We start from the raw sequence: 57671 nt of genomic DNA, 5'->3' as shown, positions 1-57671 counted from the left end.
CAGGAAACTCTGAAAAAGGCCAGGGTCCCGGCCCCCGGAAGCTGCGGACCATGGCAGAGACACGCCACCGGCAACCGGTTTACTTTCAGGCATGTGCAATTCGAAAGAAGACCCCCAGTAATGAGTAAAAAACCGGAAAAAATCTTTGTTGATCTGGACGGGACGCTGGTCAGAACAGACCTGTTTGTCGAGGCTATTCTGCTGTTCCTGAAGAAAAACCCGCTCAATCTTTTTCCGGTTCTTCTGTGGGTGTTCCGCGGCATCCCCTATGCCAAGGCACGGATCGGCCGGGAAATCGGATTAGAAGCTGCGGAGCTGCCGTTCGAAACCGACCTGCTGGATTATCTGCGCGTGCAGAAAGAAGAAGGCAGGCATCTGATCCTCGCAACAGCCTCGCACCGTATCTATGCCGAAAAGGTGGCCGCGCATCTGGGCCTGTTCTCGTCTGTTCTGGCCACAGAGGAGGGCCGGAACCTGAAAGGGTCCAACAAGCTTGCCGCCATTCGTGACACAGCCGGATCCGACGCCTTTACCTATGCCGGAGACAGCACAGCCGACAGCCCGATCTGGGCGGCGGCCGGGTCGGGTATTTTCGTCAATGCCCCGGCCTCAGACGTGGCCGCGGCACAGGCTGCGGGTACCGCTGAAAAGATCATCGCTTCACGCCCGCCGGTATGGCGCGCCTTCATCAAGTCGATGCGCCCTCATCAATACGCCAAGAACGCCCTGATTTTTGTGCCGATCTTCACCTCGCAAATGCATCTGCCCGCAGCGGGGTTTCTGGCGGCGCTTCTGGCCTTTATCTGCTTCAGCCTCTGTGCGTCGGGCGTGTATTTCCTGAATGACCTGATGGACCTGCAGGCCGACCGCCACCACACCAGCAAGCGGCATCGCCCCCTGCCCGCGGGCGATCTGCCGCTTCAGACCGGCGTCATCGGGGCCATCGCCCTGCCCGGCATCGCCTTTGCCTTGTCCCTGCTCTTTCTGCCGCCCGCCTTCACGATTGTGCTGATCGCCTATCTGGCCATCACCATGGCCTATTCCTTCTGGCTCAAGCAGATCGCAACCGCAGATGTCATGGTGCTGGCCTCGCTTTACACGCTGCGTGTCATCGCCGGAGCCGCCGCCACGGGCATTGTGCTGTCTTCGTGGCTGTTGGCATTCTCGATGTTCATCTTCGTCAGCCTCGGCTATCTCAAACGGTATATCGAGGTCGCGGCGGCCCCGCATGATGAAGCCAATGTGCATGGCCGCGACTATTCCCATGCCGACAGCGAGACCATGTTCAGCCTTGGCGTCGCCAATATCACAGCCGCCGTTGTCATTCTTGCGCTCTATATCAACAGCCCCGAAGTGAAAGGCTTTTACAGCACTCCGGAAATCCTGTGGCTGCTGTGTCTGTTGCTGCTGTATTGGGGCAACCGCATCTGGGTCGGTGCCCGGCGCGGTCGGATTGCCGACGATCCGGTCCTGTTCGCCTTGCGTGACAGAATAAGCCTTTTGATCGGCGCAGGGTTTGTGCTGATCACCTTAGCCGCCAAATACCTGACCTTTTGAAGCCCGCACCGGACCTGCCGGAAGACACTGTTTAGCTGTGCCAGCAGACCCGCACATGAAGGAGAACACATATGTCACTCTACTGGTCTGCCCTGTTGATCGCCGTTTGCGCCAATATCTGCACCAACCTGTCGTTCAAGCTGGCCGTGCAGCAGCTTGCCGGGCCCTTCGACATCCGCGCCTTGATACTCTCACCCTGGGCCTGGGCTGGCCTGGTCAGCGGCCTGCTGCTGCTTGGCAGTTTCATTGTCGCCATTCGCGGCATTGAACTGAGTGTGGCCTACCCTGCCGTCACGGGCCTGGCAATGGCCGGGATTTTGCTGGCCGGATATGTCCTGTTTTCTGAAACCCTGAGCTTTCAGAAAATTGCCGGGATCGGCCTGGTTGTTGCCGGAGTGGTCGTACTGTCTCAGGTCAAACCAACCTGAGACCAGCACCCGGCAGGCGGAGATTTGCACATTTGCACGGCAAAACCGCTCAAATATTGCCCTTTCTGAGGATTCCGGAGAAGAATTGGAAAAGGCAGTCCTTTAACCACAGGCAATACGCAGTATCGAACGAGTAGTGGAGTTCAGCTCCAGCGGGTATCCAATAACCAAATTTTAACCTCAGGTGGTTCATAGTTTTGCCATGATTCCACGTCGGAATTGACAAGGGGGAATCCCCCTGTGGCACTGCGATGACCCGCCCTTATTGGGGTGAAAGAAAACGGAACCAGAACGGAGCACCTAGACCAACATGCTGGGAATTATTGGTATAGCGATATGTATCGGCCTTGTTGCCAGCATCGCGACCTGGCTGTCGGGGTATTCTCTGCTGATGGCTTTTGGGGTTTATGCACTGTCCGGCTGGCTCTTCATCCTGATTGCCGCCACAGCGGTCTATGCCACCAAATCATTGAGAATGCGCACAGAAAAACCGGATCACGCCTATTCAGGCTGAACCGTCACTCTTTTCCACTTACCCGCTTGGCCACATAGCCCAGAAACGCCCGTTGCGGGTTTCTGATCTGTGGGCGACCCGATGCAGCCCAATAAGCCAGCCAGTCCGCCTCTAGCGCATAGACATCGCGGCCCGGTGCCATCGCCCGGGCTTCTTCCAGCGCCCCTGAGGGCAGGATCGGCTTGTCCGGTCCCTCGACCACCTGACCCCGTCGGGTAAAGCGGATCAGGTCACCCGGCTCTTCGCTCATCTCGTAATCGGGCAAGTGATCAGCTGCGATCATGTCGCGGATCATCTTGCGGAACACCCGCCGGGGCGAGGCTGACCCTGATTTCTTCAACAGCACCTCAACCGAGATCCGCCATTCGGGCTGGCGGCCACAATGTTTGCGCGCCAGCTCATAGATCCGCCGCTCCAGCGGCTTGCGCAGGCGGAAGTAATCGCGGCTGAGGGTCAGCACCGATTTCGCCAGCACCGCCCGAAACAGCCAGTCTGACAGTTTCACGCTGACGCTGACCATCCGGCCCGCCCTTGTGTGACGCACGATCTCCCAGCTTTCGATCAGGCCGAATCCGGTGGTGGTCTCTTTCTCACCTGTGACGATGTTGGTGGTGATCCTTGTACCCGCCAGCCGCTCGAACGCTTCGCGCAGACGCTTGTAGCCGTCGCCGCTGGTTTCGCGATTGGTTGCGACCAGCAGATCATGCGCCTTGAGATGCAGCACCCGGCTGACTGTCCGGCCCGCATTGATCGCCGCCATCAGCTGGCTGATACAAAAGATCAGGATGTCCTTGTCGTGGATCGTCGCCAAACCGCGCACCGAAGGCGTCACCGTAATCTCGACCCCGTTATGTTCGTAATTGAGGATGCGCCGATCCGGCCGGGTCGAGAGCGAAAACATTGGATGCTCCATCGATCCCATATCTGTCTTGGGCAGCGCATCGAAGATGTCGCATACAAAAAAATCGCCCGTTGGGTGCCGGTCAGGCAACAATGCCCCCGACCCGCTCATACTGCCCTGCCCATATGTCCTGCCCGAATCTTTGTTCGTGGTTTTATTGACGCTTACCGTAGAGTTATCCACGGGAAGCGTAAAGCCGCCGGAACGTGGGTTCAGAGTCACTACAACGTGGGATCAGAGTCACCTTATCGTGGGATCAGATTCACTGTAGACATAAAAAATCACAAAAGCCTATTTTTTTTCAAATACTTAAAAGAAAAGTGTTCTACCCGTAACTATAAATATAACAGGAATCTAACTGGATTTTTTTTGATCTCGCCCTCAGAATCTGCCTCTCAAAGGGGTTTTACCCCTTATTTTTACTTAGAAAATTCGGTTTTGTGCTCACAATGCTTCCACATGCCCTATTTTGTGGTATATTGTCCAAAACATAGCACATGAGCAGATTTCCTATGCGAGCAGCACCGTCCGAAGGGCTTCCCCCCTATTTCAATATTGATCCTGATCTGGCCCAAGCTGAACTGGGCGAGCCAACCGGAACCTATGAGTTCTCTCAGATTGCAGATGCCTGTGCCCGAGGACGGGCAGATCTGGCGAACCGCGGTCTGGAAGACGACGGGCAGAAAAAGCTGCGCCTGTTTTCAACATGGGAGATTACCAAATATCTGATCCCTGTGGCGCCTGCCCATTTTAGGCGTGTGCTCAAAGGTAACCCGGATTTGCCGCAAGGGCAGTCCGAAACCGAAGGCGGAGCCAAGTGGTTTACACTGGACGAGGTTCTTCGGCTGCGGACGCATTTTGCGTCGGAAGGATCTAAGGCGAAAGAATACCGCCCCTACAGGCCTAAAGGGTTGCCTGCCAAGATTGTTTCGGTGGCCAATTTCAAAGGCGGCGTTGGCAAAACCTCGACCTGCGCGCATCTGGCCATGTCCGCGGCATTGGACGGCTACAAGGTGCTGGTCATCGATCTGGACAGCCAGGGCTCGATGACGTCGATCTTTGGCGGCAAGGTCAGCGATGAATGGCAGACGGTATTTCCCCTGCTCGCCCGTCATTACGCCACCCATCTGCGCCGCGACAATCAGGGGCGGCTTGACCGGGGTGAAGCGCCGCATCCGATCGACGATACCCTGTCCGAGGCGCTGAAGACCCGCAGCAGCGATCTGATCCAGACCACCCACTGGCCGAATATCGATCTGATCGGCGCTCAGCTGAACCTCTATTGGGCTGAATTCCAGATCCCGGTCTGGCGGATGCAAGGCCGCAGCTGGAAGCTGTGGGATGCACTGACCGATACGCTGGACGATGATGGGGTGCTGGACGACTATGACATCATCTTCATCGATACCCCCCCTGCCCTGGGTTACCTGACGATCAACGGGCTTGCGGCTTCGGATATCCTTCTGGTGCCCATGGGGGCCTCGTTTCTGGAATTCGACTCCACCGGCCGGTTCTTCGACATGCTGCATTCGACATTCCAGTCCATCGAAGATGGAGAGAACATGGCCGCCCGCGCATTGGGGCGGCCCGAGATGGCCTTTCAATGGGATGCGGTGCGCACGGTCATTACCCGCTATGACGGCAGCCAGCAGGCCGAGCTGGCCGGGCTGATGCAAGCCTATCTGGGCCGCACCCTGTCGCCACATTGGCAGGGCTACACGGCGCTGATCGGCCAGGCTGGGGAACAGGTCAACGGCATCTACGAGGCGGATTACCGCGATTTCAACCGCGAAACCTATGTGCGGGGGCGGGAGACCTTTGATGCCACTTATGCTTCGTTCAAGAAGCTCTTGATTGGCGTCTGGCGGGGCGAAGAACGGGCCCAGCAGGCTGAAGAGGCAGGAACACCGGAATTGTCGCTCTGAGCGCGATGTTTCGCGCGCGAAACACGTCTTCTGTGCTCCGAAACAGAGTCTGACCCGAGCAGGAAAAGGAAAAAGTGATGGCTAAACGCAAACGACTGACCCCAGCCCGGCCGGATTATCTGGAAGACAACCGCCCTGCCCCCGGGTTGAACCCCATGTTCCCTGCTGAGACACCCCGCGCCGCACCACCGGTTGCACAGGTGGCCGGGGCCACGGCAGCCCAGGCCGCTTTGGAAGAGCTGTCCGGAGAATTGCGTGCTGCGCGGGCCGAAGGTCGTTTGGTGCAGGACCTGCCGCTTGACGCCATCGAGGAAACCTATCTGGTGCGCGACCGTATGACGGCTGATGACGCGGATATGGAGGCGCTGAAGGAAAGTCTGAAGGCGCGCGGGCAGCAAACCCCGATCGAGGTCGTGGAATTGACTGAGGGGCGGTATGGCCTGATCTCTGGCTGGCGGCGTCTGGCGGCGTTGCGGACGCTGGCGCAGGAGACGGGTGATGCACAGTTTAACACCGTGAGGGCATTCCTCCGGCAACCGCAGAGCGCGTCGGACGCGTATGTGGCCATGGTCGAAGAAAACGAAATCCGTGTCGGGCTCAGCTATTACGAGCGCGCCCGGATTGTGGCGCGGGCAGCTGAGCGGGGGGTTTACCCGGATGAGGCTGCCGCCCTGCGCGGGCTGTTTGCATCAGCCAGCCGGGCCAAACGATCCAAGATCGGATCCTTCATTACGATCTATCACGCGCTGGATGATCACCTGCGCTTCCCTTCAGCGATCCCTGAACGGTTGGGGCTGACGGTTGCGATGGCTTTGAAGGCTGACCCCGGTGCGGCGTCCAGCCTGGCAAAAGGCATGGCTGCGGCAGAGGCTACGACTCCCGAGGACGAACTCGGAGAGTTGGCGCGCAGGGTTCAAAAGCTTGGGGCTCAGAAGTCCGAGGCCCAACCTCAAAAAGCGGATACCGCGCCCGAAAAAATTGGTGGTATTTACCTGAAACAGAGTCGAAACGGCGCACAGCTGACCCTGACCGGTGAGGGCGTTTCCGAGGCTTTCCTGACCGATCTGCGGGCATGGCTCAAAAACCGCTCTGGATAGTGTTTCGCGCGCGAAACATGTCGTCGAATGACAATCCGTTCCCCGGAGGCCAAGTATTTGCCTATTTGATGGCGCCTGCTTTGTCATCGTCGTTGAAAGCCCAGCTTCTGGCCAGGATATATGTGGCGATTGGCACCACCGAGAAAATGATCAGCAGGGTCACATAATAGGACAGCCCGCCCAGATCGACCGCGACAAAGACAATGGCCTGATTCAGGCAGAGCCCTGCCCCTGAGACGACCAGAAAGCGGGGCATGGTTTTTCCATGTGCTGCGCTGGATGCAAAGCTGAAACGGTAGTGACCGAAATATGAGACAAAGAAACCGGCACAATAGCCCAGTGCATTTGCAGTGAACGGCGCAAACAGCGATGTTTTCACAAAGATAATCCCCAGCACAGCATGGGTGACCGAGGCCAGCGCACCAACCGTGCAGAAAGCCAGAAGGCTGCGAAACAGAGGCATATCACTCACCCATCGCGATCATGAGAGATAAGCCTGTCCACAACAAATAGCGGGCGCTTTTTGCTTTGCATGTAAAGTCGGCCAACATATTCCCCCAGGATGCCGATGGTGAACAGTTGAACAGAGCTGACCAAAAGGACAACAACCACGGTCGACGCCCAGCCCGAGACGGTCTCACCGGCAATCCGCTGCAGGATGACCCATACAAACAGCCCCAGGCTGACAACGGTCATGGAAAGGGCAAGCCAGGTTGCGATCCGCAATGGAACGGTTGAGAACCCGGTGACGCCGTCGATGGCCAGGCGCAGCATCTTTCGAAACGGGTATTTGGTTTCCCCGGCAAATCTTTCGGCGCGCTCATAAGAGAATTTGACCTGCCGGAACCCCAGCCAACTGACCATCCCGCGGATGAACCGGTCTTCTTCGGGCATCGTGTTCAGGTAATCCACAACCTTGCGGCGCATCAGGCGGAAATCGCCGGTGTCCAAAGGGATCTCTACATCCGAAAGCATTCTGAGAAGTCGATAGAACGCCGAAGCCGTTGTCTTTTTGGCCAGGCTTTCACCCTCTCGCTTTATGCGCTGGCCGTAGACCACATCCGCGCCTTCATTGAGGACATCCAGCATGTCAGGCAGCAGTTCCGGAGGGTCCTGAAGGTCGGCGTCCAGAACAAGGACAATCTCTCCGCGGCAATGGATCAGCCCTGCTGACAAGGCGCGCTGATGGCCATGATTGCGCGACAGAACAACACCGCGGATATTGGGGTTGCAGTCGGCAAACCCTTCGATCATTTCGACGGTGCGGTCCGTCGACCCATCATCAATCAGAACCAGTTCATAGCTCGTGCCAAAGGATTCAGCGGCAACATGCGTAGCCCGCCGGACCAGTTCTTCCAGCACAGCTTCTTCGTTGTAGCAGGGGACGACGATGGACAGCCCTGTCCGTGCGCACTTGGCCTTTTGCGCAAGCAGGGGCATCGCCTTGCTTGTTTGGCCACTCATCGGAAATGTCTCCGGCATACTCTTTAAAACAATACCTGAAATCAAACCCGCATCAGACAAGAAATTCAAGCCCGGAGCGGCGATTTAGAGTATACATAACGGATATATTCGGATGAAAAGTGCGTAAAACCTGCGGATGATGGGACTGCGGGTCACTACTGAGTAGCTCCACAGAAAAGTTGATTGTGGTGTTGTTATGATTGAAAAGTTGTTGATTCTATTGAAGTCCCGTTCGGTTCTGGCGCCATTTTTGCTGTGCCTTTTGGTCTATGTTCCCCTGATCGGATACCATGTCGCTTCGTCCGGTTATAATCCGGACGAGTGGAGGTTTGCCGTCGGTTTGGAAACCGGTTTCGCAGATGTTCACATGAGATGGGCCACCCATATAGGGCACAACCTTGTTCTGGACGGGAAATTTCACGATCTGCTGCATGCGTGCCTGACCTTTGTTCCGCTGTACGGGATCAGTGCCATACTGTCCGCGCGGGCTATTCCCGACGGGTATCCAGCACTGCGGGGTGGCGCGACGGTTATGATCTTTCTGGCCGGCGCCTGCCATGTCTATCTGACGGAAATCCTGCATTATCAGACACTGGCATTGTGGTTTACACTGGGCCTGTTCCTGTCCGTGCTGGCGCAGACCCTTGTCACCCCCGAGAACCGGTCCGTATCCCTGTTGGGGTGGGGGCTGCGCATCCTCATTGCAGCAGAACTGACGGCGCTGAGCCTGGGGTTTTACCAAAGCTACGTGTTCCTCGGGTTCATCATTCCTGCCATGGCCATGGTCCGGGTCGACCGGTTTTCCAACCGTCAGATCGTGAAATCGCTGTTGGCGGTGCTGTGTGCCGCCGGGCTGGGGGCCATGTTGTACCTGTATCAGCTAAACGGTCTCATTCGATGGCTCGAGCTTGAGCCCTATTTCAGGTCTGCGGGGGTGCCTCCGACCGGCGTGCTTGTGGAAAAGGCGATGTTCCTGCCAAAGATGTTGTATCTGGTCTATGGCGGCAGTCTTTTAGGAACGCCACACCCGTTCCGGGGGCTCTATCTTTTGGCGTCGATGGTGGCGTTGTTTTTTCCCCTTCTGGCCGTACTTGTTTACGTTTTCACAGACAAAACCGCGAAAATAACGCCGTTATTTCGAATTCTGCTGGGCAGCTATGGGGCTCTGGTCACCCTGCCTATGGTTGTTTGGTTCCTCTATCCCGACATGTTCCTCGTTGGGCGCTCTATCGGGTATACGGGCTTTGTGTTGGCGGGGATTGTGTTCGTCAATCTGGGCCTGATTGTCAGCAGCCTGTCCCCCGGCCTTTTCAGACGCATCTGTGCGGCCTGTGGCCTGGGCACCGCAGCCGTTCTGGCAGCCAACAGTGTTGTGGCGTCACAGCTGTTATGGCCGGTTTTTCGGGCAACGCATGACCGGGATGTGGCCCTTGCTGACGCGATCGTCGATGCGGCCGGACAGATACCGGGATTTGACGTGGGTCGCACACCCATCAGAACCGTCGGTGGTGCGCAGTATGACGATCTTGCCTTTGGCAGTTTTATCAACCCCAGTACATTTCATCCGGGGGTGGATATGAACTCTGTCTTCCAGGTTCGGTTCGGGGCGCAGGCTCCGGCAGGATCCCTGCCGTTTTCGCCGCGCCCCTGCCCGGCTTTTCCCGCGCCCGGATCGGTGTTTCTGAGCGATGAAACCCTGTTTGTCTGCCTTGAGGCGTCAGACGGGCCTGTGGCGTTCGACACCTGCGCACCGTTCGATCTTGGGACAGGTCCGGCTGCGTTCTGCTGGAACGAGGGCCTGTATATCCTTGCGGGACAAAGCTGTGAGGCGATTTCTCTCGAAACCGGCGATATTCATATCACGCTTCCTCAGCATAACAGGCCCGAAGCGCTTGCGTTTATTCATCAGGTCGAACCCAGCCTGGTGAATGGCGTGTGTATGCGCCCGCTCAGCCAGCATGTTGTCGATGTGTCAGATATCATTCTGCGCCGTAGGCCCGTTCCGGGGGCACAGGCGGCTGAAGCCCGGGGCAGGGCGGCAGAGGCCCTGCCGCTGGATCGGGTATTTGGTCCGTGATCAAAGCGCCGGTGGTGTTTACTTGCGGCGGTAGACAAGCACTTCGCCATCCCCAAGGGTTCCGGCAAACTCATGTACGAATTCCAGCGACCCTTCGGCGTCCTGCGCCAGTTCTGGTATGGCGCGAAACATCCGGCTGGGGAACAGGATCACAATCATCACCGGGCCGGGCTGGGCCATTGCCTGGGCATAGCCCTGGGGGTCGGCGATGGTTGTCCAATCCGCGTTGAAATGGCTTTTAAATATCGGACCGCCGGGATTGATCGCATAAATCCGTTCGGACGGGCCGCGCGTTTGTTCCACCAGTTCAAATGCCCCGGCCAGATCCTGCTTTGGCGCCACATAGTTGCGCTGAACCAGAAACACCGACAGGGCCAGCATTGCAACCACACCGATGGCAAACAGGGGCCGTTCCAGCCCGGACTGGCCGATCACCCGCGCAACGACACCCGCGCCGTACCAGCAGCCAATGACGGCAAGTACGATCACAGGGGCAATGTCGACAAAGAAAAACCTGGGCCAGACCCGCATGTCGAGCGCCAGGAGAACCGCCAGCGTCACAGCGACATGCGCCACGATGCACACAAAGAACAAAGGCTGCGTTGAATGCGCGCCAACGGCACCCAGTGCGATCACAACCAATCCGCCGATGGCGATGATCAGCGTCAGGGCTCCGGTGCTGCCGACGGCGGTACGCACCCCTTCGAGCACGGTCCAAAGCGGGTTTTGATATTCCTGCATGGGATCAACTGCGGATGACGCCGAAATTTCACCCATTGTGCCGGCGATGCTGCTCAGGATCGGCAGATAGGCCAGAAGAACAAGAACAGAGGCCAAAACCACGGCAATCAGCGGCTGCATCACCCAGGCACGGGTCAGCGGGCCCCGGCCAAACCCGGTGACCAGAGAGATCAGCCAGACCAGCCCCAGAGCGACAAAGAAAAAGGTGCCGGTCAGATGGGTGAAGACGGCAGCGGCGGCGGTAAATCCGAACGCGATCCACAGGCCGAGGGTCGGCGTGCGTATGCCCCGGAGAAAGAAAATCAAACCAAGCGTGCTCCAGAACGCAAGCTCGGTATAGCCGCGGGCGTTCTGTGAAAACCAAACCTGATGATAGGACAGGGCGACAAGCAGGGCCGACACATGCGCGATGCCTGATCCGGCAACATCCCGCGCCAGCCACCAGATGGCCGCGACGGTGCCAACACCGAACAGGACAGCCGGAAAGCGGTAAGCCCAGGCCTGATCGCCAAAGATCTGCGACATCAGCTTGGCCTTCATGCTGAAGAAATAATGATGGTTCATCGAGTATTCGCGCATCATGTCCCCCCAGGGCAGGCGAACATGCGTGTCGACAGTCCAGATTTCGTCGTACCACAATGGCGCATTCAGCCCGGCCGTTCTGAGGACGGCGGCAATAAGCAGGATCAGAAGAAGGATCGCCAGATCATTGCGGCCAAGTGTGGGGGATGGCTGGGTCATGAGGATGTCTCCGGTCACACCTGGATCAGTTCAGGGTCGTCATAAAGTCGATTGGCCGCAAAGCGGATCGGTTCGCCTGCGTGTCAGCATAGAGAGTATTCCTGTTTCCGGGGAACTTGCGGCTCTCCTGCTATGGTGATCCCGGAAAATCAGGCATGAATCGTCCGCAAAAAGGAAACATTTTGATGAAATGAGCATCACTGTTTATTCCTTTGGGGCGAGCTGTTTCTCGGATTCATGACGCCCGGACCATCATGTGTTGCGGGTGAATGCGGCATGGGTGCGGGTCAAAACAGCGTTGGAGGTTTTAATCAGAAGAGTTTCAACCTTCAGGTAATAGAGATGCGCGACGGCGAGGTTGATGAGAAACAACACAATAACAAGTGCCATAAATATCAGATAGTTAAGGTCACTGCTGGTGGGCAGCATATACACAAGGGCCGGGATCAGGATCGCATGCAGCAGGTACAGCGCATAAGATGAATCGCCCAGAGGACTTAGTCCATGAAACAGCTTCAGTCCCTGTTTGTTGCGTTCCAGTACGACCACTCCGGCCACCAGGAAGAAGCTGGGCACCCCCCAAAGCACAACGGCGGGGTAGCGGTGGTAATCCAGCACAAGGCTGGCTGCAAATCCCAGAAGCGCAACGACCACCATGGCCGCGCCTTGCCAGGCGGGCAGGGGGCGGGGCCGTGTCGCCATCATGCCAAGCAGGGCTCCTGCCGCAAACTCCAACAGCAGAGCGCTGGTCATCAGTCTTGGCAGACCAAAGGCCGTTTCGCTTGAGGGGGACCAGAAAACACCAATAGCGGCGCTGATCAGAAACAGAACGCTCAGCCAGATGACCCGTTGCAACAGCGGGATGCGCAACGCGATCAGCACCGAAAAAATGGCGTAGAAATAGACCTCATAGGCCAATGTCCATCCGACATCGATCAGGGCGCTGGCGCCATTTGGCAAAAGCAGTACGGATCCAATCCAGATCGTGGCCTGATCGGGAATCGCACGGCCTGTGAGAAGGGCCAGAGGAATGCCGATACACGCCACCAGCCAGTAAGATGGATAGACCCGTGAAAACCGTTTGCGTAAAAAACGTGTCCAATCGCCGTTATTGTCCTGGTTTGTCCACATCATGATGAAACCGCTGACAACAAAAAAGATATGGACACCGGATGCACCAAGGCCGGCAATATAGGTTGTATTCGGAAACGAGACGCCGAGGCTTTGATGTAGCCAAATTACGCAGTGGTAAAGAGCAACGGCAGAGGCGGCAATCGCCCGAAGCGCCTGAATGGAATGAAGCACTGGTAAAACCTGAACACTGAAACTGCCAACAGCCTAGGGGACCGCAGCAAATTTCGTCAAGCTCTTCGCCGATGCCAGAAAGGGCGGCCAAAGACCCGCAGCTATCCGGGATTAAGGGGCCTGACCCGCAGCTCATTCATGACAGCTGTCTTTTCAGTTGCTATGAACATGTTGTGTTAAAACGGGTTTTGAGCAGATGCAGATTGAACAGATGATCCCGTCGGGCGTTTTGATCCTGACCGCACCCGCAGGGAACAGGTTTAGCCGAAGAAGAAGGACTGTGTGAGCCGGTTGCAGCGTCTATCGCCAAGAGCCGGTCAGGTACGATTGATTTCAACCCCGTCGACGGATCGCTTGTCCGGGTTCGACGGTCTGATTGAGAAAAGGGTAAAAGCGGATCAATGAAGAGTGGTGACACAAAATACTTGCTGATTTGCAATACGTCGGATGGTCTGATCGCTCAGCTCAACGGCATTGTCGTTCAATTGCAGTTTGCGCGCCGGATGGGGATGACGCCGATCATCTATCTGCATCAGAGAAGCTATATGTTTGGCGGTCCAAACCCGTATTTCGACGCCGAACACGGGCCCAATGTCTGGGACTATTACTATGAACCCGTTGGGGTGTCTGGCGACGAGATTCAGGCTCTGATACGGGCTGAACGGGTCTATACCCTGTCTACGGCGTCCGAGTTGATGCGGCTGTATCGGTGGGAACCCAGAAGCTGGTTCATGAACCCCTACGGCTATTATCGCAGCGTCGAAAACCGGGCGGACGGGCCATATCCTGCAGATTGGTGGCAGCAGGAACGGGACAAGGCCCGCGCGTTTCTGGACGATGGTACTGTACGCTTCAAGGCATCGCTCATGCGGCAGGTGGACAGGTTCCACGACGCGAAATTCCCCGAGCATACGCTGGGGCTGCAGTTGCGGGGCTCGGACAAGTTCGATTTTGGCGTCGGGCCCAACCTGTCCAGAAAGGTCGTCCCTGAAGAGTATTTCCCTTATATCGACCGCTATCTGGCCGAGCATCCGGATTGTGGCGGCATATTTGTGGCCACCGATCAGCGGCAGTGGCTCAAGGATCTGGAAAAGGCCTATCCGGACAAGATCATTTCCTATTCCGAAAAATCCCTCAGCGATACGGATGATAACCGGTTTCATGATGCGGACGAAAAAGCCGCGCGGGGGATCGAGGTTCTTGTGGATCTGTTGCTGCTGTCGCGGTGTCAGTACATCATAAAATGTCATGCGGCCGTCGGCGAGATGGCAGCAACCCTGAACAGGGATGTGGATTTCATCGACCTGAACTATCAGACGCAACCGATGCGGGCGCGCCGCAAGGCCCTGTCTGTTGTTGCCGTGCCTTGTATCAGGCTGCTCTGCGCGCTGTGGAAAATGCTGTCCGAGAACGGTCTGGCGTTGGAAAAGGTTGTCTCGGTTCAGGAAGACACGGTCATGGTGGGATCCCGCCCGCGCCCGCTGAACACGAAAGTGGCCGAAGGGGAAAAGGCCCCAAAACCACCCCTGATGTCGGGGCGTTTCATGTCCGCCGGGTTTGATTGGGTGCTCCGGTCGCTGGCCGATATGTGTTTCGACTATGAAAAGACCGACCGTACAGGCTAGACCCTGCGATGCGTAGGGCAGGGGCGCTCTGAAATAAAGAGAAACACCCGAAGTATCAGCGGCTTAAGCTTCGGGTGTCTCGATGTTTTCAGAGACCAGGGTCCGGGGCTGTGCCCGGTTCAGCTGGCCTGTGCGCGGGCGATCTGCCGTCCTGGTTTCTCCAGTCCGCGTTCTGTCAGGGATTCCTCGAAATCCTGCGCCAGAGCCTCGCGGTCGTGGCTGTCGAAATACCAGCGGATCGTACGGTCCAGCCCGTCCGAGAAGCTGACCTCGGGCTCCCAGTCCAACAGGGTCTTGGCCAGGCTGTTATCGGCCACCCGGTTGTATGGGCCGGTTGGCTTGCTCAGGTCTCGCTTGATCTCGGCATCGCGGTTGGTGCGCTCAAGGATCATCTGTGCGGCCTGCAGAACGGATGTGCGTTCCATTGTGCCCAGGTTGATCGCGGTGCCGTCCTCGATCCGCTCAGCTGCGCGGATCGTGCCTTCGACGATATCCGATACATAGGTCCAGTTGCGGATCTGTTCTCCGGTACCCCAGACGATAAAGGGGTTCTGCTGCAGGAACGCCCGCCCGATCATTGCAACCACCGCGTGGTTGGCCGGGCAGCGTTCGCCATAGGCGGTGAAATAGCGGACCGAGGCGCATTTGAACCCATGCTCTTCGTGGTAGGCCTTGAGCGACAGCTCTGCCATCAGTTTAGCCCAGCCATAAAGGTCATCGGCCTCATAGGGCGGTTTCACCAGATCTTCGGTCAGATACAGGGTCTCGCTGGGGTCAGCCTGAATGCTGGTCGGATAGACACAGCCTGAGGACGCGAAGGTAAATTGTTCAACCCCGGCCTTGTGCGCCTCGCGGATCATGATGCTGTCCAGCGCCAGATTGGTCGAACAGGCAGCCTGGTGGGTGCTGATATAGCCGCGCCCGCCATGGGTGGCGGCCAGGTGAAACACGACATTCATGTCCGAGACGGCCTTGGCGGCGGTTGTCGGGTCCAGCAGGTCGGCCTCGGCAAATTCCACCCGGCCGCTTTGCAGGACGTCGTCGATATTTTCGCGAATTCCGCTGGAAAGGTCGTCAACAACCCGGACATATGCGCCGCGCTTGACCAGGCTTTCCACAAGATGGGATCCGATAAAAGAACACCCGCCTGTCACGAGCACGTTCTTTGAAGACCAATCCATTTTTCAATCCTTTCAAACCAACTCAATCTGTACATTCGCCGCCTACACAATCCGCTGTCCGCAGAAAACCGGGGCAGCTTGGGCAAACGCCGATAAAACAATGAACGCTCCACCGTTCCGATGAAAACACTGACGGCAAAAATCCCGCCCGTCAACAACCCCGATTGACAGCTTTTGCTGCGTGTGCACGCTTTTGTTTCAGGCCGCTGGTTCGTGTGGAATTTGCGATCGAATGGCCGCCGCCGGAAACCTGTTTGCCAGCAACGGAATGTCGATGAAACGAGAGTTCACCACCAGCGTGGCCTGGAGCACAGCAGCCAGCTGGGTGGAGCAAATTGCAGCAGCCCTTATTTTTCTGGTCATTGCCAAGCTGATCGGGGTGGAAAGCTTTGGCATTGTTTCGATGGCGTTTGCCTTTCTGTTTCTGGGCGAGTTTCTGGTCCGTGACACGATCGCCGAGGCCATCGTCGAGCGACACAAAATTGAACCCGGACGGCTGGAGGCCACCTTTGCTGTTCTGATGGGCCTTTCCGTGGTGATCGTTCTTGTTTTGGCGGTAATCGCGCATATCGCGGCGATTGTTTACAAAGAGCCAATTGTCGCCCCGCTGCTGATTGCGGCCAGCCCGACCGTTCTGATGATCGCCGCAGCGGGGGTTCCGCTGGCGCTGCTCAGGCGGCGTTTGGCGTATAAGACACTGGCGATCCGGACGGTTGTCGGGGTGATGCTGGGGGGGAGCGTGGGCATCGGGATGGCGCTGAACGGGTTTGGCGCCTGGAGCCTTGTGGGTCAGCGCCTGACCGAAATTGCGGTCAACAGCCTTCTGACCTTCATCGCTGCGGGATGGGTGCCCAAGAAATGGCCTTCCCGGTCTGAACTGGCGCTGGTGCGGGGGCTGGGGCCTCGGGTTCTGCAATTGCGGTTTGTGACACTGGTCATCTTTCAGACACCAACTGTCATGCTTGGCTATTTTGCCGATCCGCGTGCGGTGGGCCTGTTTGCCTTTGCCGCGCGGCTGGCCGAGATCGTTCTGACCGTGTTTGTCAAAAGCCTTCAAAGTGTGGCGCAGTCGGTCGTGGCCGAGCTGCGCCGCAAGCGGGACGCGACAGCAGGATTTTATCTGGATCTGACTGAACTTGCCGCGATCAGCGGCTTTGTGGCCTATGCGGGTTTGGCCCTGATTTCCTATCCTTTGGTCGAGCTTCTTCTGGGCCCCGACTGGCGCGAGGCCGGTCAGATCCTGCCGTTCTTGTGTCTGGCTTATGCAGTGATTTCTCTGACGTCCATTCAAGAGGCCTATTTGCTGGCCGTCGACAGGCTGAAACCCTTTTTATGGGCTGCCCTTGCAGAGGCCGTCCTTGGCCTGATCCTGATTGCCTTGGCCAGCCGGTACGGCCCGGTTGCAACCGCTGCTGCCGTGGCGGTGCGGGCACTGTTGGCCCTACCGCTGCGCATGAGGGCGACCCATGCGCCCGAGGGTATCTCGGCCCTGCAGTTTCTGCGTGGCCTCAAGGCACCGCTGGCCCTTGCCGCAGGGATGTCCCTGATTGTCGGGTCGTGGCGGCTGGCGATGCTGGGTCATATTTCCGATGCGCTTTATGTTGCGTCGGCAATTCTGATCGGGGTCGGATCTGTGGGCCTGATCCTGTTTTGTTTCATGCCGGGCGCTGTTGCCCGGCTGCGCACGTTTACGCATGCCTCGCCATGAAGGGGGGCGGGATGCTAAAGTTGGTTTTAAGATAAAACGTCCCGGGGCTGCATTTTACGCAGGCATCTGAGACCGAAGAAGAGAAGGAAGATACCAAGCGGCATTTGATGAGTGGACTTTTACAAGGTGTGAGAACGTTATGATTGATTGGTTAAAGAAAAAGTTTTTTCTGGTGAAATGGGGCGGGGTGGCACGGCGGTGGCCATTGGAAAGGCTTATGGCCACGACCGACCTTGACCTCACGGATGCAGAGCTTGCCGAGCTGACTATTGGTATTCATTCATGGCGGCAGCTTATCCCGTGGTATCTGAAACGATTTGAAACGCTGAAGGACAAAGGCCAGTTTTACTGTTTTGGTGTTGCACATGGCAGTACGGTCGAAGGTCTGGTTATGGGGCTGCGGGACCGGGGAATGGATGTTCCCGATATGCATCTTTTTGACTCTTTCGAAGGGCTGCCGGCGGAAGATCCGGGGATACAGGTTCCCGCGGTGTGGAATGTCGGTGCGTTTGCCGCCCCTTTGCCTGAACTGAAAAAGAAGCTGACAAAACTGAATCTGCCAGAAGGTCAGTGCACGATCCATGAGGGATGGTTTTCAGATACTCTCAAGCCCGAGTTGGTGGAAAACGGTACGTTCAAGACAGCGGCGTATGTAGATATCGATGCGGACCTTTACAACAGTACGATGGATGTTCTGAATTTCATGTTCGAACACCGGCTGATCCAGGCGGGTACACTGATCGGATATGATGACTGGGGCGACACCGATCTGTGGACGGCGGGCGAAAGCCGCGCGCACAAGGAAATCATGGACAAATACAACGTGAAATGCGCCCAGCTGTTTTCCTGGGGAGAGCCGCCATTGATCCGAAAGCTGTTCCTCGTCGTTGACGTATAGGGTGTTTGAGTTCCGCCAGGCTGTGACCGGAGGTCCGCTGATGACACATCGCGGTTTTTGGGGGATTTTTGGGCAAAAGGGATTGGGTCTGTAATTGTGTTACGAGTGAGATTGGTATGATGAACGATGCGCAGAATGTGACGGGTTCAGAGGATAGCCCACTGATCCTGCCCAGGATAGCTCTGGGGCTTTGCGCCATGGCCCTGTTTGTGTTTGCCCTGACCGGGGCCGTCAGCCCGGCGGCTTTGTCTCGTGTCGAATACTGGTGGCTGATGATTGCCTCGGTTGCGGTGCTTGCGATCAGCGTCACCTTGCGCACGCCTTGGCAGCTGGCTGGTCTGGCCGCCGCACTTTTTGTGGCCGGGCTGGGGGCGCAGCTGGCCATACGAAGCCCGGTCTGGTTTCAGCATGTCCGTTTTTCGCCGCCGCTTTTCGCATATTCCATGCTGGCCGTGATCGCGACCCAGGGGGCCGTGACCGCGCTGGTATGGTGGCGGCACAGGCTTGTGGGTCACGTCATCCGGGCGTGTTCAGATCTGGGGTGGGCGCGTGTGGTTCTGTTCCTGCTGGTGATGGTTGCGGCGTCAAAGGGGGTGATGGATTTCATCGCCTCTGAAACCTATCCGCGACTGGTCAAACATGTGATCATCGGTTCCCTGTTCGCGGGCCTGAACCTTGCAAGTTTCATCGCCATTCTGGCCGCCATGCCAGAAGACAGGCTGACCGGCCTGAGCACGCGGCTTGCGAAATCGCTCAGCCTGCCCGGAAGCGGCGATGAGATACGCAGATTTGACCGGGCCTTTCCTTATTGCCTGGCGATCGGGCTTTTCCTGATCTCAACCCTGATCAGCCTGGCGGCGTTCAGGGGCGTGCCGCATCTGGACGATATTCTGTATGTCTTCCATGCCCGCTATCTTGCCGACGGTCTGGTGACGCTGCCGATCCCACCGTCAACCGACGCGTTCGACCACTACCTGATGGACAGCTATCAGGACCGGTGGTTTGTGACCACGTTTCCCGGTTGGCCGGTGCTATTGGCCTTTGGCCTGCAGATCGGAATGCCCTGGATCATCAACCCGTTGCTGGCCGCCATCAGCGTGCTGCTGCTGCATCGCTTTATGAGGGCGCTGACCGATCGGGGAACCGCCAATCTTGCAGCCCTGCTCATGGCGATCTCGCCCTGGTACATCTCGATGGCGGCGACGCAGCTGATCCATACCTTTACCTATGCTTTGATCCTGGGGGCCTGGGTCCTGTTGTTGAAGGCACGGGAACGCCCCTCGGTTCTCCTGCCGTTTATTGCCGGCGCGCTTTTGGGGTGGCTGGTGATGACCAGACCGCTGGAAGGGTTCTACATAGGGGTGCTGACGGGGCTGTGGACGCTGAGCTTTCTGAAAGACAGACGTCACTGGCAGACCGTCATTGCCTTTGGCCTGGGCTGTATCGCAGTCGGGGCGCTGATCTTTCCTTATGTGATCCACCTGACCGGAGATGCGTTCTCGACCCCGTTGAACACCTATTACGACAAATTCTGGGGACCGGGATCCAACGCATTGGGATTTGGCCCTGATATTGGCGCACCAGATTGGGGTAACGTTGACGTCTTCAAGGGGCACAGCCCGTTGGAAGCCCTGATCAATGCGCAGCAGAACCTGTATGAGCTGAACTTCTCATTGTTCGGTTGGGGTGGGACATCGCTGGCCTTTGCGCTGTTCTTCGTCTTGTGGGGCCAATGGACCCGACTGACCGCAGCGATGGCCGTGATCATCGTTGTGACGGCCGGGTTTTACGCCCTGTTCTGGTTTTATGGCGGGTTTTTTGCCGGACCACGCTATTGGTTCATGATGATCGTGCCGCTGCTGATCCTGACCGCCTTTGGGGTGGTGAGTGCTGTGCAGAGGCTGACCCGCATCTACCCCGCGGCTCTGGTGGCGCAGCGGATCGGCGGCGGGATTGTCCTGTTGTGCCTGTGCTCGGTTCTGGTGTTCGAAAGCTGGCTGGGATTCAACCGATACCCCGGGATCAATGGCTATCACGCGGAATATCAGGACCTTGCCCGGCAGGAGCAATACCGTAACAGTCTGATGTTCATCTCGACGGATGTGGACAAAGAGTTCGGCAGCGCCTTCTGGCTGAACGATTTCAGCGCCACTTCAGACAGCCCGCTTTTTGCGCGTGATCTGGGACCGGAAAGCAATCGTGACATTGCCGCAGCCTATCCGGACCGGGTGATCTTCTTCGTCGATGGGCGTTCCTCAACCCGGGATCGGGTGGCGGTGATCAGCGGCCCCGTCTCTCTGGCTGACTTGGAATAACGCGGCCCGTACAGGGCTGCTGCGGTCCGAACCAGTGCAAGGGGCGGAGCCTTGGACGGAGTATCAGAAATACTCCTTCAGTCTCTTGGAGCGTTTGATGTCGGAAGGCAGCGCAATCAGGTGTCGCGCCAGCCGGGCGAGGGCTCTCATGCCCGGAATGGCTTTCAGCGCCGACATGCTCTGAGACTTGTTCAGAAACTGCTCATAGGCCTGGTTGTCGGCGTGCCGGAAATCCTTTGCATCAAGGTCCTTTCCGCCATTGTCGGTTGGGGCCGAAGCGACAGAGGTTGCCTTGCGGTTCACTTCGAACACGACGAAGGATTCATAGAAACGGATCCCCCAAACCCGCTTTTCTGACGCCTCGGAGACCAGCTTGGAAAAGCGTTTGTTGATGCGATCCACCATGTTTGTGGCGTATTTTATGAACGAGCGGCTCTTGAACCCGAACCCTTCCATGTAAGAGGTGTGGGTGTCCTCGACGACCAGCAGACCGCCTTCGCGGATATGCGGCAGCAGGCATTCGGTGGTGATGATCTGCTGTTCGTATGTGTGGCCGCCATCATCCAGAAGGATGTCGATTTCGCCGACCTGTTTGGCCAGATTTTCCAGAAAGTCCGGATCGCTCTGGCTGCCTATGAAGATTTCGAACCCTTCCTGTTCCCATCGCTTTGCCTCGGGGTTCAGTTCAACGCCGATGATGCGGGCCTGGGGGCCAAAGAACTCGCGCCACATGAACAATGAGCCACCGCCCAGAACGCCGATCTCGATGAAGGTGATGTCCTTGCCGATATAGGGCGTAAAAAGCGTGTCATACACATCGAAATAGGTGCTGTGCTTTTTACTTTTATAGGGGCTGTTCTGATAAGCCTGATAGCTTTTGGAATTCATCATCACGTTTGCCTTGGATCGTACCATTTAAGAAATTTACAGATTGGGTCGCAGCTCGGGTTTTCTGGATCTGAGCTTATCGAAATAAACAGGGGACGGGCGCAAAATCCTCATTTTCGGGTCATGATAATGGCGTAGGACGAATAGAACGACCATTCATTGCGCGCACACATGCGTGACAGACCCGCATCCAACTGCCGCAGGCCAAACAGCTTATCATAATAGTGGTGCCCGTAATACTCATGCACCTTGATGTCGGAAAACCCGACATCCGCCAGGGCGTTCTGCATATACCGGGTCGAACCGCGACACAGCGAATAGTAGGCAGGGAATTTGCCTGTGTTCTTGTTGTCGAACCGCCGGGGTTGCAACAGTTGAACCGCCTTGCGGGTGAGCTGTTCGGGAAACAGCCAGTTGATCAGGAAAGGCGAGGCAAAGATGGTCGGGACCAGGTGAATGGCCAGGCCGCCATCGGCCAGAAGATGGTGCATGTTTTTGTGGAACTGCTTGCCGTCGGGCATGTGCTCGCCACAGAATTTCGACATGATCAGATCGAATCTCTGATCCACATGGCTGACATCGCCGCAGGCGTTGATCTGCAATGTGTCGAAATCATCCGAGACATGGGAGAGTTCTTCGGCGCTGATATCGCTGATGGTAAATGACTGGACATGATCGGGCAGGGGCTTGTCGCTGGTCGAACGGCTGGTTGTCCCGCCGATTTCCATGATCCGGGCCGGTTTTTCATTCGTGATGACGTCCCAGATCGTGTCCAGATAGTCCCGCCTGCATTCGGTATGCCAGCGTATGTCCGATGTCGCCATTCATTCCTCCGAAACCCGGCTTTGGATGCAGCGCTTCACCAAAAGCCAAAAATATTTACCAACGCCTTGCGCCCGCCACAGAAAACAGGCGCGACAAAGAAGCTCTTTTTAATACATGCGGCACGGATGTGCCGTGACCGTCTGACTGATCTTTTAGATGAATGAATGCAACTCCTAAAGACAGATGCTCTGAGGTTTGCATGTTTCGCGTGACATGGGACCGGAAAAGACATGAGCGGGCTTCAGATTCTGGAGCCCGCTCATATTGTGGTGATCAATCACCTTCGTTTTCAGGGATTTTTGCCATCAGGCGAACAAATCAGCAAAGCCTCCAAAAGACCCTCCGAAGAAATTCAACCCATCGTCGGTTTCACTGCTGTCAGTGCTGTCAGCGCTGTCAGTGTTGCCGCCGAAGGTCCAGCTCCGATCCGAGTTGCCCGAGAACCCAGAGAACACTCCGCCTCTGTTGAGGAAGATGTCGTCATTGCCGAAAATCTGAAACGGATTGAAAGCCTGACCCGCGAACGGGCTGCTCTGATCTGCCGCGCTGTCGTTCGAGCCGAAATTCCCGAAAGTGAAGCTGTCGCGGAATCCGTTGCTCCCGTTACCGGTCTGCGTAAACAGGTTGCTGTTCTGGCCAGTCGTAAGGCCCAAACCCGAGGAGGGCTGGGTGGTCTGCCCGGTATCTTGGCTGCCCTGGTCCTGGCACAGGTCGACACAAATGAAGACTTCTTCAGTCTCGACAAACTCTTCCGCTATTTCGATCGGATTAGCGGGGGCTGTGTCAGGCTGATTTGCCGTATCGGCAGCCTGCTGCTGTCCGTCGGTGTCGCCCTGATCCGAACCAGCGGCTGGTTGTCCTGCATCTGGATCAGGTTGCTGTTGCCCGCCGGTGTCAGGTTGATTTGTTCCCGGTGCGGGCTGATCTGGATCCGGTGCGGATTGATCCGGTGCAGGCTGACTGGGCGGGGGTGGGGTCGGGCTGACGGAGGGCTGAGGTGCCCCGCCGCCGGAGGGAGTGGACGCAGCTGTATTGCTCGTCAGCAAGTCCAGAGAGGTGCCCGGAGGGTTAGTGGTATAGATCGAGCCTGCGCCCAATGTGTCGGCCACGCTGCCGGGTTTGACGACATATTGGGTGTAGCCGTCCGCCTGCGCGGTTGCCCGGTAGGTAAAGTTTTGATCGTACTCGCCAGGCTGGATCAGGGCGTTGTTGGATACGTTCCAGTCGGATTGCCCTGTATAGCCGCGCACCTGTGACGCGATATTGTAATCGATCGTCACGTTCTTCGAGCCCGAAGTCACGTTGATCACCGGGATCTCGATGCCACCTGTCAGAGAGGCCACATCCAGATGCAGGACCGAGTTCTGCGTGATTGTCAGCCCGTTCGCACCATCAATGGAGATGCCGTGGAAATGGCCATTATAGATGGTGTTGCCCTGAATCAGCACGTTGTGATGCATGACATTCGGGTCGCTGGTATCCTTGCCGTCACCCCCCATCCAGATGGTCTGGGTGTGGTCGCCGTTGCCCATATCAAAGATGTTGTCGCGGATGATGATATTGTCGCTGCCGCTGCCGTTGGCGCGCTGCACCTGGATCATGTCCCGGTGATCGTTGGCGCCAGCCATCGCGCCAAAGTCGTGGAAGTAGTTCTTGTCGACCAGAATGTTGTCGACATTGTCAAACACCAGACCGTCAGACCGGATAGAGTGGATGTTGTTGCTGACGACATCGACCCCGTCGGAATTGGTGGCGATGACACCTTTCCACCAGCCTTTGAATTCCGAATTCGAGACAGAGACATTGTCAGAGCTTTTGATGCCCAGACCGACCCCGGTGCCTGCGCCGCCGGCGTAATCCCCATCGAAGACCGAATTGTTGAAGGAAATATTCGAGCTGTAGTCCACAGAAAACGGGCGTTGGAAATAGTAATCCCCGTTGCTGTAGGAGTAGTCGAAGTTGATGCTGTCGAACGTGATGTTCGAGGCCTGGTTCAGCTTGACCGTGGAAAAGCTGGCCGGGGCATTCGGATCGGCAGACTTGATTGTTACGGTCGACGCGTACTGAGTCCCGTTCAGGCTCAGATTCCCATAATCGCCTGCCGCAAGCAGAATTGTTTCGCCTCCGGTCGCCTGTGACAGAGCCTGGTCCAGCTCTGCTGCGGAGGATACTGTGATCGTTGTAGACATTCTACACCTTCTGAGTTCGTAAGCGCCCGAAAGCGCACAAGATCCCGCTCACCCAGATCGGAGGAAACAGTCGCGCGGCGGCGACACAGAGGCCAAAGTGCGGCTATATTTTGAAACTTGTGCCTGTTTGTAGACAATGATGCCTAAATGCTCTGGATTTATGAGCGTGCACGAAACTCGATACCGGGAATTGTTCCTCTTCCCTTAGCGGTTGTCGGACAATTCGCAAATTGATTCCCTTATCGCAACAATGGACACATGGTTGCCACAATTCAGGCGTGTCCTTGCGTATATCCCCCAGGTGTCGGCAGGTAATTGCCCGGTGCCGTAAGGGAAACCTGAGCGCTTCCGTTGGCAGGGCCCGCGGGGGCGCAATCATGGGGCGGTATTCCGGTGAGACAAGTCGCGCCTTGATAGACAGCGCACAACGCCTCGCCTACACTTTCCCACAGGTAGTGATTTGAAAGGTGCGTCATGTTTGGATCAAGGCTTCTTGCCCTGACGGGAGGGGTCGTTTTTCTTCTGAGTTCCGCATTGGCTGCTGAGACATCCTGTGCGACCGATGATTTCAAAACAGGACTGCCCCCCGCTGCGGCAGGGCAGGCTGTGTCAGATGCAGGATCCCTAGCGGCTGCGCTGCAACAGGCCCAGGGCGGCGAGACCTTTCTGCTGGCACCGGGGGATTACGGCGCCTTGAACCTGCGCAAGTCGTTCCAGTCGCCGGTGGTGATCCGTTCGGCGAACCCCGATAAACCCGCCTGTTTCACCGGGCTGAACCTGAAAGGGTCCAGGAATGTGACCCTTGAAGGGCTCTATTTCGATTACACCTTCCGGGAAGGAGACCCGCATTTCACCGTTCCCTTCAAGGTCAGCAACAGCGAAAACATCAAGATCACGCGTTCGGTTCTGGATGGTGATTATGCCTATGGGACCAACTCTGTCATTGATGGCAAAGCCTATGGAATCGGGTTGCGCATTCTTGAAAGCAACAATGTCCAGGTGATCGCGTCAGACCTGCGCAAATGGTGGGCGGCGGTTCTGACGATCCGGTCGGGGGGGCTGGTGTTCGCGGACAATCAGATCCACATCATCCGGTCAGACGGGATCGATATTGATGCCGCAACGGGCCTGACCATAGCAAACAACCATTTCTTTGATTTCCAAAGGGCGGTGGGGTCGAAGGATCACAGCGACATGATTCAGATCATGCGGGTCACGCCCCGGGGGTCATCCGACATCGTCATTCGCGACAATATCTTTGATGTTGGCCGGGGCGATTACACGCAGACCATCTGGGCTGGTCAGGATGGAAAGGACATCAATCTGCCCGTCATGCGGCATCGGAATGTGCTGGTTGAAAACAACATGATCTACAATGCACATATCCACGGCATCTCTATTCATGGATCGGACAATATCTCGATCCGGAAAAACTCGCTGATCCATGTCCCTGGCGGTCATTCCTCTCCGGCGATCAACATCTCGTCCGACTCCAGCTCTGTGGTGATTGAACAGAATGTCACCTCGCAGATCATTGGATATGAAGGGCAGCGTGACTGGGTGGTGCTCAACAATGCCATTGTACAAAGCGAAAGCCCGTCGAAGAATGGCTTCTATGACAGTCAGTTCATTTACTATGCGCTTGGGAAGAGGCAGGGGTATAACGAATATGGCGTGCGCCCCGGCAGTCTTGTTGACAGCCTGAAGGCCGGATCGACATTGGCGGAAAGCTATCCAACACAAAAATGAGACATGATGACAGGTATGTCTGTACCCAGAATTGCATCCCCCAGCAGGCAGGCGTTTGAATGACGGTGCGCGTGGCAACCCAGACCGAAACTCGGACAACAGGGCCGCTGGTCCTGATGCTATTGCTCGTATCGTTTGCAATGCCGTTCTATTTCCAGTTCCTCGGGCTGAGGCTCAGCGGGTACCGGCTTATTCTGCTTGTCTTCATGTTCCCGGCTGTCTTGGGATGGCTGACGGGCAAGGCCGGCAAGATACGGTCAATTGATCTGCTGGTCGTGGCGTTTGCGTTCTGGGCCAGCCTGAGCTTTTTGGTGAACCATGGGGTCGTCGAGCTCTGGCAGTTTGTCGGGATCTTCATGATCGAAACATTGGTGCCCTATTTCATCGCCCGCACATATATCAGGTCATTGGCGGCGTTTCGGTATTTTGTGAAATGGTTCCTGATCGTCATTCTGATCCTGCTGCCCTTTGCCATATTCGAGACCGTGACGGGCAAGACCCCGCTTCTGGATATCTTCGGCAAAGTGCTGAGCGTTTATCAGAAATGGGTGTTCCCGCCCCGGTTGGGGCTGTTGCGGGCGCAAACGACGATGCCGCATCCGATCCTGTTCGGGGTATTCTGTGCCCCGGCCTTTGCCCTGTGCTGGTATGTGCTTGGCTGGGGGAAATCCCTGTCCTCGAAACTGGGCTACGTGTCCATCGTTGGCGGGGCCGTGTTCTGTTCGCTGTCGTCCGGGGCATTCCTGAACGTCATCATTCAGGGCGCGCTGATGGGCTGGAACTGGACGTTCCGCTTTGTGAAAAGCAAATGGAAGATCCTGCTGTCCGGTTTCGGACTTCTGATGCTGATTGCCGAAATCGGCTCGAACCGAAATGTGTTCGAGATCTTTGCAACACATATGACACTGACGCCTGGGACAGCCTGGGCCAGGATCAATACGTTCAACTTCGCAACAGATGACATCATGCGAAATCCGATTTTCGGGATTGGCCTGAATGACTGGACCCGCCCGGCCTGGATGTATCTGCTGAACAGCGTCGACAATTTCTGGCTGGTCATCACCATGCGACATGGGTTCCCGGGGCTGTTTCTTTTGCTGGGCGCTGTGATCGCGATTTATACGCAGCTTGTCCGCAAGCCTTTGACCGGTGCGTTGGCAGATGCGCGACTGGGCTATCTGATTTCCTTGACCGGCCTGTGTGTATCGGCTGTGACGGTACACCTGTGGGATGCCACGTTCTGTTTCCTGATGTTCCTGCTGGGGGCGTGTGTCTGGATTCTCGATGCGGATGAGACGCAGGATGGAGAGGCCAGCGCGCTGCCGGATGCGGACGGGCAGAAAACGATGCGCTATACACGGTTCCCCAAAGACCTGCCTCGCCCTGAAACCCAGGGGGACGCCCCGGCTCAGGTTGCGCGCGTTGCCCGAAGTTCCGGCAGACGCAGGAGGGCACCGCCGCCCCGGACGGTCAGGGCCCGATAACGGTCCAGCGTTTCCGTACCATGCCTACTGCGCGGCGCAAGCGGCGCAACGGGGCCATTCGGCCCGAGAGGATGGCGTCTAGGTCCGAACTGTTCATGCTGCCCTGCAGTGAGGTGCGGGGGCGCAGGAACGCGTCCTGCCGGAAGCGACCTCCATCGCTGGACCAGGCTGCTGTATACCCTGCCGCCTGCAAGCCCCGCAGGACCCTGGCGTCATATAAGCCGAAGGGAATACCTGCCTCGGTCACGGGATGTCCGCAGATGTCTTCCAAATGGGTCCGCGAGTCCCGCAATTCATGTGCCAGTTCGGCCTTGTCCAATCCGGCCCAGGCAACGTGCCGGATGCCGTGACTGCCGATCGTCATCTCTGCGTCTGACAACGCCCGCAGGTGTGCGGTGCCAAGCGATCCCGCCTGTCCGATGCGCCCTGTCAAAACAAAGAACCGGCCGCGCAACCCGCGCTCGACCAGGGCGGGCAGGGCGATGTCATGGTCCGACAGGTTGCTGTCGTCGAACGTGATAGTGAAACGGGTGGGGTCGGGGGCGGCCGCGATCCGGTCAAGCACATCATAAAACTGCCGGGGTGAGATCCAGTAGGGGGCCTCGCCCGGCTCCAGATCGCGCTGGGGTGTTCCGATGCCGTGAAAGTTGATCCCCACCAGATCGGTCATGCGCGCGCTTTCTTCAAATAGCCATGTGCCGTCTCGGCAACGCTGACCAGAGTGGGTTTCAGGCCGCTGGGGCGGAACTCATACGGGCCCGCGGCCATCAGGTCGGTACCGCCAGTGCGCAGCTTGAACTGTGCGACGGTGGGATTGATCTCGGGGTCCAGGCCATTCAGATCATACCACCTCAGACCTTGGTCACGGCACCGCAGGATAGAGTGCCACATCAGGAAATGGCCAGCATTGGGGCGGCGGCCCGCCTGTGTGGTGGCGCCAAAGATATAGACAGCCCTGCGCCCGGCCTGCCCGATGGTCATCCCGGCAATATCGACCCCGCCCTGTCGGGCGAACAGAACGTCATGAGAGAAATCCGGGCCCGTGAGGGTATAGTAGAATTCAGGCGGGATATCCGTCTGGAACCCTTTGGTGGTCTGAACTTCCTGGTACAAGGTCTGAAACCGCTCAGCAGCTTCCGAGATCGGCGCGATGTCAAGCTCCAGACCGGATTTCAGGGCTTTGCGCAGGGCGTTCCGCCATTTCCCGTGCAGATTTTGCATCAGGGTGTCTTCGTCCTGTGCGCAGTCGATGATCACGGTGCGCTGCCGGGGCGAGCGGTCTGTTGGCTGAAAGCCCGCCGCATCTGCAATCGGGTCGAGTGCTGCCGGGTCATGCGCGATGGCTGCGGGCAGCCGTAGCCGCATGATATGGCCGGCCTTTTGCGCATAGTCGCGTAAAGCGGAAAAGATGGCCTGTTGCAGATCCGGCGGCGGATACGAGTGATCTACCGACTGGATCATCGGGCCGCCCGCAATCCAGGCGATCCCGCTGTTGAGAACCGGAACCCGTTTGATCCTGAGACAGGCGGCGGCCACCGGTGTGCCCTGCGGGTCTTGCAGGCAGATGAACTCGGCTTCTGCGCCAATCCGGCGGGCCGCTGCCTGCGCATAGGTGAGGGTCTGCTCAAAGGTCAGATCGTCAAACAGCGCGCTGAGGGCAGGCCAGTCTTCCGGGGCGACCCGGTGTAGGGAGAGTGCGTGCGCTGCCATCAGCTTTTCACCGCCATCGGTTGGGTGGCCAGCAGACGCGCCAATTGCGCTTCCTCGTCTTCGGCGAGCGGTTTTGAAGCACGCAGGGTAAACCCGGTTGGCACCGGCGCGTCGGCGCGTGGGGTTACAGGCAGGCCATGGGGCCTCAGAAACCGGGCTACATCCTTCAGGACATGTTCAGGATTGGCGCAAAGTGCTTCGTAATCGACCCGGAGATGTCGATCCGGCCCTATATGGGAGCAATCGCGCTCAATGTCCTGCGCAACCCCAAGAACCTGTCGGCAAGCGCGTTCGATCAGGGTATCGCCGCCCGCATTTGAGGGGCGAACGGACCACCATGCCTGCTGATCGGGTTTGGGCCCCTTGTTGCGCCGTTGCGCCCGGATGATCGAGCGGGCGGTATCACTCGCATCGCGCCGTACCTCAAGAAACAGGCAGCCGGGAAACAGCGCATCCAGCAGCCGGACGCGGTTGGAATGCATGACATTCTTGTTGATGAAAGGCGCCTCAGCCAGTGCGGACATCCCCGCCAGCGTTGCCCGGATTTCGTCGACGGGCAGCGTCGGCAGAACACGTTCGTCTGTCCATGGGCCATCCTCGAGCCAGCGTTGCCAGATCCATCCGCCTTCATTTGGGGCAGCCCAACCGGAAATATGACCGTAATCGCTCTGATAGGCGGGGGTATGGGGTGCGATCATCCATCCGCCCAGACGGGTCGCGGCCAGAGGGGTCTTGTAGAAGCGGTGCGCCAGATTCGAGAAATAGGCGAATTCGAAGCCGGTCGTCATGAGCTCATAAAACAGCGAGGTTCCAGACCGTGGAGCTCCCAGAATGAAGACATGGGGCCATCGTGCAATCGGGTGCTGTGCGATCATCCTGGCTTCGAACGGGGCCAGAAGCGTATGCACCGTGCTGCGCGTGATCGATTTTGCCAGAGCTTTCATGCCGGGTGATCCGGTTTGGGATGGGGCGTCGTCTGCCCGTGTGGTGGTCTGACCAACGCGCCGAGCAGAAACAGAAACCTTGCCCGCCAGGCTTTGGCCCCTTCGTTGCCGGGCCGTAACAGGCTTTTGGGCAAAAACCAGAGGGCGCGCAGGGCATCGCCCACGGCCATCAGCAGGGTTCCGAGCCATGCCACCAGAGGGCCGCGCGTGAAGCGCAGAAACAGAATATGACCCTTGGCGATTTCAACGGATTTCCAAGGGGAAATCTGCCCGGTGGACACAGCCCCGTAATGCAACAATCGGATATCTGGGTTGTACCGCACCTTGAGCCCGGCCTGCCGGACCCGCCAACACCATTCTGATTCCTCGCTATACATGAAGAACCGGTCATTCATCATGCCAACCTCGTCGATGACATGTCTGGGCAGCATCATGAAGCACCCGGCAACGATGTCGACATCCTGTACCGTGTCGCGCGGGCGCGACGCATAACGCTGATCCCCGAACAGCCGTGTTTTTCTGAGGATGCGGTTGGGCACCAGAATGTTCCAGAAAATGCTGCTGAGAGAGATTTCGCGGAACAGCGTGGGTTGTTGTGTGCCGTTCTCCAGCGAGACATGGCCCGCCAGCACGCCGACCTCGGGGTTGGCTTCCAGATAAGCCACGGCGCGTTCAAGCGTGCCATCGTAAACCTGTGCATCGGGGTTCAGAACCAGAATGTATCGACCCTGCGCCTGCCGGATGCCGATGTTATTGCCCCAGGCATAGCCGCCATTATACCCGGCTGCGATGACGTTGATGCCGGGAAAGTCCGCCCGCAACCCCGCAACGCTGCCATCGCTTGAGTCGTTGTCGATGACAATGATCTCGATCCGCAGATCGCCGCAGTGTTCCAAAATCGACCGGATCGCCGCAGAGGTGATGTCACGTGTGTTGTAATTCACGATCAGCACACTGAGATCGACAGCAGTGTCCGCCCCGCCTGCCGGGGAAGGTTCGACAGCGTGGGTCACGGCTCGGCTTCCATCCTGATGTGGGGCCAGACATATTCGGGACCGCCCGCTGGATGGACCCCAACCGATGTTTGGGGTCATGAGCGCTCTCCCCTCGGGCCGCGGGTGAAGACATGCCTGCACACCCCGCCGGCAAGGCTGAGGGCTGCGCTTTCAAAGCCTTCGGGGCGTTTGGACAGATGCCACAGGAACAGGTGCGTCCCGACATAGGCGATCACGCCAGCCAGTACTTTGGCAAGGAAGCGGATACGCAGCAGCGGCAGATCGTCAGGTGAGTTGAAGGCCCAGCCGACCTGATCGTGGTTGCCCAAAGCGCCTCCGACCAAAAGCACCACAGCAACCATGACAAGCGTAGATACAATGCTGCGCCACGCCACAAGAATAGGTCCGAAAAAGCCGCCTGTGCCAAAATCCCGGGCCATGATCAGGGTCAGGAAAATCGCAAACACACTGGACAACCCAGTGCCGAGGATCGCGCCAAAATAGCCAAAGCTCGAGCCAATGAGCATCAGTACGATTGTGACAACCAGCAGGATGCTGTTTCGGATGCACAGACGCTTTGTATCGCCTTTGACATAGCTTGCAGAACGGACATTGGCCTGCAGGGTTTCGATGGCTTTCAAGGGGGCAAGAACCCAGATCACCTGCGCTGCGGCCAGCCATTGCCAGCCGATGACCACGATAATCATGTGGTTGGCGACCAGCGCCATGCCGACACTGACCGGGATGATGATCCCAAGAAGAATGGCATTGGTCTGCTCAAAGGCTTTCTGCGTGGTGCCGTCGGTTCGCGAAATATGTGCCAGTGCTGGATAGATCACCCGTTCCAAGGGGGCGATGGCCTGATTTGTGAACAGCGATACCAGGCGAAAGCCGATCCGGAACGTACCCGCATCCGCCAGGCCCAGGGTCGCGCCGATGATCAACTGGGGTGTGTTTGTGGTCAGGAACTGCGTGATCTGGGCCCCCAGGGACCAGGATGAGATGTTCAGGCAGTCCCGCCAGCGGCTGAGGGTCAGCCTGGGCCACATGGGTGCGGTGGAATAGGTCCAGATGACACGGGCGACCTGGGTCAGGAAATTGGCGACGACAACGGCCCAGAAATCCCGCCAGATCCAGGCCAGGAGAATGGCAAAAATTGTGTATACAAAACGACTTATGGCTTCTTCACCCGCCACAAAAGCAAAGCGCAAATCACGTTCCAGCAGCGGAAAGCGCGGGCTCTTGAGCGATATGAGAACCGAGATGATGCAAAGCGCCGGAATAAGCTCGGTCAGCTCTGGCAGGCCCAGCATTGGCATCAAGGGGGTGCTGAGCCAGATCAGACCCGCAGCACCAAGCCCCAGCAGAACCTGCATGGTGAACACCGTGTTCAGATGCGCTTCGGTGATGTCGGGCTGGCGGATCAGCGTCATCGAGACGGCCCGCTGAATGATTTCAAGCAGCGCGACGGCAATCACGAAATAGGCAATGACACCGAAATCCGTCGGTGTAAGCAGCCGTGCAGTGACAATCAGCGTCGCAAGGCCAAGGATCTGGCTGAAGATGCTCGAGGCAAACAGCGTCGCTGCCCCTGTAACGACCGATGTCTTGCGGTTTGGAGCGCGCTGCCCCGATGCGGCTTCAGGGGGTGGTTTCAAATGCGCCATGTTCCTAAGTTTAAAACAATACTCAACTGGTTACTCCAATGTTTCCGATTTAGCATGTCGCCGGAGCCGTTCCGGGTCGATTTGGATGGGCCTGTTCTGGCAATCCTGTCGGGTCATTGATACTGAGGTAAGTGAACCTGATCCTTATGTTGCATCCACATTATTGTTGTTCAATGTCAAATAATTACCCTGTTTACTCCCTGTGGGCTTTGACTCGCTTACAGAAAACCGTCCCGGACTTCAAAAAGATTATCCTGTAACGATGTCAGGAATTGGACACGAAACAAGACAAGATGCCAAGTATGTGAGGGTTTGGATTTTTTGATCCTGCGTAAGATGTTGAGTTCTGAGTATTAGAGCGGTGTAACAGTATGAAGATTGCGATTTTCGGGTTGGGATATGTGGGGTTTACGGCGGCCTGCTGTCTTACCCGGCAAGGACATACGGTGGTCGGTGTAGATGTAAACGCTGACAAGGTGTCCGAAATAAATGCAGGCCACCCCCCCATTAAGGAACCCAAGGTGGCCGAGTTGCTGACCGAGGCGTTGGGCAGGAACCTGATCCGGGCCACGGTTGAAATTCCGGATCTGTCCGATGTGGATCTGGCGATCGTTTGTGTGGGCACGCCCAGTTCCACAGATGGCTCGCATAACATGAACTTTGTGGCCGAGGTGACGCGCCAGATTGCCAAGGCCGTCTCGCCCGACCGTGCGCGGCCCCTGACAGTGGCGTACCGGTCCACCTTCCGCCCAGGCACGGTGCGGCAGTTGATCGAGCCGATCTTTCAAAGCTATCTGGGCGACCGGACGGCGCAGGCGGTCGAGATTGTCTATAACCCCGAATTCCTGCGCGAAGCCTCGGCGGTGGATGATTTCTTCAACCCGCCCAAGATCGTTGTGGGCACGGTCGATGGCAACCGATCCGCAGTGATGGACGAAATGCACGAAGGGCTGGATGCGCCGGTGTTCTATACCGCTTTTGAAGAGGCAGAGATCACCAAATTCGTCGACAACACCTGGCACGCGACCAAGGTGGCCTTCGCCAATGAGGTCGGCCGCATCTGTCACAGCATGGGCGTATCAGCCAAAACCATGCACGAGATTTTCGTGTCGGACACCAAGCTGAACATCTCACCCTATTACACCCGTCCGGGTGGCGCGTTCGGGGGGTCTTGCCTGCCAAAGGATGTGCGCGCGCTGCAGCATATCGCCGGTGAGGTCGGCGCGCATACCCATCTGATCGATAGCCTGTTGCAGACCAATCAGGCGCACAAGACCTATCAGGCGCAGGACATCATGGCGCGGCTGCCTGATGGGGGCCGGGTGCTGATGGCGGGGCTGGCTTTCAAGGCCGGAACCGACGATCTGCGCGAAAGCCCCAATGTCGATATCGCCCGGCGGCTGCTGCAGGCGGGATATCAGCTGTCGGTCTATGATCCGGCGATCAAGCCTGCCGATCTGCGCGGACAGAACCTGGGCTATGCCTTTACCCATCTGCCCAATGTCGGCAGCCTGCTGGTGGACCATGCCACGGCCGAGGCCGGACCCTGGGATCTGGTGGTCGGGTCGAACCGGATCATCAATGAGCTGAACCTTGGCGATACAGAAGTGGTAAGAACCTATGAATATGACTAGCCCCGTATCCGCCGTGCAACCGATCTCGTTCGACGAGCTGCGCCAGAACCAGCCCCTGAAGGGGTTGAAGGTTCTGATCGTGGTAGAAAACCTGCCCGTGCCCTTCGACCGCCGTGTCTGGATGGAGGCGCGCACGCTGGCTGCTGCTGGCGCGCTGGTCTCGGTCATCTGTCCCACCGGCAAGGGGCATGAGGAACGTGTCTGGGAAGATGAAGGCATCAAGGTCTATCGCCATCCGCTGCCTTTGGATGCCAGCGGCGCGCTGGGGTATCTGCTGGAATATGGCGCGGCGCTGTTCTGGGAAAGCTGGCTGGCGCTGAAGATCAAATTCACCCGCGGTTTTCACGTCATCCATGGCTGCAACCCGCCTGACCTGATCTTTCTGGTGGCGCTGCCCTTCAAGCTGTTTGGCGTGCGTTATCTGTTCGATCACCACGACATCAACCCCGAGCTTTACGAGGCCAAGTTCAACAAGCGCGGGTTTTTCTGGAAGCTGATGAAGACGTTCGAGCGACTGACCTTTGCCTCGGCCCGGGTGTCGATTGCCACCAATGAAAGCTATCGCAAGATTGCCATCGAACGCGGCGGCATGGCGCCCGAGGATGTGTTTATCGTCCGCTCTGGCCCCGATCTGAACCGGTTGCAGCACCTGCCGCCGAACCCGGACTGGCGCAATGGGCGGAAATATATGGTGGGCTATGTCGGTGTCATGGGCGATCAGGAAGGCATCGACCTGCTGCTGGAATCCGTGGCGCATCTGGTGCAGGTTCAGGGGCGCGAGGATATCCAGTTCTGCCTTGTGGGCGGCGGCCCCAGCCTGGACAAGCTACAGGCGCAATCGGCCGAGATGGGCTTGTCAGAGTATGTCACCTTTACGGGTCGCGCACCGGATCAGGATCTGTTTGAAATCCTGTCGACCGCCGATGTCTGCGTGAACCCGGACCGGGTGAACGAGATGAACGACAAATCCACCATGAACAAGATCCTCGAATACATGGCCTTCGAGAAACCCATTGTTCAGTTCGACGTGACCGAAGGACGCTTCTCGGCGCAGGAGGCCTCGCTTTATGCCAAGGCCAACGATCCGGTGGATATGGCCGACAAGATCATCGAGTTGCTGGCGGATGACGAGCGCCGCGCTGTCATGGGCCGTTATGGGCGTGCGCGGGTCGAAGCGGAAATGGCCTGGCCCCATCAGGTGCCCGCGCTGATTGCGGCGTATCAGCGGATCTGGAAAGGGTAGGGGGATCTCTATCTGGCGGTTTGTTTTGTGTCGATCTGCCCGGGTATTTTCTTGCGGTATCTCAACCGCATGGCCGGGGCTTCGATAAAATGCCAGGACAGTACGGCGCAAAACAAAGTGAAGGGCAGAGAGATCGCCATATTGATGGCAGGTGTTGTGACACCGGATTGCGCCACAAGCTGCTGGATGGGAAAGGCGTAGATATAGACCCCGTAGGAATAATCCCCCAGGCGGTTGTACTGTAACAGAGCCGGCCATTGGGCATATCCCAAAACAAAGACCGCATAAGACAGCGCAACCGCAAAAACCGGCAGGAACAGCGGGGTGAACCAGGCAGCAAAGGCCAGCGCACCCATCACTGCCAGCACGCCCCAGGACAGGGGAATCTCGTCGCGCCACAGGTAAAGCACCATGCCCGACAGGAAGGGCAGCCCAAGTGTGGTCAGAGTTTCGATGCGCGGATTCAGGTCGACAAAGGCGGTCAGTGCATAAAAGCACAAGAATGCGATGGCCATCCCGGCAAAGATCTTTCTGTGACCCAGCAGCCCCAGCACCCCACAGATGAGAACGCCAACATAGCACGTGACCTCATAGGACAGTGACCAGAGCGATCCATTGATTGCGGGCCCATATGGGTTGTCCTGAAACACGCCGGGCAAGTCGTATTGCAGCTTGAAGAGCAGCATGTTGCGGATGAAATACTCACCAGCCTCTGACCAGAAAACCGTCGGGGGGGCTTGGGTCAGGACAAATCCGGCAATCAGGATCGAGATCAGGGTGACAACGGCCAGCGCGGGAAACAGGCGCAGCCCCCGAGCGATCAGGAACGCTTTGGCCGATGGCTTCCGATCAAAGCTGCGCGTGATGAAAAAGCCCGAGATCGCAAAAAACGCCCACACGCACATCATGCCCAGCGAAAGCCCGTGCAGAACGGATTCAAAAGGTTGCCCATACGCGCCGCCCAGGCTGAGCGGATAGGCATGAGCCACCAGCACAAGGGTGGCCGCGATGATCCGGATCAGGTTGAAGTTGTTGTCCCGCCCGTCTGCCCGATCCGCGATACGGGGTACGGCCCTGACCGCTGAGATGTGCTTGGTGCTGTCACTCATTACGGGCACCTCCAGGATCAAAACGGTACGAATTGCGGCAGACGGTTCAGGCTTGGCTCCATGAACCTTTGCAGCCGCGCGTCTGCTTCGGCTTCTGTTTCGCCCGGCAGGATGGGGGTGACAAAGCGGACAAGCGCCCCATCGGTGCGTCCCATGGTAAAGCCGTCCTGGATAACGCTCAGCTTGGCGCGGAAATCATTGACCATGCGTTTGCCGCGCTGCTCGAACCAGTAATAGACTAGCTGTTTTGACAGTTCTTTCTGGATCACGGCACGGTTCACTGTGAAGCTGCCGTAAGGGGTGTTGCCAGGATTGATCTCATAAGGTTCGAGCGTGAAAATCTCCCAGCCGCCCACCGGCAGGCACACTTCGGGCGAGTGGATGCCTTCGCCTTCGGTCTGCTTGTCGTAAAAGGCCACGAACATATTCACGAAGTCACCCGAGCCGGTGTCGATATAGGTGGCGTTGAGATAGTCGCTGGCCCCCAGAACTTGCTCGACCTGTGGGTCAAGGCTGGTGGTTGAGCCAGACCAGTCTCCAAGCTGGCGGGGATAGAGCACAAAGGGATCCCGCTCAACCGGCTGCACTTCGGACGCAGGACGCAGGACCCAGGCCGTGGACACCGCCAAAGTCAGCAGGGCCGCCACCGCCAGCGCAACCGAGGCGCGGATGCCAAAGATACGCAGCGCAATCGGAGCCAGCCCTTCGGTGTCCAGATCGATTGTCTCGGCAAAGGGTTTCGGATTGGGGGCCATGCGCTGCAGGCCGATGGCCATCAGGAACAGAATAGCGACGCAGAGCAGGAAGATGATCCAGCCTTCGAAGAAATGCATGAACCCTTCGGCATGCTCGATGCCGTTCTGGTTAACCAGAATACCGATCACGCCGATGCGGACGGAATTCATAAGCACGGTCAGCGGCGCGGCTGAGACCAGCAAAACCACCTTGTGCCAGATCGGACCGCGGTAGAGCAGGGCGAAGAGATACGAAAAGCTGAGGATCGGGAACAGGTAGCGCAGGCCCGAACAGGCTTCGGCCACCTGCAGCTTGTAGACGCCCAGGTCAATGACATTGCCTTCGATGAAGACCGAAACCCCCGCCATCTGGACGAACCAGACCCCAAGCTCGGATGAAATCCATTGCAGAAAGATCGTCAGTTTCCAGTACAGGAATTGCGGCAGGGGCAGCATGAACACAAGGTGGATCACAGGCAGCTGGTGATGTATGCCGCGCTGCCAGCCGAACACCGTAAGCATGACGCCGCCGGTCCAGATGATCATCGCATAGGTGACGATATCCGGGATGCGGGCCAGATTGCCCAATATGGCGATAGCCAAAGCCACCGCCACCACGGCCACACCGGGCCAACGGTCATGAATGACCGGGTTGGGTGGTGGAAAGTTCCGCAATTCCCGCAGGAACAGATACAGCGAGATGACAGGGATCAGCGGCCCGTGGCTATATTCCGGTGTGCTCCAGGCAGCTCCCAGCGATACAATCCCGATCCAGAAGATGGGCAGGGATCCAAGCAGCAAAAGCGCAAACCAGAACAGCCCGGTTGCATTGATTTCCGGCAGAACCCTTCGGGCGGCCTCAAGCGTTTTGCCGGGGCTGTCATTCGAATCGAGATGATGCATCACCATCCATCATGCACAATAAAATCCGATCCTGAATTATGCCGCGTCCGGGTCGCGGTGATTTGATCGAAAATAAAAACAATTATCGTCAATTGGCTATATTTGTCGCCATTCAGGAATTGGCCCGGCGAGGGGTCAGGGTTTGAGTGTGAACCGCCGTCCAAGCGTCACAAACACCGAGCTCGATGTGGCTGTAAAGCCGTTCTGTTCATCCATTTCATATTGATAGCCCAGGTTCACGGCCCAGTCCCGCGTAATGGCGCGGGAATATGAGGCGTTGAACGTGCCGCGCTGACGCGGGTTGGACGCGCCGGTCCCTTCGTCTTCCTGATCGATGTAATCGAGGCTGAAAGACAGGGCCGAGACTGGATTGATGAAATAGTCATAGGTCAGGAAGGCCAGTGTCTGGCGGGTTTCCAGACTTTGCGTGCTGGTGCCGACCCGGCGTTGAATCGTGGCTCCGATCCGGGAACTGGGCAGTTGGTAGCTATAATCCAACTGACCGATCGGAGTGGTTTCGCCAAACGGGCCATCTGACAGACCGAGATTGAAGCTCAGCGAACTGTTTTGTCGTTGATAGCTTCGGCCGAATGTGGCGTTGGTCCGCGCTCCGTTCACCCCAAAGGTCTGGTCCAGCAAGATATCCGCAGTCCCGTCCGGTAGGGTTTTGCTCCAGCCAAAGCTCCACACAAAATCTTCGGTCACAGTATTTGTGTTGGTTGTGCGGAATGTCTCGTCGACCTGGCTATAGCCGATATTTGCGGTGACGGTTGTGACCGCAGAAATGTCATAGATCGCTCCAACCGAGACGACGGTGGTCTGCCGGTCGGTCCGTACATTGTCTTCAGCCTTAAAGTCACTGTAGCTGAGGTCCAGCGTTCCCTGCAGCACGGGTGAGAACCGGAAGAACGTGGTCGCGGCATAGTCGTCGAAGCTGTTGTCGAACAGGTTGGGGTCGATTGTGTTCTGATATGTGCGTTCGCGGTAACTATAGTTGAACTGAAAACCCACGGGATCGTTCAGGCCAACCTGCCAATCCAGATCGGCGCGGGTGTTGACCCGGTCGCCGATGGTGCCGATGACATCCGAGGCGTCGATGATTCCGTCCAGATTGGTATCCGTCAGCGCCCGGTTGAAGGCCAGATCCTGTTCGCGATACTCCAGCCCAAGCCCCAGCTGGCTGTTGGCACGCGTGCGCTGATAATCCAGCTTCGCGAACGGGTCGGCAAACGAGGAATCGGTTCCGATTATTGGCTCATTGGCGATCCGGTAAAGCCCCGACAGATCAAAGATCAGCGTTGAATCCGGCGTTTGGTTCACAATCCCCAGGGCCAGGGTGTTTTCCCACCATGTGGTGGATCCAAGCGAAGGGTCGGTCAGTCTGAGATTGTCGTCATGCCTAAGGGAAGACAGGTAATCCAGGGTGATGCTCAGACCCGATCCGGTTCCGGTCGGCTGCCCGACCGTGGGTCGGCCAACCCGCCGGGCGGGGTTCTGCAGGGCCTGCTGGGTGATCAGCTGCTGGCTGGGCGTTTGTTGTACAACAGTTGAGGGTGTCGTCGTTTGCTGCAGGGTCGTTTGCTGCGTGGACGTTTGCGTTTGTTGTGTGGATGTCTGCTGTGCAACAGCAGGCGTGAGCGAAAGGATCACCCCTGCACTGCTCCCAATTGCAAGGAACAGTTTATTCCCGATTTTCCCCACCTGTATCAGCCCCTATTCGAATAGGCGGCGCGACGGCACAACAACAACGTCTCCGGCTTTGAGTACGGTATTGCCTTTGATCCCGCTGCCCGAGCCATTGTAGTTGTAGGTATACTTGTTCATCACGCCTGTTTTACGATCAGCTCTGCGCAATTCGATGCGCTTGGGAGCCGCGAAGTTGGTCAGGCCTCCGACCTGAGCCAGAACCTGAAGAATGGTTGTGCCTTCGGTCGCAAGGTGCTTACCGGGCACGTTGACCTCACCCATGACAAAAACCTCAATGGTCGGTCCGGTTGCTGCCGCTGCACCCGGAAGCGGGGGCGGGGCCAGCGCCGCGATCGAGACGAAGACGGTCGGGGGCGAGTTGAAATTTGAAGCCAATGCCGAGGAGAGAGACGCGCTGAGGCCGTTGGTTGACTGACCCGCGGCACGAAGCGTCCCGGCCAACGGGAAATTGACAGAGCCATCGGGAAGGACCAGCACGGTCCTGTTGAGGGTGGGGTCTTCCAGAACTTCCACCTGAAGGGCGTCACCCGGCTGGATTTGATAGGCCTGTGCCCAGGCACCAACGGCCATACCCATGGTAATGACGAGAGCGATCAATGATCCGATGACTGTACGCATATTCAAATCTCTCACTTTTTCTTGTTTATGCCGCCATGATTTGTGCAAAACAATCCGCGGCGTTTCGGATAAGGGCGATATGCGGCAGAAATGCAGCGTATTTTGCCACTATTGCCCGGCAGCGTTCGCTGTGCTGAGCCGTTGGACTTCCGCCTCCAACTCAGCTGATATATTTACAGGCCCCCCAGCGGCCTGGGCGCGCTTGTAGACCCGCAGCGCATCTTCCGGCCGGTCGACAGCGGCGTAGGCATTGCCCAGGTGATACAGAACCAGCGGGTGTTCCGACAGCACACGTGCCGAAGCTTCAAGATATGTGACCGCTTCTTCGTAATTGCCCAGCCGGTACGCGATCCAGCCATAGGTGTCTTGGAACGCGGGATCACGCGTGCCGCGCAGGCGCCTGGCCAGATGCTGCGCCCTTTGCAGGCTCTCATCGTCGCTGCGGTGGGTGCTGAGAAGGCTGGCCAGATTGTTCGCCACAACAATGGATCGGTTGCTGAGCGGGTAAAGCTGTTCATACACGGCAATGGCCTGATCCAGATCTCCGGCCCGTTCAAATTCGGTCGCCAGCAGCATCAGCAGATCGGGGTTTTCCGGCTGGGCAGCCAGCGCTTCGCGCAAAATGGCCTGTGCTTGGGTGGGATCGTTGCGGCTTGAGTGCAGTTCAAACAGGGCAAACCAGGCGCGGGTGGCATCCGGACGGGTCTCGAGGATTTCACGATACAGGCGCTCGGCCTCGTCCAACTGTCCTTCGCTGGTCAGAATGCTGGCCTTCATGAAGAGCAGGATCAGCGAGTCGGGATCTTCGCTCAGCAGCCCCTCAAGATGGTTGGTGGCACCGGTCATATCGCCCTGGGCCAACATCAGGCGGATCAGAGCAACCTCGGCAGGCAGGCCGAAATCGGGGTCCCGGGTCAGTTCGTTCAGGAAAGCTTCCAGCTCGTCTGTGCGCTTTTGGCCCGCAAGCATATGCGCCCTAAGCTCTTTTGATTGCCGCAGAACCTGAGGATCGTCCATATCTCGCAATGTGCGCAGGACGATATCGAGCCGGTCCCAATCCTGTTGGCTCAGATAGACCTCGCCCAAAGCAATCAGCAGATCCGCATTATCCGGAGCCTGCCGCAAGGCATCGACCAGAATGCCTTCTGCGATTTTTGGGTCATCGCCGGCCAGAAGATACCGGGCATAGTTCAAGGATTCAGCGGGGGCGCTCTGGGAAAGCTCTGTGGCCAGCGCCAGCATTTCGCCGGTCAGTTCGCGGTCACCATTGCGTTCATGTGCCTTGGCCATCAGCGTTGCAAGATGCGGATCCCGCGGGGCTTCGCCAAGTGCTTCGCGCAGAAGAAGGATGGCATCGCCGGTGTTGTCATCCTCGATCAGCCATGCGGCTTTCAGTTTGGCGGCCTCGACCTCGGTGGGGTCTTCGGCCAGCACTTTCTCGACCACGGCCCGCCCGGCTTCATCCTGCCCGGATACAAACAGCATCCGCGCATATTCCACCTCGCTCTGACGGGTTTGGGTGGTCCGTTCGGCATTCTCAAGCAGGGCCTGCATATCCGTCAGGGCCCCCTCGACGTCACCCGAACGAAACTTCAGCGCCGCCCGCATGGTCTGGAACTGAAAGGCGTGCACATCACTGGCCGCGACGATCGTATCCAACTCGGAAATGGCCGCATCCGGTCCCCGGTGATCGTTCAGAAAGGCGATGAGTCGCTGAACAGAAAGCGTTGTTTCGGCTGTTGGATCAGCCCGCGCCCGCAAGATATCCTCGGCGGCATCCAGATTGCCGTTGTCGATGTGATGTTCGACCAGTAACTGTTCCACGCTGGTGTCGCCGGGAAAGACCTGCATCATATGCGTGAGTTGTTTTTCGATCTCTTCTGGCGCGGACAACTCCTGCAGCGCTCGCAGCCTGATGGCGTAAAGACTGCCGTTCTTAGGCGCAAATGTCAGCGCGATGTCGGTTTCGTCCACAACTCCTTGCCAGTCCTCGCTCCGGACCAGATGGTCGATGACCGTCTGTCGCGCGGTGATCAGGTCGGGATTGGTATTCAGCATTTCGCGGGCTGTATGAACGGTAAATTCCGCCTCGGCTTCATTGCCCGTCGTGACCGCCTGGGTATAGGCCAGTGTGTTGTTGAGGGATTGGATCACGATATCATCGGGGGCCAGCGCCAGCGCGGCCTCGGCATGGCGTTCCAGCTCTTCCCAGTTGCCCAGATCCAGAGCCATTTCAGCCAGCGCCTGATGCCCTTCGAGATTGTCCGGATATTGTTCGACCAGCAAAAGATACTGACCATAGGCGATCTGAGCATTGCCGCGTTCACGCTCCAGACGTGCAAAGGTCAGGCGGGCGTCTTTATGCTGGCCGTTCAGCTTGAAGACATTCTTGAATTCGACCAGCGCTCGCTCGACATCCCCGTTTTCCAGATGAGTCAGCCCGGCCTGGTAATGCGCTTCCGCGCGTTCCTCGGCGGTGTCACAAGCGCTCAGAAGCAGAGTGGCGGAGAGCAGGAGGACCGCCAGCGTTTTGCCAAAAGGGGTGTTGGTCGATGTCATTGTTGTGTCTCCCGCACAGCCTGATGTGGGCCAGACAGCGCCTGCCCGGGTCCATCCTGGCGCCATGCTACGGCGATGTCAGCAGCCGGTGCAGCGCAATACGACCGTAACGGTCCGGGCCAGAATGGACAGATCGGTGCCAAAGGACATGGTCTTCCAGTATTCGGAATCGTGATAGGCCCGTTCGGCAAATGTTGACTGATTGCGCTTGGAGACCTGCCACAGACCCGAAATGCCGGGGCGCATGGAGTAGTAGAGCTTGCTGGGGTACAGCTCTTTTTGGGATTCCATCATGGGGCGGGGGCCGACAACGGACATTTCGCCGACAAGGACATTCCAGAATTGCGGCAACTCATCCATGGAGGACTTCCGCAAGAACGGGCCCAGCTTGGTGATCCGCGGGTCATCGCGCAGCTTCTGGTTGAGGTCCCATTCGGCCCGCGCTTCGGGGTTCTCGGCAAGGTGCTTTTCCAGAACGGCCTCGGCGTCGTGAACCATGGTGCGCAGTTTTAGCAGATTGAAACTCTTGCCGTTCCGACCGACGCGTTTCTGGCGATAAAACGGGGTGACACCCTGACACAGCAGCAGGATGGCAAGCATCAGAACCAGCGGAACAACGAAGGGTGCCGACAGCAGCACGAAAGCAACATCGAAGATGCGTTTTCCGCTATTTCTGTAAAACCCCGACCTGCGCGCAGCGACAGGCATAACCGGAGCACTAGGGTAGCCAGGGTTGGCCACCTCTTTCGAATGAATTGTCACTATATAACCCCCCGGCACACACAAACACCCAAAACACCACCTACTCAACTCAGGAACTAGCTATGCTCAACCTCAACTTATGTATAAAAAATGTTATACATTTATATCAATTTAGCTCTGCCGATACCAACACCGCTTGGCAGACTTCCACGGCACAATTCTTAACAAATTCCAAACCACATGCCAAACAATAATCATGTGACAGGACCCTGGCTGACCACCAGAACCGCTGTTTTAAAGGGGCGGTTTAAGAGCTTTGTTCTTCTCACTTTGGTCTGAGGACCTCAAAGTTGTGTCAAATACGGCCACAATGATGAGATTTAAGTTAATTTGATTTCAAAAAGGGTATTAATGAGAGGGCGTCCGCACGCGTGGGCCTTAGGCATGTAGCACCCGGATTGACGCTATTTTGAGCAGTTTTTGAAGGAGGCTTCCGGAAACAATCACCCTGATGAGCATTGATTGAATTTGCCTGAGAGGCCTTTTAACGCATGTAACTGTTAGGGGTGTGACATGTCTTGATTTTATGGCACGCTCGTCACTAAGTACTTTTGGTTCATGTGATATGTTAGTGTCTGTAAGGGTTTTCTGGTGGTTCAGAGTGTTAAGTTGGATGATTTCCGAGAAACCAGAACCGGGTACGACAAAGCGGAAGGCGACCGTGCAAACATGGTTCCCAAAGACGGATTCTACCTAGATTTCTTTGGACTGGACCGGCGCCCTTTCACGCTGCTGCCGGACCCCGGGTTCATGTATTGGTCGCCGCTGCACAAGCGCGGCTATTCGGTGTTGCAGTTCGGAATCATGAGCTGTGCCCCCATCACTGTCCTGACTGGTGAGATCGGGGCCGGAAAGACCACCCTTGTGCAGCACTTGCTGAGCGAGATGGAAGACTCGATCACAGTAGGGTTGATCTCGAACGCGCAAGGCGGGCGGGGCGAGTTGCTGCAATGGGTGTTGCACGCCCTTGGGTTGCCGATCGAGAATGACGCCAGCTATGTTCAGCTGTTCCGGGCGCTTCAGGATTTTCTGGTCGCGGAATATGCCGAAGGCCGCCGCGTGGTGCTGATCTTTGACGAGGCGCAGAATCTGACGGTCGAGGGATTGGAAGAAATCCGTATGCTGACCAATATCAACGCAAACACGGATGAGCTGATCCAGCTGGTTCTGGTCGGGCAGCCCGAACTGCGCGATCTGGTTCTGGACCCCAAGATGCGCCAGTTGACGCAACGGGTCGCGGCAAGCTTTCATTTGGAACGCATGGATGAAGAGTCGGTGGACCACTACATCAGGCACAGGATGAAGATTGCCGGTGGGTCGGGTGAAGAGTTCACGGAAGCCGCCTGTCAGCAGATTTTCCAGCAAACCAGGGGGGTGCCGCGGCTTGTAAACCAGTTCTGCGACTTTGCGCTACTTTATGCCTGGACCAATGAAACCAAGGATATCGACGAAAATATCGTCAGCCAGGTCGTTCAGGATGGTGTATTTTTTGGTGGAAACTCGCTTGAGAAGGAGCTGACAGTCTGAAATGGGCCCCGTTCGCTATTACTTTTCCATTTTCCTGAGACGGTTTCCGTATTTTCTGATCGTTGCTCTGATTGTGTCTGTGGCGTCGATCATCATCGCCAGAGCTTTGCCTCCAACATATGAATCCCAGATGCGGTTGATTGTTGAATCCCCGCAGATTCCAGGCAACCTGGCGGCCAGCACGGTGAACACATCTGCGGCCGAGCAATTGCAGATCGTGGAGCAGCGTCTGCTGACACGCCCGGTTCTTTTGGACATTGCACGCAATTTTGAAGTTCTGTCTGATCAGCAAGAGGCAACGCCAGACCAGATCGTCGATGCCCTGCGCCGGAATACACATATCCACATCAGCACTGGCCGCAATCAGGCCAGCTTGATGACCATCGTCTTTGAGGCGCGTTCAGGCGCGATCGCGGCCGGGGTGCTGAACGAGTACCTGACCGAAATCCAGAAGCTGGATGTCTCGTACCGTAAGGGGCGGGCGTCCGATACACTGGAATTTTTTGAACAGGAGGTTGAGCGGCTGAGTGATGAGCTGGACAAGCGCAGCGCCCGGATCCTGAAATTCCAGAATGAAAACTCGGATGCGCTTCCCAGCAGCCTGCAGTTCCGCATGGCCCAGCAAGGCACGTTGCAGACCAATCTGGAACAGACCGACCAGCAGATATTTGCGCTCAAAGGTCAGCGCGAGAAACTGCTGAGCATCTACAGTTCGACCGGACAGATTGTCGGTGTGGGGCAGCAAGCTCAGACCCAGGCGCAACAACAATTGGCGCAGCTGCGCAATCAGCTGGACAATCAGCTTGTGCTCTATTCCGAAAACAATCCGCAAATCAAACTGTTGCGGGCCCGCATCGAACGACTGGAAGAGGTTGTTGCCGCCGAGCAGGCCGCTGGCAGTGTGCCCGCCGATACGCAGACGGGGAACTCGGCGCTCGACATTCAGCTGGCGCAGTTGGATTCACAGATTGCCGCCGAGGAAGACAAACGCGCTGTGATCGAAGATCGCCTGACAGATTTGACCCTGACGATCGACCAAACCCCGGCCAATGCAATTACACTGGCCGAGTTGCAGCGCGATCACGATAATATCCAGACCCAGTACAATAACGCTGTGACACGCCTTGCCTCGGCATCAACGGGCGAACGGATCGAAGTAACCTCTCAGGGACAGCGGATTTCGGTGATCGAATATCCGGTGGTCCCAAGCGGCCCGACCAAACCCAACCGCCTGATGATTGCCGGGGGCGGAACGGTCTTTGGCATCGGGCTGGGGCTGGGGCTGATCGTGTTGCTTGAGCTGTTGAACCGTTCGGTCAGACGGCCCGAAGATCTGATCAACAAACTTGAGGTGTGGCCGATTGCGACCATCCCTTACATGCGTTCGCGCAAAGAGGTGATCGTTTACCGCCTGGCCTGGATCGCGGTGATCCTGGCCATCATGGTTGGTGTTCCGGCAGCGGTGTGGGCTGTCCACACGTATTATCTGCCCCTTGATCTGATCGCCGAACGTGTGATGGATAAATTGGAGGTTCGCTGGTGATGTCTGTTCTGTATATCCTGAGGAGGGTGTGATGGACCGTCTTCAGCAGGCGATTCAAAAGGCCCGTGAAGAACGGGAAAACCGGCAGCTTCCGCCGCAGCAGCCACCGGAAGAGTTTCAGGTTGAGCCCGAGGAAAGTGGTGCCGATCCTTGGGCAGCTGTGCCCGAGATCAAGATCAAGCCGCGCCTCATTTCCAGAAACCGTCTGGTCTCTTATGGGGGCGGTCAGGCAGCGGGATCTTACGACATGCTGCGCACCAAAATGCTGCAGCAGATCCTGTCAAATGGCTGGCGTCGGGTGGCGCTGACTTCTCCGTATAGCGGTTGTGGGAAAAGCACGGCGGCGGCCAACCTTGCCTTCAGTCTTGGGCGGCAGGCAGACCTGAAAACGATTGTGATTGATCTGGACCTGCGGCGCAGAGGGCTGGCCGATATCCTGCAGCAGACCGGCGAACACAGTATGGCGGATGTTTTGCAGGGATCTGTAGCGTTCCGGGATCATGGCCGCCGCCATGGCAGCAACGTGATTTTCGGGTTGAACTACGCCCAGACCCGCAACCCGGCCGAAATTCTGCAGAGCCGGCGCGCCATCGAAATTCTGGAAGAGATCGAAGCGGAATTCAAACCGGACATTATTCTGTTCGATACGCCCCCCTTGATGGTGAGCGATGACAGCCACGGGTTCCTCAAGAATGTCGATTGCGCGTTGCTGCTGGCAGCAGCTGAAGAAACAAGCATCGATCATATCGACGTCGCAGAACGGCAACTGGCCGAACTGACGCAGGTTATGGGGATCGTCCTGAACAAATGCCGCTATATCAGCGGAGCTTTCGGCAATGACCAAGGTTACTACTGAAAAACACCCGGCTGACGCGGTCATCATCCCGCATTACAATGACATTCCCAGGCTGGAACGCTGTCTGAGTGCCTTGATGGACAATGATATTTCCAACACGGAAATCATCGTTGTCGACAATGCCTCTCCGGTGTCCCTGGATCAGATAAGCCGCGCATTTCCCAAGGTGCGGTTTGTGGTGGAAACCCAAAAGGGCGCGGCCCATGCCCGCAATCGCGGCGTTGCCGAGACCACGGCCCCGCGGTTGTTTTTCATCGACGCCGATTGCGTTCCCGCCTCTGATTGGCTGACGGTTGGGCGCAGGATTGCCGACAGGGCCGACCTGATTGGGGGGCGCGTTGATGTCTTTGACGAAACCCCGGCACCCCGCAGTGGTGCCGAAGCATTCGAGGCGGTCTTTGCCTTCAATTTCCGCAGATATATCGAAGTTCAGGGCTTTTCAGGCGCAGGCAATCTGCTGACCCGGCGTGACGTGTTCGACGCAATCGGCGGGTTCCTTAACGGTGTGTCCGAGGATCGGGAATGGACCATGCGTGCTGTGTCCCGTGGCTATAGCCTGATCTATGAAGACGATTTTCGGGTCAGTCACCCATCACGCCAGGATTGGCCTGCGCTCAAGGCCAAGTGGCGTCGAACCACGCAGGAAGCGTATCAGCTGAACGGAACCGATCTGTCCGCGCGTTTGCGGTGGGCGTTGCGTGGGTTGGCCATGCCTGCAAGTGCGGTTGTGCATACACCCAAAGTGCTGGCCAGCAAAAAACTGGGCTCGGTGGGTGAAACCATGCGGGCGGTTGCGACCCTGATCCGGCTCAGATGCACACGCATGGTCTGGATGCTGCTTCAGGCCGCCGGTGGCAGGATCTGATCTGTCACCAATAAAAAGGGCCGCATCAGCAGCCCTTTTAACATAACATCTGTTATGAAACTTCTTTTACACCCTCTGGCGGCGACGCATCAGCGCCAGCCCACCCAGGGCAGTCAACAGCAGCATGCCACCTGCTGGCAGCGGAACCGCCGAGACATCGAAGTCAAAGCCGATCACACCACCGTTGCTCGGTGCGGTCGATCCCGCCCACGAGAACACAAGTGTTTGGCTCAGACTGGTTGATGCGCTGCTGAACAGCGTGTTCAGAGTTGTCTGAAGACCGTTGCCCAGGATCGCGGTTGTTGCAAACACGTTCGATGGGTTGGCTGTATCAACCCAGCTCATCGTCAGGCCGGTGAACAGGCCAAAGACATTGATCGTAACCGATGCGTTTGCTTGCCCAATCAGCGGATCAGTCGGCGATGTGAAATTCACCGCATAAGATCCCGGCCCACCGGGGCTGGTTGCCGTTCCAATGAACAGCGGGTCTGACTTGATATCGTAAGTCCCGCCTGCACTGACCACCGTCACGGCGCTGGCTGCGCTGCTCATCAACACAACCGCTGCAAGCGCGACCAGCATGGTCTTTAAAGATTTAAACATCTATTCCACCCTCGTTAACTGTCGCGGTGAGGTCTGCCACGTCTAAAACCCATCGTGACGCACACTCCCTTAACTTGAACTCTACCCACTCTTTTGCCACATATCGAGTGTTTTTCTGCGAAATATGTCATTTATATGGCCGCTTAGGGGGCCTTGATGCCACAATGAATTGGGTTGTCAGCATCTGTTTCCAAATATTGAACGGTCATTTGGGGTCGATGCGACTTAAAACCTCTCACTCTGAGAGCTGATTCTCGGGTGAAGCAGGCTCAAACAGTTGAAGAAAGGCCATCTTTTAACGACCCGAAATTCGAAGGCGGCGCGGTCATGCGTGTGCATGCAGCATTTCGGGGAAAGTTGCAGGGGTTGCGCGTCTTATTCCCACGATAAAATTACAATGAGTTACAATTTTATTTATTGTTTCCCATTGCGGGGGTGATCAGCAGAGTAGAGCACATCAACTGAGGAAAAAGCGCGAAATTATAGGGCTTTTGTAATTGTTCTTCGTTGCACGGAAAACTTCGTGTAGCTTTGGCAAGGTGATATTCTGAGTATGGGCGTTCAACTCTGCAGTCCGGATATATTCTTTATCCATTGTTACGCCTGATCGATTTTAAAAACGCCAGTACCGAATGGTGCGGTCTGGCGCATAGCTGCTGAGACCGCTGATGGACGCGTCTGATTTTTATCCTGGTTATTTTTTCGATGACAAACATGCGACCCCCAGCGTGCACCTGCAGGGCGGGCAGCAAACTCTCAAGCCCTGTATCTGGCTGATTACCCCGGCAGCGTCCCACGACGTTGTGGCGTGGAAGTGACCTCGAAAAGCATAGCAGGGCCGCCGCGTTGGTTCGGGGGGCTGCTGTTGCTGGCCGCAACAGTCATTGCCTGTCTGACTGTACTGACCATCAATCGCGGCCCTCTCGTCTATTTTGATACCGGCAGTTATTTCCGGCAGGGCAATATTGCCTTGTCCATGATCCTGCCTGCGCCTGCACCACAGGATGGGATCGCCGCGCAATCCCCGGGTGCGGCGGCGGGAAAGGATGATGATGAAACTGCGGGCGGGTCACGTTCAATCGTATATGCCTTGCTGGTGGCCGCATTCTGGCGCGTGGATGCATTGGGTGGGGTTGCGGTCGTTCAGCTGGCGCTGCTGTTGCTGGCGGTCTGGCTGGCAATGCGGTTGCTTGAACGCAGCGCCCCCACAGGGCGCACGCTTATTGTGCTGATCACCCTGCCCCTGCTGGCGGCTGCGACAACGTCACTGCCCTTTTATGTGGCTTATATCATGCCCGATATTTTCACATCGGTCATGCTGATCCTTATTGCCGCAGTGGTCGCATCGGGCCGGCAGATACAGATGGCCGAAGTGCTGGCCATATTTGCGCTTGGCCTTTTTGCGGTCGTCCTGCACCCATCGCATCTGGGTATCGCGGTTTTGATGTTCCCCCTGACCGTACTGGCCGCTGTGTTGCGCATCGGACAGGGCCGCTGGCTTGCAGTCGGGTTCATGATTTTCCTGTCCGGCCTTGCCGTGGCAGAACGCAAGGCGTTCGAGGTGGCCGTTGAAACCGCCACCCAGAAAGAGGTGGTTTATACGCCTCACATAACAGCCAGGCTGATCGTGGATGGCCCTGGAATGGCATATCTAAATGACGTGTGCCCATCATCCGAGTTGGCGACATGTGCGCTGCACGAAGCCCTGTCCTGGTCCGATGACCCCTATCGTCTGACCGCTTCGCATATCATTTTTGAGCGCTCCGAGAGCCTTGGCTCGTTCCGCCTGATGACGGCAGAAGATCAGCAGGCTGTTGCCTTTGAGCAGCGCGATTTTTTCCTGCGCGTTCTGGCGGCACGCCCCATTGGCACCGTTTTGGCGCTGGCGGGCAACGCCACCGAGCAGTTGCTGACCAACAGCGTCGTGATGACCATCCCGAATGACGTGGTGGTCAGCAATGTAAAATCATTGTCCGGGTTGCCGGAAGGCCAGTTCGACGTTTTGGATGACACCATACTGACCCCGGATCAGGGCTGGATCGGGCCACTGGATACGGTTCATGCGGTGATCTACCTGATCTCTGCCGTCATAGTGGTTGGCCTGATTATCTGGCCCGGGCAGGTGGCCACACCCTTCAGGGTCTTTGCACTGTTTCTGCTGCTTGGAATTGCGGTCAACGCACTGGTCTGCGGAGGGGTGTCACAGCCTGCCCCCCGATACGGTGCCCGCGTGATGTGGCTGTTGCCTTTTGCGGCCACCCTGCTTCTTCTTGTCCGGCGCCCCAGGGCGCTGCGCTCCGTTTCCGCCGAGGATCCATGATGTCCAACCCGCCTCTTTCCATCACTGTGGTCATGCCGGCCTACAATGCCGAACATCTGCTGCCCCGTGTCCTGCCGCCCCTTCTTGAGATGCTGAAGGCTGATCAGGTGCAGCAGGTTCTGGTGGTGGACGACCAATCCCCCGACGGCACCGCGACGCTGGCGCGCGACATGGGCGCAACCGTTCTGACCACGCCTATCAACGGCGGTCCCGGCGCGGCCCGCAATCTGGCCGCACAGCACGCCACGGGCGATATCCTGTGGTTTGTGGATTCTGATGTCATCGCCTGGCCGGACGGGCCCGAACATATTCGCCGGGCGATGTCCGAAGACAATGTCGGCGCCGTGTTCGGATCTTATGACGATGCCCCGGATGGGCAGGCCTGGTTTTCACGCTACAAGAACCTTTTGCACCGCTATCACCATCAGCGTGCCCGCCGCGAGGCGCGCACCTTCTGGGCCGGGTGTGGTGCCATCCGGCGCGACGTGTTTCTTGAAGTCGGTGGCTTTGATGTCAAAACCTACGAGGTCCCATCGATCGAGGATATCGAGCTGGGCTACCGGATCGCGGCCACCGGCCGTCGTATCCTGGTCGAGCCGCAATTGCAGGGCAAACATCTGAAGGTCTGGACCATTCGCAACAGCCTGAGCACGGATATCTTCTGCCGCGCCCTGCCTTGGGCCCGGCTGATGATCTCGCGCGAGGGGCTGACAGATGACCTGAACACGTCGATGGCCGAGCGGGCGCGGGCCGCGATTGCGGGGCTGCTGCTGCTGTCGCTTCTGGTCCTGCCATTCTGGCCGGGGACCTGGCCCTTGCCCCTGCTGTTGCTGGCAGCGGCCTTTGTAGCCAATCTGGATCTGGTGCGCGCCATGGCCGGACATGGCGGGCCGTGGTTTGCATTCAAATGCCTGCTCTACCATCAGGTCTATTATGTCTATTCCGCCACCGTCTATGTCTGGTGCCTGTTCGAATATCACGTGCTGGGGCAGAAGCAGAAGCTGCGCGTCACACGCGGATAGATGCATTTGATCTTGCCCCGCCAAGGTCGCCGGTGGCCGAGTCGGTTCAGGCCGGTTTGCGGGACTTACGCGCATATTTTTGCACAATGGGCGCAATGCCGCAGAATTGTTGAAAGAACGTGCATTGCCTCTCGGCGTTGGCTTGTGATTTCTGCATGGCACACTGCGATCTGGCCCAGGTACGGGGGGCGACGCATCTCAGAACAGCGGCAGGCCGAGCCCGCGAAATAAAAGGGTTTGCTCTACGCCTTGCTGTCTTTCTTTATATTTTCAAGGGCTTGTTATACCGCTAACATAGCCAGGCGCGCTCGTCTCAAACGACCACGGCCTCCATCCCGAACCCGGGCCTGACCACCCCCGCCCGACAGATCGTTTGCAGGCGTTCTCGCGCCAGCTCTGGTTGGGCGGAACCTGTTTTAAAACGTCTGCGCATTAATTTCGGCGGGGCACAGGAATTTGTTGTGAAAGCGGGGGAACCTCCTGTAGTTTGAAGGCAGAAATTTGTGTGTGACATTTAGTGTGGGTATGAGTGATTTGACCAAAGATACAATTCCAGTCGTCGTCATTGGCGGAGGCCCCGCTGGCCTGACCGCAGCATACGAACTCCAGAAGCTGAGCGATAAGCATGTGCCGCAGGTCTATGAATCCTCGGACATGGTCGGAGGCATTTCGCGTACCGAAACCCATAATGGGTATCGTTTCGACATTGGTGGACATCGGTTCTTCACCAAGGTGCAGGAAGTCGAAGACATGTGGCACGAGGTGATGGGCACGGATTTCATTACCGTGCAGCGCCTGAGCCGCATTTTCTATCGTGACAAGTTCTACGATTACCCGCTGCGCATCTTCAACGCGCTGGGAAATATCGGCCCCTACGAGACGTATAAGATCATTGGCAGCTTCGTTAAGTGGAAACTGCGTCCCCGGCCGCAGGAAGACACGTTTGAAGACTGGGTCGTCAACCGCTTTGGTGGACGTCTCTATATGCACTTCTTTCATAGCTATACCAAAAAGGTCTGGGGTATTCCGCCCTCTGAAATCCGTGCCGACTGGGCTGCGCAGCGGATCAAGAATCTGTCGCTGCCCAAAGCGGTCTGGAACGCGATTTCGGGGGCCAATGATACGGCCAGCCTGATCGAGGAATTCCAGTATCCCCGTCTGGGCCCCGGCATGATGTGGGAAAAGACCCGCGATCTGATCCGGGAAAAAGGCGGTAGCGTTGAAACCCATTCCGAAGTGACCCAGGTCAACCGGGATGGTAACCGCGTGACCTCGATTGACGTGCGCCACTGGAATGAAGACGGCGAGAAATGGACCGAGCGCGTCGAGGGCGAAGAATTCATCAACTCGATGGCCGTGCGCGATCTGATCCATGCCTTTGATCCGCCGCCGCCGCCCGAGGTGATCGAAGCCGCGGACCGTCTGCGGTATCGTGACTTCCTGATTGTGACCCTGATCCTGGATCACGCGGATCCGTTCCCGGACAACTGGATCTATATTCACAGCCCGAAGGTGAAAGTGGGCCGGATTCAGAACTTCCGGGCCTGGTCGGCAGAAATGCTGCCGGATCAGAATACCTCGTCCATCGGGATGGAGTATTTCTGCCAGAAAGGCGACGGGCTGTGGTCTTCGTCTGACCAAGAGCTCAAAGAACTGGCCAGCACCGAGCTTGAAAAGCTGAACCTGGCAAATGCAGACACGGTCGTCGATTATTCCGTGATCCGACAGCCCAAAGCCTATCCGGTCTATGATGGTGAATACAAAGAAGCCCTGGATACGGTCAGCGACTGGCTGAAAACGCTCGAAAATTTCCAGACCGTCGGGCGCAACGGGCTGCACCGTTACAACAACCAGGATCACTCGATGCTGTCGGCCATGTATGCGGCGCGCAATATCATGGGTGAAGACAATGACGTCTGGAACGTCAATGTCGAACGGTCCTATCACGAGGAATTCGAAGCCAAGCCCGAAAAGAAACGCGCGGCAAACGCGCAGCTCAAGAAAAAGGGCGCTGTCCTCGAATGATCAAAGGGCGGGGGCGATTGACCATATCGCCCCGCCAGGCTCATCTGATGAACAGACGGGTCATCATCCTTGGTCTTTTTGGGGTCGCTTTGCCCGGCGTTCTTGCGCCGTTGGCCAGCGTCCCGTTTAATGCTCCGTAAATTGATCTGACGGCCCGGTATTTGAATGAATCGCAAGTTGCGCAATCTCTTGTTCACACTGCACACCTGGCTGGGTCTGCATTTTGCGATCTTTTTCTTTTTTCTGTTTCTGACCGGATCGCTGCTTGTGGTCGGGGTCGAGCTGGAATCGGTCGGTCGCCCCGCCGTCTGGACCACGGCCGCCAAAGAGGATCGAACCGCCAGTTTTGGGGAAATCTATAGTAATATCAAAGAAGCTTACCCCGAAAGTATGGTCCAAACCATCACCAAGCGCCCAACCCCCTGGTTCGTAGACCGCAGCGAAGGCCGCACTGGTTGGGGTGAGCAGGTGAATTACTGGAGCGATCCCGAAACCGCAGAGGTTGTGCAGGTGACGCGCTATCCCGGTTTTGACAGGATTCTGCGGGAACTTCACGTCAAGCTGCTCTCGGGTCAAAGCATCATCTACAAAGCCGTGGCGGCAACCTCCATTGTGGTTCTGTTTCAGATCATAAGCGGGCTTATTACGTATAGACGTTTCTGGAAGGGCTTCTTCCGGTGGCCCAGACAAGGGGCCGACTCCCGATCATGGGCCGGCGCGATGCACCGGTTGACCGCTGTCTGGACAGCGCCCTTTCTCGTTATCAGTGCTGTCACAGCCTTCTTTTTCATGTTGGGCGATTTCGGGATTGACGGTTTCAGGCCAAAACCTGAGCCGTCCGTTGAACGCGAAACCCGGTTACCACCCGACTTCGGAGCCGCCATCCTTGATCAGGCCGAAGCCCGCGCCCGCGAGGCCCTGCCCGGATTTGAAGCCCAAAGCGTAGCACTTCCTGTCAGGAAATCGGACGGTCTCAGCTTTTCGGGTCACCTGCCCAGCATTCCCGAGATCAGGGGACCCAGCATCGTGACAGTTGATCCCGTGACATTCGAGATCCTGGGGGCCTTCACCCCCTATGACAACACGCACATTGCCCGCTGGCGCCATGTGATAGATGAACTGCACTATGGCTATTGGGGTGGGATCTTTTCCAGGGGGCTCTGGATTGTTCTGGGGCTTGTTGCGACCGGTGTCGCGTTCACCGGCGCTTTGATTTTTGCCACCCGGCTGACCTCGGATGCCGCGCAATATGGTCCGCTCAGACGCATCTGGCGCGGTCTGGGTATTTTCCGCTGGGCCTATGTGCTGTTGGTGCTGGGGGTTCTGGCGGGCGGTTATGTGAATTACGGCCCCATCTCTTACAAAAGGGCTGGTATTCTGCCGGAAAAGGCCCCGGCATCCTTGGCCTATCTGGTGCTGGACGACCCGCTCAGACGTGGAACCCCGATCGACGTCGAACTGCGGATCGGCGCGCCCGAGGTCGACACTGCATCGGTTGAAATCAACGGGCGCACAGCGCAGTCGCTGACGGTGACACAAGCAGGTCAATCTGCACACGCATATTTCCAACTCGACCCAGCAGACTCATCCAACGATGTGATCGTGCAACTGGGCGAAACAAACGGAAGGACACAAACCATCACTTTCCGCCTGGGGCAGCCAATCTGGTAGACTGCGTTTCAAGCGGAAGATCTCTGTCACATGCAACCTGAACAGGTACAATTCTTGACGCCGAAACGATTTAATTTGGTCAATTTTATTGTCTACGTTCAGTCAACATGTGGTTGAGTGAAACACGCAAGACACGGAATTAAATCCGTTCCCCTTTGTCCTTGGGTATTCTGCAGGCGGGGCGGGTTAAATGAATTATGAATATAAAGGGTTTCTGTTTCCATGAATAAAGTCGCAGAACGGATCGATGCAGACAGCACCGCAACCAGTAAAGCGGCTGCGACAGATGTCGAAGGCATGAGCCTGAGCGTGGTCATCCCCGCGTTCAACGAAGAAAACGCCGTGCGTCACACAGTCGAGGATGTGCGCACCCATCTGGAACCGCTGGGCATTCCCTATGAGATCATCGTGGTGGACGATGCCAGCCAGGACAGAACCCGCGCCGAGGCCGAGGCCAGCGGCGCCACCGTTACCTTCAACGATGTCAATTCCGGTTATGGCGCCAGCCTGAAGCGTGGCGTGCGGATGGCGCAGTATGAATATGTCGCCATTCTGGACGCCGACAGCACCTATCCCGCGCGCTATCTGCCGGGGATGCTGGCCATGTGCCGCGATCAGGACATGGTGGTGGGCGACCGGGGCGCGGCGATGAAAAACGTGCCGCTGCTGCGCAGGCCGGCCAAGAAATTCCTGTTCGCCTTTGCGTCGTTCCTGGCCGAGCGCAAGATCAACGATCTGAACTCGGGCCTGCGCGTGTTCCGCAAGTCCGAGTTGATCCCGTTCCTGCCGCTTCTGCCGCAGAATTTTTCGTTCACCACCACGATCACGCTGTGCATGACGTCAAATGGCAAGCGGATGATCTACACGCCGATCGAATATGGTAAACGGGTGGGCAAATCGAAAATCCGGCCGATCGATTTTCTGAACTTTATCATCCTGATCCTGCGTATCAGCACTTTGTTCAACCCGCTGCGGGTGTTCATCCCACTGGGTCTGGCGTTTTTCACGCTGGGAACGGTGAAATTCATTGTCGACATGTTCT

Annotated in this window: 45 protein-coding genes (1 of these 45 running past the window's edge); 24 read left to right on the top strand and 21 right to left on the bottom strand. The window is 57.2% G+C overall.

Annotated elements, in window-relative coordinates; genetic code table 11:
- From ACR0EV_RS23210 to ACR0EV_RS23195, 4 genes are all read left to right on the top strand, one after another.
- Positions 1-13, top strand: partial view of a nucleotide sugar dehydrogenase gene (locus ACR0EV_RS23210; protein ID WP_480802269.1) — the final stretch only. Its footprint begins 1358 nt before the window's first position; the window shows 13 of its 1371 coding nt (coding positions 1359-1371); the start codon falls outside the window, past its left edge; it ends in the stop codon at positions 11-13.
- Positions 14-120: 107 nt separating this feature from the next.
- On the top strand, positions 121-1557 hold the full coding sequence (locus tag ACR0EV_RS23205) for a UbiA family prenyltransferase (protein ID WP_480802268.1): 1437 nt from the start codon (positions 121-123) through the stop codon (positions 1555-1557).
- A gap of 71 nt (positions 1558-1628) precedes the next feature.
- Positions 1629-1985: an SMR family transporter gene (locus ACR0EV_RS23200; RefSeq protein WP_480802267.1), complete on the top strand. Its 357-nt coding sequence runs from the start codon at positions 1629-1631 to the stop codon at positions 1983-1985.
- Positions 1986-2295: 310 nt separating this feature from the next.
- Positions 2296-2499, top strand: a complete 204-nt coding sequence (locus ACR0EV_RS23195) for a hypothetical protein (protein WP_480802266.1) — start codon at positions 2296-2298, stop codon at positions 2497-2499.
- Positions 2500-2503: 4 nt separating this feature from the next.
- On the opposite strand, the gene ACR0EV_RS23190 is transcribed toward ACR0EV_RS23195, so the two are convergent.
- Complete coding sequence (locus ACR0EV_RS23190) at positions 2504-3511, bottom strand: replication initiator protein A (RefSeq protein ID WP_171648916.1); 1008 nt, start codon at positions 3509-3511, stop codon at positions 2504-2506.
- A 386-nt stretch (positions 3512-3897) separates the two neighbouring features.
- Here ACR0EV_RS23190 and ACR0EV_RS23185 point away from each other — a divergent pair, with 386 nt between their 5' ends.
- Together ACR0EV_RS23185 and ACR0EV_RS23180 are read left to right on the top strand one after the other, a co-directional pair.
- Positions 3898-5325, top strand: a complete 1428-nt coding sequence (locus ACR0EV_RS23185; protein WP_480802265.1) for an AAA family ATPase — start codon at positions 3898-3900, stop codon at positions 5323-5325.
- A gap of 77 nt (positions 5326-5402) precedes the next feature.
- A complete protein-coding gene (locus ACR0EV_RS23180) occupies positions 5403-6422 on the top strand; it encodes a ParB/RepB/Spo0J family partition protein (protein WP_480802264.1) in 1020 nt (339 codons plus the stop codon).
- A gap of 61 nt (positions 6423-6483) precedes the next feature.
- Here the strand turns inward: ACR0EV_RS23180 and ACR0EV_RS23175 are convergent, their stop codons facing one another.
- Complete coding sequence (locus ACR0EV_RS23175) at positions 6484-6885, bottom strand: GtrA family protein (RefSeq protein ID WP_480802263.1); 402 nt, start codon at positions 6883-6885, stop codon at positions 6484-6486.
- Positions 6886-6890: 5 nt separating this feature from the next.
- Positions 6891-7886: a glycosyltransferase family 2 protein gene (locus tag ACR0EV_RS23170; RefSeq protein ID WP_480802262.1), complete on the bottom strand. Its 996-nt coding sequence runs from the start codon at positions 7884-7886 to the stop codon at positions 6891-6893.
- Between the two features lie 196 nt (positions 7887-8082).
- Here ACR0EV_RS23170 and ACR0EV_RS23165 point away from each other — a divergent pair, with 196 nt between their 5' ends.
- Positions 8083-9963 (top strand): hypothetical protein, encoded by a 1881-nt coding sequence (locus ACR0EV_RS23165; RefSeq protein WP_480802261.1) that lies wholly within the window; start codon positions 8083-8085, stop codon positions 9961-9963.
- 18 nt (positions 9964-9981) lie between these two features.
- On the opposite strand, the gene ACR0EV_RS23160 is transcribed toward ACR0EV_RS23165, so the two are convergent.
- Positions 9982-11445, bottom strand: coding sequence for a glycosyltransferase family 39 protein (locus tag ACR0EV_RS23160; RefSeq protein WP_480802260.1), 1464 nt, complete (start codon positions 11443-11445; stop codon positions 9982-9984).
- 252 nt (positions 11446-11697) lie between these two features.
- The gene (locus tag ACR0EV_RS23155) at positions 11698-12750 is read right to left on the bottom strand and encodes an acyltransferase family protein (protein ID WP_480802259.1); all 1053 of its coding nucleotides are present in this window, start codon (positions 12748-12750) and stop codon (positions 11698-11700) included.
- 401 nt (positions 12751-13151) lie between these two features.
- On the opposite strand from ACR0EV_RS23155, the gene ACR0EV_RS23150 reads away from it, so the two are divergent.
- Entirely contained in the window at positions 13152-14375 is a 1224-nt protein-coding gene (locus tag ACR0EV_RS23150) for an O-fucosyltransferase family protein (protein ID WP_480802258.1), read from the top strand.
- Between the two features lie 119 nt (positions 14376-14494).
- On the opposite strand, the gene ACR0EV_RS23145 is transcribed toward ACR0EV_RS23150, so the two are convergent.
- Entirely contained in the window at positions 14495-15556 is a 1062-nt protein-coding gene (locus ACR0EV_RS23145) for an NAD-dependent epimerase/dehydratase family protein (RefSeq protein WP_171189056.1), read from the bottom strand.
- Positions 15557-15788: 232 nt separating this feature from the next.
- On the opposite strand from ACR0EV_RS23145, the gene ACR0EV_RS23140 reads away from it, so the two are divergent.
- From ACR0EV_RS23140 to ACR0EV_RS23130, 3 genes are all read left to right on the top strand, one after another.
- Positions 15789-17264, top strand: coding sequence for an oligosaccharide flippase family protein (locus tag ACR0EV_RS23140; protein WP_480802257.1), 1476 nt, complete (start codon positions 15789-15791; stop codon positions 17262-17264).
- Between the two features lie 139 nt (positions 17265-17403).
- Positions 17404-18162 carry a TylF/MycF/NovP-related O-methyltransferase gene (locus ACR0EV_RS23135; protein WP_480802256.1) on the top strand — a complete coding sequence of 253 codons (759 nt, stop codon included), beginning with the start codon at positions 17404-17406 and terminating at the stop codon, positions 18160-18162.
- 116 nt (positions 18163-18278) lie between these two features.
- Positions 18279-20477 carry a hypothetical protein gene (locus ACR0EV_RS23130; RefSeq protein ID WP_480802255.1) on the top strand — a complete coding sequence of 733 codons (2199 nt, stop codon included), beginning with the start codon at positions 18279-18281 and terminating at the stop codon, positions 20475-20477.
- A 63-nt stretch (positions 20478-20540) separates the two neighbouring features.
- Here the strand turns inward: ACR0EV_RS23130 and ACR0EV_RS23125 are convergent, their stop codons facing one another.
- The 3 genes from ACR0EV_RS23125 to ACR0EV_RS23115 form a co-directional block, all read right to left on the bottom strand.
- A complete protein-coding gene (locus ACR0EV_RS23125; protein WP_480802254.1) occupies positions 20541-21368 on the bottom strand; it encodes a class I SAM-dependent methyltransferase in 828 nt (275 codons plus the stop codon).
- 107 nt (positions 21369-21475) lie between these two features.
- Positions 21476-22189, bottom strand: coding sequence for a class I SAM-dependent methyltransferase (locus ACR0EV_RS23120; protein WP_480802253.1), 714 nt, complete (start codon positions 22187-22189; stop codon positions 21476-21478).
- A gap of 306 nt (positions 22190-22495) precedes the next feature.
- On the bottom strand, positions 22496-24379 hold the full coding sequence (locus tag ACR0EV_RS23115; protein WP_480802252.1) for a right-handed parallel beta-helix repeat-containing protein: 1884 nt from the start codon (positions 24377-24379) through the stop codon (positions 22496-22498).
- A gap of 474 nt (positions 24380-24853) precedes the next feature.
- Between ACR0EV_RS23115 and ACR0EV_RS23110 the strand changes: the two genes are divergently transcribed.
- Together ACR0EV_RS23110 and ACR0EV_RS23105 are read left to right on the top strand one after the other, a co-directional pair.
- Positions 24854-26128, top strand: a complete 1275-nt coding sequence (locus ACR0EV_RS23110; protein ID WP_480802251.1) for a right-handed parallel beta-helix repeat-containing protein — start codon at positions 24854-24856, stop codon at positions 26126-26128.
- 71 nt (positions 26129-26199) lie between these two features.
- Complete coding sequence (locus ACR0EV_RS23105; protein WP_480802250.1) at positions 26200-27612, top strand: O-antigen ligase family protein; 1413 nt, start codon at positions 26200-26202, stop codon at positions 27610-27612.
- Here the strand turns inward: ACR0EV_RS23105 and ACR0EV_RS23100 are convergent.
- The 5 genes from ACR0EV_RS23100 to ACR0EV_RS23080 are packed head-to-tail and all read right to left on the bottom strand — an operon-like array spanning position 27599 to position 32928.
- Entirely contained in the window at positions 27599-28282 is a 684-nt protein-coding gene (locus ACR0EV_RS23100; RefSeq protein WP_480802249.1) for a polysaccharide deacetylase family protein, read from the bottom strand. The genes ACR0EV_RS23105 and ACR0EV_RS23100 overlap by 14 nt on opposite strands.
- Positions 28279-29322: a lipid II:glycine glycyltransferase FemX gene (locus ACR0EV_RS23095; protein WP_480802248.1), complete on the bottom strand. Its 1044-nt coding sequence runs from the start codon at positions 29320-29322 to the stop codon at positions 28279-28281. Before ACR0EV_RS23095 ends, ACR0EV_RS23100 begins: the two co-directional genes overlap by 4 nt.
- Entirely contained in the window at positions 29322-30266 is a 945-nt protein-coding gene (locus ACR0EV_RS23090) for a sulfotransferase family protein (protein ID WP_480802247.1), read from the bottom strand. The genes ACR0EV_RS23095 and ACR0EV_RS23090 overlap by 1 nt, the downstream gene beginning before the upstream one ends.
- Positions 30263-31360 carry a glycosyltransferase family 2 protein gene (locus ACR0EV_RS23085; RefSeq protein WP_480802246.1) on the bottom strand — a complete coding sequence of 366 codons (1098 nt, stop codon included), beginning with the start codon at positions 31358-31360 and terminating at the stop codon, positions 30263-30265. Before ACR0EV_RS23085 ends, ACR0EV_RS23090 begins: the two co-directional genes overlap by 4 nt.
- Positions 31357-32928: an oligosaccharide flippase family protein gene (locus tag ACR0EV_RS23080; RefSeq protein WP_480802245.1), complete on the bottom strand. Its 1572-nt coding sequence runs from the start codon at positions 32926-32928 to the stop codon at positions 31357-31359. Before ACR0EV_RS23080 ends, ACR0EV_RS23085 begins: the two co-directional genes overlap by 4 nt.
- A gap of 371 nt (positions 32929-33299) precedes the next feature.
- Here ACR0EV_RS23080 and ACR0EV_RS23075 point away from each other — a divergent pair, with 371 nt between their 5' ends.
- Both ACR0EV_RS23075 and ACR0EV_RS23070 read left to right on the top strand, forming a co-directional pair.
- Positions 33300-34562 (top strand): nucleotide sugar dehydrogenase, encoded by a 1263-nt coding sequence (locus ACR0EV_RS23075; protein WP_480802244.1) that lies wholly within the window; start codon positions 33300-33302, stop codon positions 34560-34562.
- Positions 34555-35805, top strand: a complete 1251-nt coding sequence (locus ACR0EV_RS23070; RefSeq protein ID WP_480802243.1) for a glycosyltransferase family 4 protein — start codon at positions 34555-34557, stop codon at positions 35803-35805. Before ACR0EV_RS23075 ends, ACR0EV_RS23070 begins: the two co-directional genes overlap by 8 nt.
- A gap of 8 nt (positions 35806-35813) precedes the next feature.
- On the opposite strand, the gene ACR0EV_RS23065 is transcribed toward ACR0EV_RS23070, so the two are convergent.
- The 6 genes from ACR0EV_RS23065 to ACR0EV_RS23040 all read right to left on the bottom strand — a co-directional run bounded on the left by ACR0EV_RS23065 (position 35814) and on the right by ACR0EV_RS23040 (position 44197).
- A complete protein-coding gene (locus ACR0EV_RS23065; RefSeq protein ID WP_480802242.1) occupies positions 35814-36914 on the bottom strand; it encodes an acyltransferase family protein in 1101 nt (366 codons plus the stop codon).
- A 17-nt stretch (positions 36915-36931) separates the two neighbouring features.
- Positions 36932-38551, bottom strand: a complete 1620-nt coding sequence (gene xrtD, locus ACR0EV_RS23060; protein WP_480802241.1) for a VPLPA-CTERM-specific exosortase XrtD — start codon at positions 38549-38551, stop codon at positions 36932-36934.
- A gap of 135 nt (positions 38552-38686) precedes the next feature.
- The gene (locus tag ACR0EV_RS23055; RefSeq protein ID WP_480802240.1) at positions 38687-40201 is read right to left on the bottom strand and encodes a TonB-dependent receptor; all 1515 of its coding nucleotides are present in this window, start codon (positions 40199-40201) and stop codon (positions 38687-38689) included.
- A gap of 63 nt (positions 40202-40264) precedes the next feature.
- Positions 40265-40876 carry a polysaccharide biosynthesis/export family protein gene (locus ACR0EV_RS23050; RefSeq protein WP_171189090.1) on the bottom strand — a complete coding sequence of 204 codons (612 nt, stop codon included), beginning with the start codon at positions 40874-40876 and terminating at the stop codon, positions 40265-40267.
- A 108-nt stretch (positions 40877-40984) separates the two neighbouring features.
- The gene (locus tag ACR0EV_RS23045; protein ID WP_480802239.1) at positions 40985-43435 is read right to left on the bottom strand and encodes a tetratricopeptide repeat protein; all 2451 of its coding nucleotides are present in this window, start codon (positions 43433-43435) and stop codon (positions 40985-40987) included.
- A gap of 78 nt (positions 43436-43513) precedes the next feature.
- A complete protein-coding gene (locus ACR0EV_RS23040; protein WP_480802238.1) occupies positions 43514-44197 on the bottom strand; it encodes a sugar transferase in 684 nt (227 codons plus the stop codon).
- 609 nt (positions 44198-44806) lie between these two features.
- Between ACR0EV_RS23040 and ACR0EV_RS23035 the strand changes: the two genes are divergently transcribed.
- Genes ACR0EV_RS23035 through ACR0EV_RS23020 form a run of 4 tightly spaced genes read left to right on the top strand, consistent with a single transcriptional unit; the run spans position 44807 to position 48988 of the window.
- Positions 44807-45724, top strand: a complete 918-nt coding sequence (locus tag ACR0EV_RS23035) for an ExeA family protein (RefSeq protein ID WP_480802237.1) — start codon at positions 44807-44809, stop codon at positions 45722-45724.
- Between the two features lies 1 nt (position 45725).
- Positions 45726-47267 carry a GumC family protein gene (locus tag ACR0EV_RS23030; protein ID WP_480802236.1) on the top strand — a complete coding sequence of 514 codons (1542 nt, stop codon included), beginning with the start codon at positions 45726-45728 and terminating at the stop codon, positions 47265-47267.
- Between the two features lie 31 nt (positions 47268-47298).
- Positions 47299-48123, top strand: coding sequence for a CpsD/CapB family tyrosine-protein kinase (locus ACR0EV_RS23025; protein WP_171188986.1), 825 nt, complete (start codon positions 47299-47301; stop codon positions 48121-48123).
- Entirely contained in the window at positions 48104-48988 is an 885-nt protein-coding gene (locus ACR0EV_RS23020) for a glycosyltransferase family 2 protein (protein ID WP_480802235.1), read from the top strand. The genes ACR0EV_RS23025 and ACR0EV_RS23020 overlap by 20 nt, the downstream gene beginning before the upstream one ends.
- 66 nt (positions 48989-49054) lie before the next feature.
- Here the strand turns inward: ACR0EV_RS23020 and ACR0EV_RS23015 are convergent, their stop codons facing one another.
- Entirely contained in the window at positions 49055-49591 is a 537-nt protein-coding gene (locus tag ACR0EV_RS23015) for a VPLPA-CTERM sorting domain-containing protein (RefSeq protein ID WP_480802234.1), read from the bottom strand.
- An 814-nt stretch (positions 49592-50405) separates the two neighbouring features.
- Between ACR0EV_RS23015 and ACR0EV_RS23010 the strand changes: the two genes are divergently transcribed.
- From ACR0EV_RS23010 to ACR0EV_RS22990, 5 genes are all read left to right on the top strand, one after another.
- Positions 50406-51911, top strand: coding sequence for a hypothetical protein (locus ACR0EV_RS23010; protein ID WP_480802233.1), 1506 nt, complete (start codon positions 50406-50408; stop codon positions 51909-51911).
- Entirely contained in the window at positions 51911-52933 is a 1023-nt protein-coding gene (locus ACR0EV_RS23005; RefSeq protein WP_480802232.1) for a glycosyltransferase family 2 protein, read from the top strand. The genes ACR0EV_RS23010 and ACR0EV_RS23005 overlap by 1 nt, the downstream gene beginning before the upstream one ends.
- A gap of 525 nt (positions 52934-53458) precedes the next feature.
- Positions 53459-54958, top strand: a complete 1500-nt coding sequence (locus tag ACR0EV_RS23000) for an NAD(P)/FAD-dependent oxidoreductase (RefSeq protein WP_480802231.1) — start codon at positions 53459-53461, stop codon at positions 54956-54958.
- Positions 54959-55123: 165 nt separating this feature from the next.
- A complete protein-coding gene (locus ACR0EV_RS22995; RefSeq protein ID WP_480802230.1) occupies positions 55124-56629 on the top strand; it encodes a PepSY-associated TM helix domain-containing protein in 1506 nt (501 codons plus the stop codon).
- Positions 56630-56851: 222 nt separating this feature from the next.
- The coding region (locus ACR0EV_RS22990; protein WP_480802229.1) for a glycosyltransferase family 2 protein at positions 56852-57671 on the top strand (820 nt) is incomplete at its 3' end.

This window comes from Ruegeria sp. CF8 (assembly GCF_056537285.1).
Note: the sequence above shows the minus strand (reverse complement) of the source record. Positions and strands in the feature narration are given on the sequence as shown.

What these genes read in the sequence shown, in the direction of transcription:
- ACR0EV_RS23175 (WP_480802263.1), bottom strand. Translation starts at nt 6,885, where the DNA reads ATGCCTCTGTTTCGCAGCCTTCTGGCTTTCTGCACGGTTGGTGCGCTG.
- ACR0EV_RS23125 (WP_480802254.1), bottom strand. Translation starts at nt 21,368, where the DNA reads ATGATGAATTCCAAAAGCTATCAGGCTTATCAGAACAGCCCCTATAAA.
- ACR0EV_RS23025 (WP_171188986.1), top strand. Translation starts at nt 47,299, where the DNA reads ATGGACCGTCTTCAGCAGGCGATTCAAAAGGCCCGTGAAGAACGGGAA.
- ACR0EV_RS23205 (WP_480802268.1), top strand. Translation starts at nt 121, where the DNA reads ATGAGTAAAAAACCGGAAAAAATCTTTGTTGATCTGGACGGGACGCTG.
- ACR0EV_RS23145 (WP_171189056.1), bottom strand. Translation starts at nt 15,556, where the DNA reads ATGGATTGGTCTTCAAAGAACGTGCTCGTGACAGGCGGGTGTTCTTTT.
- ACR0EV_RS23045 (WP_480802239.1), bottom strand. Translation starts at nt 43,435, where the DNA reads ATGACATCGACCAACACCCCTTTTGGCAAAACGCTGGCGGTCCTCCTG.
- ACR0EV_RS23200 (WP_480802267.1), top strand. Translation starts at nt 1,629, where the DNA reads ATGTCACTCTACTGGTCTGCCCTGTTGATCGCCGTTTGCGCCAATATC.
- ACR0EV_RS23115 (WP_480802252.1), bottom strand. Translation starts at nt 24,379, where the DNA reads ATGTCTACAACGATCACAGTATCCTCCGCAGCAGAGCTGGACCAGGCT.
- ACR0EV_RS23070 (WP_480802243.1), top strand. Translation starts at nt 34,555, where the DNA reads ATGACTAGCCCCGTATCCGCCGTGCAACCGATCTCGTTCGACGAGCTG.
- ACR0EV_RS23135 (WP_480802256.1), top strand. Translation starts at nt 17,404, where the DNA reads ATGATTGATTGGTTAAAGAAAAAGTTTTTTCTGGTGAAATGGGGCGGG.
- ACR0EV_RS23090 (WP_480802247.1), bottom strand. Translation starts at nt 30,266, where the DNA reads ATGAAAGCTCTGGCAAAATCGATCACGCGCAGCACGGTGCATACGCTT.
- ACR0EV_RS23050 (WP_171189090.1), bottom strand. Translation starts at nt 40,876, where the DNA reads ATGCGTACAGTCATCGGATCATTGATCGCTCTCGTCATTACCATGGGT.
- ACR0EV_RS23130 (WP_480802255.1), top strand. Translation starts at nt 18,279, where the DNA reads ATGATGAACGATGCGCAGAATGTGACGGGTTCAGAGGATAGCCCACTG.
- ACR0EV_RS23140 (WP_480802257.1), top strand. Translation starts at nt 15,789, where the DNA reads ATGGCCGCCGCCGGAAACCTGTTTGCCAGCAACGGAATGTCGATGAAA.
- ACR0EV_RS23180 (WP_480802264.1), top strand. Translation starts at nt 5,403, where the DNA reads ATGGCTAAACGCAAACGACTGACCCCAGCCCGGCCGGATTATCTGGAA.
- ACR0EV_RS23080 (WP_480802245.1), bottom strand. Translation starts at nt 32,928, where the DNA reads ATGGCGCATTTGAAACCACCCCCTGAAGCCGCATCGGGGCAGCGCGCT.
- ACR0EV_RS23065 (WP_480802242.1), bottom strand. Translation starts at nt 36,914, where the DNA reads ATGAGTGACAGCACCAAGCACATCTCAGCGGTCAGGGCCGTACCCCGT.
- ACR0EV_RS23020 (WP_480802235.1), top strand. Translation starts at nt 48,104, where the DNA reads ATGACCAAGGTTACTACTGAAAAACACCCGGCTGACGCGGTCATCATC.
- ACR0EV_RS23085 (WP_480802246.1), bottom strand. Translation starts at nt 31,360, where the DNA reads ATGACCCCAAACATCGGTTGGGGTCCATCCAGCGGGCGGTCCCGAATA.
- ACR0EV_RS23015 (WP_480802234.1), bottom strand. Translation starts at nt 49,591, where the DNA reads ATGTTTAAATCTTTAAAGACCATGCTGGTCGCGCTTGCAGCGGTTGTG.
- ACR0EV_RS23100 (WP_480802249.1), bottom strand. Translation starts at nt 28,282, where the DNA reads ATGACCGATCTGGTGGGGATCAACTTTCACGGCATCGGAACACCCCAG.
- ACR0EV_RS23110 (WP_480802251.1), top strand. Translation starts at nt 24,854, where the DNA reads ATGTTTGGATCAAGGCTTCTTGCCCTGACGGGAGGGGTCGTTTTTCTT.
- ACR0EV_RS23000 (WP_480802231.1), top strand. Translation starts at nt 53,459, where the DNA reads ATGAGTGATTTGACCAAAGATACAATTCCAGTCGTCGTCATTGGCGGA.
- ACR0EV_RS23185 (WP_480802265.1), top strand. Translation starts at nt 3,898, where the DNA reads ATGAGCAGATTTCCTATGCGAGCAGCACCGTCCGAAGGGCTTCCCCCC.
- ACR0EV_RS23120 (WP_480802253.1), bottom strand. Translation starts at nt 22,189, where the DNA reads ATGGCGACATCGGACATACGCTGGCATACCGAATGCAGGCGGGACTAT.
- ACR0EV_RS23190 (WP_171648916.1), bottom strand. Translation starts at nt 3,511, where the DNA reads ATGAGCGGGTCGGGGGCATTGTTGCCTGACCGGCACCCAACGGGCGAT.
- ACR0EV_RS23095 (WP_480802248.1), bottom strand. Translation starts at nt 29,322, where the DNA reads ATGGCAGCGCACGCACTCTCCCTACACCGGGTCGCCCCGGAAGACTGG.
- ACR0EV_RS22995 (WP_480802230.1), top strand. Translation starts at nt 55,124, where the DNA reads ATGAATCGCAAGTTGCGCAATCTCTTGTTCACACTGCACACCTGGCTG.
- ACR0EV_RS23005 (WP_480802232.1), top strand. Translation starts at nt 51,911, where the DNA reads ATGTCCAACCCGCCTCTTTCCATCACTGTGGTCATGCCGGCCTACAAT.
- ACR0EV_RS23170 (WP_480802262.1), bottom strand. Translation starts at nt 7,886, where the DNA reads ATGAGTGGCCAAACAAGCAAGGCGATGCCCCTGCTTGCGCAAAAGGCC.
- ACR0EV_RS23165 (WP_480802261.1), top strand. Translation starts at nt 8,083, where the DNA reads ATGATTGAAAAGTTGTTGATTCTATTGAAGTCCCGTTCGGTTCTGGCG.
- ACR0EV_RS23030 (WP_480802236.1), top strand. Translation starts at nt 45,726, where the DNA reads ATGGGCCCCGTTCGCTATTACTTTTCCATTTTCCTGAGACGGTTTCCG.
- ACR0EV_RS23160 (WP_480802260.1), bottom strand. Translation starts at nt 11,445, where the DNA reads ATGACCCAGCCATCCCCCACACTTGGCCGCAATGATCTGGCGATCCTT.
- ACR0EV_RS23195 (WP_480802266.1), top strand. Translation starts at nt 2,296, where the DNA reads ATGCTGGGAATTATTGGTATAGCGATATGTATCGGCCTTGTTGCCAGC.
- ACR0EV_RS23150 (WP_480802258.1), top strand. Translation starts at nt 13,152, where the DNA reads ATGAAGAGTGGTGACACAAAATACTTGCTGATTTGCAATACGTCGGAT.
- ACR0EV_RS23075 (WP_480802244.1), top strand. Translation starts at nt 33,300, where the DNA reads ATGAAGATTGCGATTTTCGGGTTGGGATATGTGGGGTTTACGGCGGCC.
- xrtD (WP_480802241.1), bottom strand. Translation starts at nt 38,551, where the DNA reads ATGCATCATCTCGATTCGAATGACAGCCCCGGCAAAACGCTTGAGGCC.